Origin of the sequence: Streptomyces sp. NPDC020490 (assembly GCF_044335305.1) — a bacterium.
GTDB lineage: Bacteria > Actinomycetota > Actinomycetes > Streptomycetales > Streptomycetaceae > Streptomyces.
Window position 1 is genome coordinate 1 of record NZ_JBIRUY010000044.1, and the last position, 56,624, is coordinate 56,624.

General features: G+C 72.5%; 50 protein-coding genes. 31 read left to right on the top strand and 19 right to left on the bottom strand.

Annotation, left to right across the window (positions count from 1 at the left end):
- The 5 genes from ACH4ZX_RS34200 to ACH4ZX_RS34220 all read left to right on the top strand — a co-directional run.
- On the top strand, positions 1-4,545 hold a 4,545-nt coding region (locus tag ACH4ZX_RS34200), incomplete at its 5' end, for an SDR family NAD(P)-dependent oxidoreductase (RefSeq protein ID WP_398281529.1).
- Between the two features lie 72 nt (positions 4,546-4,617).
- Complete coding sequence (locus ACH4ZX_RS34205; protein WP_398281532.1) at positions 4,618-5,004, top strand: nuclear transport factor 2 family protein; 387 nt, start codon at positions 4,618-4,620, stop codon at positions 5,002-5,004.
- Between the two features lie 82 nt (positions 5,005-5,086).
- Positions 5,087-5,869: a thioesterase II family protein gene (locus ACH4ZX_RS34210; protein ID WP_398281535.1), complete on the top strand. Its 783-nt coding sequence runs from the start codon at positions 5,087-5,089 to the stop codon at positions 5,867-5,869.
- 44 nt (positions 5,870-5,913) lie between these two features.
- Entirely contained in the window at positions 5,914-6,741 is an 828-nt protein-coding gene (locus ACH4ZX_RS34215; protein WP_398281538.1) for a class I SAM-dependent methyltransferase, read from the top strand.
- Between the two features lie 161 nt (positions 6,742-6,902).
- Positions 6,903-7,808, top strand: coding sequence for a tyrosine-protein phosphatase (locus tag ACH4ZX_RS34220; RefSeq protein ID WP_398281541.1), 906 nt, complete (start codon positions 6,903-6,905; stop codon positions 7,806-7,808).
- Positions 7,809-8,040: 232 nt separating this feature from the next.
- Here ACH4ZX_RS34220 and ACH4ZX_RS34225 read toward each other — a convergent pair whose 3' ends face one another.
- Together ACH4ZX_RS34225 and ACH4ZX_RS34230 are read right to left on the bottom strand one after the other, a co-directional pair.
- Positions 8,041-8,295, bottom strand: coding sequence for a ferredoxin (locus tag ACH4ZX_RS34225; protein WP_360758917.1), 255 nt, complete (start codon positions 8,293-8,295; stop codon positions 8,041-8,043).
- Positions 8,292-9,386 (bottom strand): cytochrome P450, encoded by a 1,095-nt coding sequence (locus ACH4ZX_RS34230; protein ID WP_398281545.1) that lies wholly within the window; start codon positions 9,384-9,386, stop codon positions 8,292-8,294. Before ACH4ZX_RS34230 ends, ACH4ZX_RS34225 begins: the two co-directional genes overlap by 4 nt.
- Before the next feature lie 410 nt (positions 9,387-9,796).
- Here ACH4ZX_RS34230 and ACH4ZX_RS34235 point away from each other — a divergent pair, with 410 nt between their 5' ends.
- Together ACH4ZX_RS34235 and ACH4ZX_RS34240 are read left to right on the top strand one after the other, a co-directional pair.
- On the top strand, positions 9,797-10,774 hold the full coding sequence (locus ACH4ZX_RS34235) for an ATP-binding cassette domain-containing protein (protein ID WP_398281548.1): 978 nt from the start codon (positions 9,797-9,799) through the stop codon (positions 10,772-10,774).
- Positions 10,771-12,399, top strand: coding sequence for an ABC transporter permease (locus ACH4ZX_RS34240; RefSeq protein WP_398281551.1), 1,629 nt, complete (start codon positions 10,771-10,773; stop codon positions 12,397-12,399). The genes ACH4ZX_RS34235 and ACH4ZX_RS34240 overlap by 4 nt, the downstream gene beginning before the upstream one ends.
- A gap of 93 nt (positions 12,400-12,492) precedes the next feature.
- Here the strand turns inward: ACH4ZX_RS34240 and ACH4ZX_RS34245 are convergent, their stop codons facing one another.
- Complete coding sequence (locus tag ACH4ZX_RS34245) at positions 12,493-12,942, bottom strand: nuclear transport factor 2 family protein (RefSeq protein WP_398281554.1); 450 nt, start codon at positions 12,940-12,942, stop codon at positions 12,493-12,495.
- A gap of 23 nt (positions 12,943-12,965) precedes the next feature.
- Complete coding sequence (locus ACH4ZX_RS34250; RefSeq protein WP_360758907.1) at positions 12,966-13,409, bottom strand: nuclear transport factor 2 family protein; 444 nt, start codon at positions 13,407-13,409, stop codon at positions 12,966-12,968.
- A 233-nt stretch (positions 13,410-13,642) separates the two neighbouring features.
- On the opposite strand from ACH4ZX_RS34250, the gene ACH4ZX_RS34255 reads away from it, so the two are divergent.
- The 3 genes from ACH4ZX_RS34255 to ACH4ZX_RS34265 all read left to right on the top strand — a co-directional run bounded on the left by ACH4ZX_RS34255 (position 13,643) and on the right by ACH4ZX_RS34265 (position 18,751).
- On the top strand, positions 13,643-15,061 hold the full coding sequence (locus ACH4ZX_RS34255) for an FAD-dependent oxidoreductase (protein ID WP_398281556.1): 1,419 nt from the start codon (positions 13,643-13,645) through the stop codon (positions 15,059-15,061).
- Positions 15,062-15,122: 61 nt separating this feature from the next.
- Positions 15,123-17,864, top strand: coding sequence for an AAA family ATPase (locus ACH4ZX_RS34260; protein ID WP_398281559.1), 2,742 nt, complete (start codon positions 15,123-15,125; stop codon positions 17,862-17,864).
- A gap of 128 nt (positions 17,865-17,992) precedes the next feature.
- Positions 17,993-18,751: a thioesterase II family protein gene (locus ACH4ZX_RS34265; RefSeq protein WP_398281561.1), complete on the top strand. Its 759-nt coding sequence runs from the start codon at positions 17,993-17,995 to the stop codon at positions 18,749-18,751.
- 58 nt (positions 18,752-18,809) lie between these two features.
- Here ACH4ZX_RS34265 and ccrA read toward each other — a convergent pair whose 3' ends face one another.
- Positions 18,810-20,171 (bottom strand): crotonyl-CoA carboxylase/reductase, encoded by a 1,362-nt coding sequence (gene ccrA, locus ACH4ZX_RS34270; RefSeq protein ID WP_398281564.1) that lies wholly within the window; start codon positions 20,169-20,171, stop codon positions 18,810-18,812.
- Positions 20,172-20,381: 210 nt separating this feature from the next.
- On the opposite strand from ccrA, the gene ACH4ZX_RS34275 reads away from it, so the two are divergent.
- Entirely contained in the window at positions 20,382-21,218 is an 837-nt protein-coding gene (locus ACH4ZX_RS34275; protein ID WP_398281567.1) for a class I SAM-dependent methyltransferase, read from the top strand.
- Between the two features lie 16 nt (positions 21,219-21,234).
- On the opposite strand, the gene ACH4ZX_RS34280 is transcribed toward ACH4ZX_RS34275, so the two are convergent.
- The 3 genes from ACH4ZX_RS34280 to ACH4ZX_RS34290 form a co-directional block, all read right to left on the bottom strand.
- The gene (locus ACH4ZX_RS34280) at positions 21,235-21,672 is read right to left on the bottom strand and encodes a VOC family protein (RefSeq protein ID WP_398281570.1); all 438 of its coding nucleotides are present in this window, start codon (positions 21,670-21,672) and stop codon (positions 21,235-21,237) included.
- A gap of 32 nt (positions 21,673-21,704) precedes the next feature.
- Positions 21,705-22,139, bottom strand: coding sequence for a helix-turn-helix domain-containing protein (locus ACH4ZX_RS34285; RefSeq protein ID WP_398281573.1), 435 nt, complete (start codon positions 22,137-22,139; stop codon positions 21,705-21,707).
- A gap of 85 nt (positions 22,140-22,224) precedes the next feature.
- Positions 22,225-23,151 (bottom strand): LysR family transcriptional regulator, encoded by a 927-nt coding sequence (locus ACH4ZX_RS34290; protein WP_398281685.1) that lies wholly within the window; start codon positions 23,149-23,151, stop codon positions 22,225-22,227.
- Positions 23,152-23,254: 103 nt separating this feature from the next.
- Here ACH4ZX_RS34290 and ACH4ZX_RS34295 point away from each other — a divergent pair, with 103 nt between their 5' ends.
- The gene (locus tag ACH4ZX_RS34295) at positions 23,255-24,172 is read left to right on the top strand and encodes an EamA family transporter (RefSeq protein WP_398281576.1); all 918 of its coding nucleotides are present in this window, start codon (positions 23,255-23,257) and stop codon (positions 24,170-24,172) included.
- An 18-nt stretch (positions 24,173-24,190) separates the two neighbouring features.
- On the opposite strand, the gene ACH4ZX_RS34300 is transcribed toward ACH4ZX_RS34295, so the two are convergent.
- On the bottom strand, positions 24,191-25,063 hold the full coding sequence (locus ACH4ZX_RS34300; protein WP_398281579.1) for a helix-turn-helix transcriptional regulator: 873 nt from the start codon (positions 25,061-25,063) through the stop codon (positions 24,191-24,193).
- A gap of 253 nt (positions 25,064-25,316) precedes the next feature.
- Between ACH4ZX_RS34300 and ACH4ZX_RS34305 the strand changes: the two genes are divergently transcribed.
- From ACH4ZX_RS34305 to ACH4ZX_RS34325, 5 genes are all read left to right on the top strand, one after another.
- Positions 25,317-26,333: a zinc-dependent alcohol dehydrogenase family protein gene (locus ACH4ZX_RS34305; RefSeq protein ID WP_398281688.1), complete on the top strand. Its 1,017-nt coding sequence runs from the start codon at positions 25,317-25,319 to the stop codon at positions 26,331-26,333.
- Positions 26,334-26,392: 59 nt separating this feature from the next.
- Positions 26,393-27,058, top strand: coding sequence for an SDR family NAD(P)-dependent oxidoreductase (locus ACH4ZX_RS34310; protein ID WP_398281582.1), 666 nt, complete (start codon positions 26,393-26,395; stop codon positions 27,056-27,058).
- A 172-nt stretch (positions 27,059-27,230) separates the two neighbouring features.
- Positions 27,231-27,677: a cupin domain-containing protein gene (locus ACH4ZX_RS34315; RefSeq protein WP_398281585.1), complete on the top strand. Its 447-nt coding sequence runs from the start codon at positions 27,231-27,233 to the stop codon at positions 27,675-27,677.
- An 86-nt stretch (positions 27,678-27,763) separates the two neighbouring features.
- Positions 27,764-28,225, top strand: coding sequence for an SRPBCC family protein (locus ACH4ZX_RS34320; RefSeq protein WP_398281588.1), 462 nt, complete (start codon positions 27,764-27,766; stop codon positions 28,223-28,225).
- A 2-nt stretch (positions 28,226-28,227) separates the two neighbouring features.
- Positions 28,228-28,584: an ArsR/SmtB family transcription factor gene (locus ACH4ZX_RS34325; protein ID WP_398281591.1), complete on the top strand. Its 357-nt coding sequence runs from the start codon at positions 28,228-28,230 to the stop codon at positions 28,582-28,584.
- A gap of 241 nt (positions 28,585-28,825) precedes the next feature.
- Here ACH4ZX_RS34325 and ACH4ZX_RS34330 read toward each other — a convergent pair whose 3' ends face one another.
- The gene (locus ACH4ZX_RS34330) at positions 28,826-29,353 is read right to left on the bottom strand and encodes a DinB family protein (RefSeq protein WP_398281594.1); all 528 of its coding nucleotides are present in this window, start codon (positions 29,351-29,353) and stop codon (positions 28,826-28,828) included.
- 156 nt (positions 29,354-29,509) lie between these two features.
- On the opposite strand from ACH4ZX_RS34330, the gene ACH4ZX_RS34335 reads away from it, so the two are divergent.
- Positions 29,510-30,160: a class I SAM-dependent methyltransferase gene (locus tag ACH4ZX_RS34335; RefSeq protein WP_398281597.1), complete on the top strand. Its 651-nt coding sequence runs from the start codon at positions 29,510-29,512 to the stop codon at positions 30,158-30,160.
- 101 nt (positions 30,161-30,261) lie between these two features.
- On the opposite strand, the gene ACH4ZX_RS34340 is transcribed toward ACH4ZX_RS34335, so the two are convergent.
- Both ACH4ZX_RS34340 and ACH4ZX_RS34345 read right to left on the bottom strand, forming a co-directional pair.
- The gene (locus ACH4ZX_RS34340) at positions 30,262-30,771 is read right to left on the bottom strand and encodes a GNAT family N-acetyltransferase (RefSeq protein WP_398281600.1); all 510 of its coding nucleotides are present in this window, start codon (positions 30,769-30,771) and stop codon (positions 30,262-30,264) included.
- A gap of 196 nt (positions 30,772-30,967) precedes the next feature.
- Entirely contained in the window at positions 30,968-31,264 is a 297-nt protein-coding gene (locus ACH4ZX_RS34345; RefSeq protein WP_398281691.1) for a hypothetical protein, read from the bottom strand.
- 357 nt (positions 31,265-31,621) lie between these two features.
- Between ACH4ZX_RS34345 and ACH4ZX_RS34350 the strand changes: the two genes are divergently transcribed.
- The 6 genes from ACH4ZX_RS34350 to ACH4ZX_RS34375 all read left to right on the top strand — a co-directional run bounded on the left by ACH4ZX_RS34350 (position 31,622) and on the right by ACH4ZX_RS34375 (position 37,436).
- A complete protein-coding gene (locus tag ACH4ZX_RS34350; RefSeq protein ID WP_398281603.1) occupies positions 31,622-32,257 on the top strand; it encodes a TetR/AcrR family transcriptional regulator in 636 nt (211 codons plus the stop codon).
- Positions 32,254-32,886 carry a TetR/AcrR family transcriptional regulator gene (locus ACH4ZX_RS34355; protein ID WP_398281606.1) on the top strand — a complete coding sequence of 211 codons (633 nt, stop codon included), beginning with the start codon at positions 32,254-32,256 and terminating at the stop codon, positions 32,884-32,886. Before ACH4ZX_RS34350 ends, ACH4ZX_RS34355 begins: the two co-directional genes overlap by 4 nt.
- Before the next feature lie 57 nt (positions 32,887-32,943).
- Positions 32,944-33,462 (top strand): AAA family ATPase, encoded by a 519-nt coding sequence (locus ACH4ZX_RS34360; RefSeq protein WP_398281609.1) that lies wholly within the window; start codon positions 32,944-32,946, stop codon positions 33,460-33,462.
- Positions 33,463-33,614: 152 nt separating this feature from the next.
- Complete coding sequence (locus tag ACH4ZX_RS34365) at positions 33,615-34,388, top strand: polysaccharide deacetylase family protein (RefSeq protein ID WP_398281612.1); 774 nt, start codon at positions 33,615-33,617, stop codon at positions 34,386-34,388.
- 127 nt (positions 34,389-34,515) lie between these two features.
- On the top strand, positions 34,516-34,869 hold the full coding sequence (locus tag ACH4ZX_RS34370) for a hypothetical protein (RefSeq protein WP_398281615.1): 354 nt from the start codon (positions 34,516-34,518) through the stop codon (positions 34,867-34,869).
- Positions 34,869-37,436: a DUF4132 domain-containing protein gene (locus ACH4ZX_RS34375; protein WP_398281618.1), complete on the top strand. Its 2,568-nt coding sequence runs from the start codon at positions 34,869-34,871 to the stop codon at positions 37,434-37,436. The genes ACH4ZX_RS34370 and ACH4ZX_RS34375 overlap by 1 nt, the downstream gene beginning before the upstream one ends.
- Positions 37,437-37,487: 51 nt before the next feature.
- On the opposite strand, the gene ACH4ZX_RS34380 is transcribed toward ACH4ZX_RS34375, so the two are convergent.
- The gene (locus ACH4ZX_RS34380; RefSeq protein ID WP_398281620.1) at positions 37,488-38,891 is read right to left on the bottom strand and encodes a PLP-dependent aminotransferase family protein; all 1,404 of its coding nucleotides are present in this window, start codon (positions 38,889-38,891) and stop codon (positions 37,488-37,490) included.
- Positions 38,892-38,966: 75 nt separating this feature from the next.
- Here ACH4ZX_RS34380 and ACH4ZX_RS34385 point away from each other — a divergent pair, with 75 nt between their 5' ends.
- On the top strand, positions 38,967-40,355 hold the full coding sequence (locus tag ACH4ZX_RS34385) for a pyridoxal phosphate-dependent decarboxylase family protein (RefSeq protein WP_398281623.1): 1,389 nt from the start codon (positions 38,967-38,969) through the stop codon (positions 40,353-40,355).
- A gap of 215 nt (positions 40,356-40,570) precedes the next feature.
- Here ACH4ZX_RS34385 and ACH4ZX_RS34390 read toward each other — a convergent pair whose 3' ends face one another.
- The gene (locus tag ACH4ZX_RS34390; RefSeq protein WP_398281626.1) at positions 40,571-41,467 is read right to left on the bottom strand and encodes an NAD-dependent epimerase/dehydratase family protein; all 897 of its coding nucleotides are present in this window, start codon (positions 41,465-41,467) and stop codon (positions 40,571-40,573) included.
- A 53-nt stretch (positions 41,468-41,520) separates the two neighbouring features.
- Complete coding sequence (locus ACH4ZX_RS34395; RefSeq protein WP_398281629.1) at positions 41,521-42,042, bottom strand: MarR family winged helix-turn-helix transcriptional regulator; 522 nt, start codon at positions 42,040-42,042, stop codon at positions 41,521-41,523.
- A 39-nt stretch (positions 42,043-42,081) separates the two neighbouring features.
- Between ACH4ZX_RS34395 and ACH4ZX_RS34400 the strand changes: the two genes are divergently transcribed.
- Complete coding sequence (locus ACH4ZX_RS34400; protein ID WP_398281632.1) at positions 42,082-43,014, top strand: EamA family transporter; 933 nt, start codon at positions 42,082-42,084, stop codon at positions 43,012-43,014.
- 267 nt (positions 43,015-43,281) lie between these two features.
- On the opposite strand, the gene ACH4ZX_RS34405 is transcribed toward ACH4ZX_RS34400, so the two are convergent.
- On the bottom strand, positions 43,282-44,883 hold the full coding sequence (locus ACH4ZX_RS34405) for a protein kinase (protein WP_398281635.1): 1,602 nt from the start codon (positions 44,881-44,883) through the stop codon (positions 43,282-43,284).
- A 719-nt stretch (positions 44,884-45,602) separates the two neighbouring features.
- Between ACH4ZX_RS34405 and ACH4ZX_RS34410 the strand changes: the two genes are divergently transcribed.
- From ACH4ZX_RS34410 to ACH4ZX_RS34420, 3 genes are all read left to right on the top strand, one after another.
- Complete coding sequence (locus ACH4ZX_RS34410) at positions 45,603-48,833, top strand: BTAD domain-containing putative transcriptional regulator (protein ID WP_398281638.1); 3,231 nt, start codon at positions 45,603-45,605, stop codon at positions 48,831-48,833.
- A 133-nt stretch (positions 48,834-48,966) separates the two neighbouring features.
- Complete coding sequence (locus ACH4ZX_RS34415; RefSeq protein WP_398281641.1) at positions 48,967-49,413, top strand: ATP-binding protein; 447 nt, start codon at positions 48,967-48,969, stop codon at positions 49,411-49,413.
- 117 nt (positions 49,414-49,530) lie between these two features.
- On the top strand, positions 49,531-50,157 hold the full coding sequence (locus tag ACH4ZX_RS34420) for an FMN-dependent NADH-azoreductase (RefSeq protein ID WP_398281644.1): 627 nt from the start codon (positions 49,531-49,533) through the stop codon (positions 50,155-50,157).
- 1 nt (position 50,158) lies between these two features.
- On the opposite strand, the gene ACH4ZX_RS34425 is transcribed toward ACH4ZX_RS34420, so the two are convergent.
- The 3 genes from ACH4ZX_RS34425 to ACH4ZX_RS34435 form a co-directional block, all read right to left on the bottom strand.
- On the bottom strand, positions 50,159-50,830 hold the full coding sequence (locus tag ACH4ZX_RS34425) for a hypothetical protein (protein ID WP_398281647.1): 672 nt from the start codon (positions 50,828-50,830) through the stop codon (positions 50,159-50,161).
- A gap of 249 nt (positions 50,831-51,079) precedes the next feature.
- Positions 51,080-53,344 (bottom strand): heavy metal translocating P-type ATPase, encoded by a 2,265-nt coding sequence (locus tag ACH4ZX_RS34430; RefSeq protein WP_398281650.1) that lies wholly within the window; start codon positions 53,342-53,344, stop codon positions 51,080-51,082.
- 131 nt (positions 53,345-53,475) lie between these two features.
- A complete protein-coding gene (locus ACH4ZX_RS34435; RefSeq protein ID WP_398281652.1) occupies positions 53,476-53,763 on the bottom strand; it encodes a heavy-metal-associated domain-containing protein in 288 nt (95 codons plus the stop codon).
- 153 nt (positions 53,764-53,916) lie between these two features.
- Between ACH4ZX_RS34435 and ACH4ZX_RS34440 the strand changes: the two genes are divergently transcribed.
- Together ACH4ZX_RS34440 and ACH4ZX_RS34445 are read left to right on the top strand one after the other, a co-directional pair.
- Positions 53,917-54,909 carry a hypothetical protein gene (locus ACH4ZX_RS34440; protein WP_398281655.1) on the top strand — a complete coding sequence of 331 codons (993 nt, stop codon included), beginning with the start codon at positions 53,917-53,919 and terminating at the stop codon, positions 54,907-54,909.
- 158 nt (positions 54,910-55,067) lie between these two features.
- Entirely contained in the window at positions 55,068-56,501 is a 1,434-nt protein-coding gene (locus tag ACH4ZX_RS34445; protein WP_398281658.1) for an MFS transporter, read from the top strand.
- Positions 56,502-56,624 lie beyond the last annotated feature (123 nt).

A 56,624-nucleotide genomic window follows, 5' to 3' on the forward strand; every position in this document is an offset into this window, starting at 1 on the left:
TTGGAAGGGTCGGAGCTGACGGCGGAGTACTGGTACGACAACTGCCGGCAGCCGGTGTCCTTCGAACCCGTGGTGCGGCGTCTGCTGGCCGAGGGGTATCGGGCGTTCGTCGAGTGCAGTGCTCATCCGGTGTTGGTGTACGGGGTGGAGGAGACGGCTCAGGACGCGGGTGTGGAGGTGTGTGCGACGGGCTCCCTGCGTCGTGGTGAGGGCGGCCTGGCGCGTTTGTACGCCTCGCTCGGTACTGCCTGGAGCCGCGGCGTCCCCGTCGACTGGACCACCCTGTACACCGGACGCGGCGCCCGCCGCGCCGACCTCCCGACGTACGCCTTCCAGCGCGCCAGTTACTGGCTCTCCGCAGCCCCCGCCCAGCCCGACCCGGTCCCCGCCACCGCCGCCGACGAGACCGAGGCGCGGTTCTGGCAGGCCGTGGAGGCCGAGGACCTGGAGTCGCTCGCGGGTACGCTCGACCTCGCCGAGCGGCGGGCGCTCGGTGAACTGCTGCCCGAACTGGCCGCCTGGCGCCGCCGCAGCCGGGAGCGCGCCACCCTCGACTCCTGGCGCTACAAGGTGACCTGGACCCCGGTGCCCGTACCGGCCACCCCGACGCGCCTCGGCACCTGGCTGATCGTCACCTCCGAGCAGACCGGCGGGTCCGCCGCCGCGGCGCTCGCCGCCCACGCCGAGACCGTCACCCTGGAGATCGACCCCGCGCGGGCCGCGGCCGCGGGGACGCGCGAAGCCCTCGCCGCGCGGCTCGCGGACACGGTCTCCGCGCTGCCGCGCCTGGACGGCGTGCTGGCACTGCTCGGACCGGACGAGCAGCCGGGCGGGGCCGCCGCCACCGCCCTCGTCCTCGCCCAGGCACTCGTCGACGCCCAGGTCACCGCGCCCCTGTGGTGCGCCACCCGGGGAGCGGTCGCCGCCGGCCGGGCCGACCGGGCGCCTGTGCCCGCACAGGCCGCGGTGTGGGGGCTCGGCCGGGTCCTGGCCCTCGAACACCCCGCCACATGGGGCGGCCTCGTCGACCTGCCCGACCCCCTCGACGAGCGGGCCACGGCCCGGCTCACCCATGTCCTCGCCGGCGACCTCGGCGACGAGGACCAACTCGCCCTGCGTACCAGCGGAGTGCTCGCCCGGCGGCTGACCCGTGCCCCGCTCGGGGACGGCGAGCCGGTGCGGCGCTGGCAGCCACGCGGCACCGTCCTGGTCACCGGCGGCACCGGCGGCGTCGGCGCCCGGGTCGCCCGGCGTCTCGCGGCCGGCGGCGCCCGGCACCTGGTGCTGACCAGCCGCCGCGGCCCGCAGGCGCCCGGAGCCGCCGGACTCGCCGACGAGATCCGCGCGCTGGGCGCCGAAGTCACCCTCGCCGCCTGCGACATGGCCGACCGCGAGCAGGTACGGGCCGTCCTCGACGCGATCCCGGCCGAGACCCCGCTGACCGCCGTCGTCCACGCCGTCGGCGTACCGCAGTACACGCTCGCCACCGACACCACCGCCGAGGAGTTCCGGCAGCTCGCCGCGGGCAAGGCCGACGGCGCCCGGCACCTCGACGAACTCCTCGGCGACACCGAACTCGACGCGTTCGTGCTGTTCTCCTCCAACTCCGGCGTCTGGGGCGCCGCCCGGCACTCCGCGTACGCCGCCGCCAACGCGTTCCTCGACGCGCTCGCCGCCCGGCGCCGCGCCCGCGGCCTCACCGCCACCTCGCTCGCCTGGGGCGCCTGGGGCGGCGGCGGGATGATGGAACTCGACGGCGCCGGCGCCTACATGCGCCGCCGCGGCGTGCTGGAGATGGACCCCGAACTCGCCCTGGACGCCATGGTCCGGGCCGTCGAACACGACGACACGTTCGTCGCCGTCGCCGACGTCGACTGGACCCGGTTCGCCCCCGGCTTCACCTCCGAGCGGCCCAGCCCGCTCATCGCCGACCTGCCCGACGTCCGCGCCACCCGGGCCGTACCCGAACAGGCCCCGCCCGCCGAGGAGTCCGCCTCCGCACTGGTGCGCAGGCTGCGGGCCGCGCCGCCGGCCGAGCGCGGCGGCCTGCTCGCCGACCTGGTGCGCACCGAGGCCGCCGGCGTCCTCGGGCACCCCTCCGCGGACGCCGTCGAACCCGGGCGGCCCTTCAAGGACCTCGGCTTCGACTCGCTGACCGTCGTGGAACTGCGCAACCGCGTCACCACCGTCACCGGCCTGAAACTGCCCGCCACCCTCGTCTACGACCACCCCACCCCGCAGGCCCTCGCCCGCTTCCTGGAAGCCGAACTCCTCGGCGAGCCTGACGAGTCGGCGCCCGCCGCGGCCGCGGTGCCCGCCGCGCCCGCCGCGGCGCGGGACGACGACCCGGTCGTCGTGGTCGGCATGAGCTGCCGGCTGCCCGGCGGCATCGAGAGCCCCGACCGGCTGTGGCAGGCCGTCGCCGCCGGCGAGGACCTCGTCGGCGACCTGCCCCGCGACCGCGGCTGGACCTCCACCGACGACGGCGACCTGCAGGCCGTGCGGACGCTCAGCCAGGCCGGACTGCTCAGCGGCGTCGGCGGGTTCGACGCGGCCTTCTTCGGCATCTCCGAGCAGGAGGCGCTCGTCATGGACCCGCAGCAGCGGCTCCTGCTGGAGACCGCCTGGGAGGCGTTCGAACACGCCGGCGTCGACCCGCGCGGCCGCGCCGACGAACAGATCGGCCTGTACGTCGGCGTCGGCTACCAGGGCTTCGTCCCGCGCGGGCGCATCCCCGAGGAGAGCGAGGCCCACCTCGGCGGCGGCATCGCGCCCGCCATCGCCTCCGGCCGCCTCGCCTACGCCCTCGACCTGCACGGCCCCACCCTCACCGTCGACACCGGCTGCTCCTCCTCCGCCGTCGCCCTGCACCTGGCCGTGCAGTCGGTACGCCGCGGCGAGTGCGGCATGGCCCTCGCGGGCGGCGCCACCGTGCTGTCCCAGCCGGTCGCCTGGCACCACATGGGCGGCGCCGCCGCCGACGGACGCTGCAAGCCGTTCTCCGAGGACGCCGACGGCACCGGCTGGGGCGAGGGCGTCGGCATGGTCGTCGTCGAGCGGCTCTCCCGCGCCCGCCGCCTCGGCCACCGCGTCCTCGCCGTCGTACGCGGCAGCGCCGTCAACCACCACGGCGCCACCAACGGGCTCACCGCCCCGAGCAGCAGCTCCCAGCGGCAGCTCATCCACCAGGCGCTCGCCGACGCCGGCCTGACCGCCGAGCAGATCGACGCCGTCGAGGGACACGGCACCGGCACCCCGCTCGGCGACGCCGTCGAGGCCGAGGCGCTCCTCGCCGCCTACGGCCGCGGCCGCCCCGCCGACCGCCCGCTGCTGCTGTCCACGGTGAAGTCCAACATCGGCCACCCGCAGTCCGCCTCCGGCGTCGTCGGCGTCATCAAGACGGTCCTGTCCCTGCGCCACGGGCTGCTCCCGCAGACCCTCAACGTCAAGGAACCCACCAGCCGCGTCGACTGGTCGTCGGGCACCGTCCGTCTCGTCACCGAGGCCACCCCGTGGCCCGACACCGGCCGCCCGCGCCGGGCGGGGGTCACCTCCCTGGGGGCGAGCGGCACACAGGCCCACTTCATCCTGGAGGAGGCGCCGGCCGGGAGCGAGGAGAAGCCCGCCGCGGCGGACACCCCGGGCCCCCGGAGCGGCACCGGACGGACCGCGGCCGGCCGTGCGCACGACGGCGCCGCCCTGCCCGTCCTGCCCGTACCCCTCTCCGCCCGCACCCCCGACGCCCTGCGCGCCCAGGCCGCCCGCCTGCGCGCCGCCCTGGACGGCGCCGGCGCACCCGGCCCAGCCGACGCCGGCTACACCCTCGCCGTCGGCCGCGCGGCCTTCGAGCACCGCGCCGTCGTCCTCGCCCCGGACCGCGCCGGACTCCTGGAAGCCCTGCGGGCCGTGGAGGACGGCGCGGACCACCCGCACGTCACCACCGCGGCGGACCCGTCCCTCACCTTCCACGGCACCCCGGCCGCCGCGGAGGCGCTGTACGCCGCTTACCCCGTCTACGCCGAGGCCCTGGACCACGTACGCGCCCACCTGGACGTCCGGATCGCCGCCCCGCTGCCGCCGCTCGCCGAGGCGTTCGCGCACGAGACGGCCCTGCACAGGCTCCACGAGGACTGGGGCCTGCTGCCGCAGGCACTTACCGCCCACGGTCCCGGCCGGCTCGCCGCCGCCCACGCCGCGGGCGTCCTCGGCCTGGAGGACGCCGTCGGCCTGCTCGCCGCCCACGCCGAGGGCGCCGCCGGGCCGGCCGTCGAGGTGAGCGAGCCGCGCGTGCCGGTCGTCGACGCGGTCACGGGGGAGCGGATCGGCGCCGCCGGCCTCATCGATCCGGACACCTGGACCCCTGCCCCCGGCAGCGGCGGCACGGCGGACGCCGACGGCGTCACCGAGGCCCTGCGCGCGGCCGCCCGCTTCCACGTCGCGGGCCGGCCCGTCGACTGGGCGGCGGTGTTCACGCCGACCGGAGCCCGCCTCACCGACCTGCCCACCTACCCCTTCCAACGGCGCCGCTACTGGCTGTTCGGCTGAAGCGGCCCCACGAACGGCGCGTCACCGGTCCCGACCGGGCGCCGAACCAACCACCACCGGAGGAGAAGAACCATGCTGGACGAGCAGAAGCGCAAGGAGATCATCGCGGCGTACTTCCGCAAGGTGAACGAGGGTGACGTGGACGCCATCCTCACCCACTTCACCGAGGACGCCCGCATCGAGGACCCCGTCGGCCGTGAGCCGCGCGTCGGCCGCGCCGCACAGCGCGAGTACTTCATGAGCAACATCGCCGCCGAGGTCACCGTCGAGCCGGGCCACGCGTCGGCCGGCCAGGACGGCAAGCAGGTCGCCGTGCCGGTCGCCGCGACGATGACGAACATCCTCGACCCCAACCGCGCGCGCACCAACATCAACGCCGTCGACATCTTCACCATCAACGCCGACGGCCTCATCGAGGACATGCGAGTCTTCTGGGGCATGAGCGACATCGGCGTCTGAGCGGTCCCGCACCGCGCACCGGCGCCCGAGCGGCCCCCGGCACCAGCGCAGCAGCGCAGGAAGAGAAGGAGACGGTACGCCCATGAGCAGCACCGACGAGCACAGCGAGCTGTGGATACGCAACTTCCACCCCGCGCCGCGACACCCGCACCGCCTGGTGCTGCTGCCGCACGCCGGAGGATCCGCCTCCTTCTTCTTCCCGTTCTCACGCGAACTGTCCGCGCACACCGACGTGTCGGCCGTGCAGTACCCCGGCCGCCAGGAGCGGCGGGCCGAACCGCTGCTGGACAGCGTCGACGCCCTCGTCGACCAGATCCACCGCGCACTCCTGCCCCTCGCGGACAAGCCGCTCGTCCTGTTCGGCCACAGCATGGGCGCGGTGCTGTCCTTCGAACTCGCCCGCAGGATCGAGGCGGAGGGGCGGATCCCCTTCCTCGGACTGATCGCCTCCGGCCGCCGCTCCCCCCTCGTCCACCGCGAGGAGAACGTGCACACCCGCGGCGACGAGGCACTCATCGCCGAGATCCGCGCCCTGAGCGGCACCGACGCCGGCGTCCTCGCCGACGACGAACTGCTGCGCATGGTGCTGCCCGCGATCCGCAGCGACTACAAGGCGATCGAGACCTACCGCTACCGGCCCGAGGGGCCCGGGCCCGCGCTCGGCTGCCCCGTCAGCGTCCTGACCGGGGAGTCCGACCCCCGGGTCAGCCTCGACGAGGCGATGGCCTGGAAGGACCTGACGCGCGGGAAGTTCGCCTTCCGCAGCTTCCCCGGAGGGCACTTCTACCTCACCCCGCAGCGGGACGCCGTGGTCCGGGCGATCGTCGAGGACCTCACGACGTTCTTCCGGCTCCCGGTCAGCTGACCGCCCGGCCCTCACACCGACCGACGATCCGAGATGGGTGTTTCATGGAGACCAAACAGGTGCAGTTCAGCGCCGAGACCCGCAACCTCCTGGTGGCCCTGTACTCGCGGGCCCATGACGCCAAGTCGGACCGTCCGATCCTCGGCGACCGGCTCGCCGCGCGGGCCGTGGAGTCCATCGAGGACTACGACCGGCTGAAGACCCAGCTGAAGATGCGCGACGACGACGCCATCGCCCTCGCCATCCGCGGGCTGGAGTTCGACCGCTGGGTCCGTGACTTCCTCGCGCGCAACCCGCGCTCCGTCGTACTGCACCTCGGGGCGGGCCTGGACGGCCGCGTCTTCCGCATCGACCCGTCCGACGACGTCGAGTGGTACGACCTCGACCTGCCGGAGATCGCGCAGCTGTACCGCGACCTTTTCCCGCGGCGCGACCGCCACCACCATGTCATCGGCGCCTCCGCCCTGGACCCGGCGTGGCTGGCGGACATCCCCGCCGACCGTCCCGTCCTGGTCGTGGCCGAGGGCCTGCTCGTGTACTTCACCGAGGACGAGGTGCGCGACCTCGTCACCCGCCTGGTGAACCGCTTCCCCTCCGGCGAGCTGCTGTTCGACGCCTACACCCCGTTCTCGGTGAAGGCGATGAACAAGCACTGGACGGTCAAGGCGACCGGCAAGTACTTCGTCTGGGGCCTCCAGGACCCCAAGTCCCTGGAGGAGTGGGCGCCCGGCGTCAAACACCTGCTCGAGTGGACCTTCACGGACTCCCCGTACGTGGCACATATGCCGTGGACGTCCCGGATCATGTGCAGGATCATGAACGCGATCCCGGTCCTGCGGAAGTACAACCGCGTTATGCGGTACAGCTTCTGACGGATCATCATCATTCGGCGGCCGAGAGGGGGCGGGGTGGACGGCGAGCCGCTGACGGCCGGTGGTGAGCGCCCCTCACCGTGCCCCACCGTCCGCTCCGGCCGCCGAAGACACCCGCATCCGACCACCCAGGGGGCCCCGTGAGATCTGCTCTGCTTCCCTTGTCCGGCACCGTCGCGCTCGCCCTGCTGCTGGCGGCCCCGCCCGCCCACACCGCGCCCGCCCACCGCACCGGGCCGGTGGCGGCCGGCCGCACCACCGGGCCGGCCGACACCACGGTCCGCATCCCGCTCCAGGGCGCCGTCAACGCCCGCGACCTGGGCGGGCACCGCACCTGGACGGGCGCCCAGGTCGCCTACGGCCGCGTCCTGCGGTCCGACGCCCTGAACCGGCTCACCGACGCCGACCTGGACACCCTGGCCGCGCTGGGTGTGACGACCGTCGTGGACCTGCGGACGCCGCAGGAGGCCGCTCAGGGCCCCGACCGCCTCCCGCCCGGCGCCACGGCACTGTCCCGCCCCGTCGACGACCACAGCCTGTACCGGACCATCGCCACCGCCATCGCCTCCAAGGACCCGGTCCTGCAGCAGCAGATGCTCGGCGACGGCAAGGCCGAGCAGCTGATGACGGCCGCGTACGAGGGCTTCGTCACCGACCCCGCCAACCGGGCCGCGTTCGCCACCGCCCTGCGCGACATCGCGGGCGCCCAGGGCCCGGTGCTGGTGCACTGCTCCTCGGGCAAGGACCGCACCGGCTGGCTCGCCTACGTCCTCCTGCGCACCCTCGGCGTGCCCGCCGCGGAGGCCGAGCGCGACTACCTGCTGTCCAACGCCTACCGGGCCGACGCCGACCGGCAGGCCCGCGACTACCTCAAGTCGGCCGGCTACATGGAGAACCCCGATCTGCTGATCCCCCTCCAGCAGGTCCGCGAGGCCTACCTGCGGGCGGCCGTGGAGCGGATGGAGCGCGACTACGGCGGCCTGCACGGCTACCTCACCGACGGCCTGGGCCTGACTCCGCGAACCCTGGTGGCCCTGCAACGGCGCCTGGTCCGCCACCACCCGTGACGCCGCGCCCCTGACCGAACACGCGGACCCGGAACACGCGTGACCAGAAAGCCGCGTGACCTGAGGCGTGCTGACCTGAAGCGCACTGACCAGAAGCGCGCGTGACCAGGAACAAGCGGGACCAGAAGCGCGCGTGACCAGGAACACCCGGAACCGGGAACACGCGGGACCAGAAGCGTGCGGGCCGGACACGTGATGTGTCCGGCCCGCACGGCTGTCCTCGTCCCCGGCGTCACAACTCCGGCGCCAGTACCACCCCCGTACCCGTCTCCGTCACCCGGATCGCCTCCAGCGGGCAGTTCTCCGCCGCGTCCAGGACCGCCGTATCCGGCTCCACCGACTCCCGGACCGCCTGCGAGCGGCCCTTGACGAGGGCGAAGTGCTCCGGCGCCGAGTGCACGCACATGCCCGTGCCCGCGCACGCCGTCCGGTCGACGCTCACCGCCCACCGCGTGCCGGCCGTGACGGCCGCCTCCCCGTCGCTCACCACTGCACCGGCAGGGACAGCGGGCCCCGCACGAGCAGACTGGACCGCCACCGGATGGCGTCGTCGGCGACCGCGAGCCGCAGATCGGGGAACCGGTCCAGGACCACCCGCAGGGCGACTCCCAGCTCCATGTGGGCCAGCTGGGCGCCGGCGCAGAAGTGCACCCCGTGGCCGAAACCCATGTGGTGGTTGTCCTCGCGGGTCAGATCCAGGGCGTCCGGATCCGCGAACACCGCGTCGTCCCGGTTGGCCGAATGGATGTGCACGTACACGGCGTCACCGCGGGAGATCGGCACCCCGCCGATCTCCAGGTCCTCGGTGGCGATCATCGCCGCGTGGTGGCCGGTTCCCAGCGGGATGTACCGCATCAGCTCGTCCACCGCGAGCGGCAGCAGCTCCGGCCGCCGCCGCAGCAGCGCCAGCTGCTCGGGGTGACGCAGCAGCGTGTAGACGAAGTTGGTGATCTGGTTCGCGGTGGTCTCGTGGCCGCCGGCGAGCAGGACGACCGTCAGCGAGACCAACTCCTGCTCGGTCAGGCGGTCGCCGTCGTCCCGCGCCTGGATGAGCGCCGACAGCAGGTCGCCGCCGGGCCGCTGCCGGCGGTCGGCGATCAGCCGCGAGATGTAGCCGACGAGCTCGTTGATGCGCCCGGTGAACTCGTGGTGCGGCAGCGTGTCGCCCTGCATCAGCGCGTCGGCGCCCCGCCGGAACACTCCGCGGTCCGAGTACGGCACACCGAGCAGCTCGCAGATCACCCGCGTCGGCAGCGGCCAGGAGAAGTGCTCCACGAAGTCGGCGGGCGACCCCTTGTGGGCCAGGTTCTCAGCCAGTTCGGCGGCGATCGACTCGACCTTGGGACGCAGCTCCTCCACCCGGCGTTTGGTGAACGCCCTCGTCAGCAGACGTCGCAGTCGGGAATGGTCCGGAGGGTCCATGTACATGATGCCTTCGGGGCCGACGCGCATCTCCTGACGGCGCGGCACATCGGCGTTGACCACGGCGGCCCGGCTCAGCCGGGGGTCGGCCAGGGCCGCTCTGACATCGCTGTACCGGGTGACGAGCCAGGCGTCCCCGCCGTACGGCAGCGTCACGCGGCTGACCGGTTCCTCCCTGCGAAGATCAGCCAGAATCGGCTCGATTTCCAGCCCGTTGACGGGAGTGAAGGGAAAATGCCGGGCTGCTGGGCATCTGGTTGGCGAAGGCATGAAACTCCTTGAAGGAGGGGGCTGCGTGGCCCTACAACGGTCCGAGTCCCGCTCGATGCCGGTCAACCCCTACCGGGAACCCCTAGCGACCCTTGAATGCCGGTTTCCGTGCCGGGGGAGATTGCTGTCGCCAACGCCCCGCGGAACCCTGAACCGGGCGCCTGCCGCCGTCGAGCCGTCAGCCGGACGGACCGCGCGGGGCCGCGGGGGAACAACCGGCGCGACCGCGGGCCGGTGTTCCGCCGGTGACGGCGGGACGCCGGCGGACTACGACTCGGGTGAAAGGTGGTGCGCGGGTGGCGCACACGGATGACGCGGTTACCGCGTCCGGACTCGTCAAGACATTCGGCCGCACACGGGCCCTGGACGGCCTCGACCTGACGGTGCGCAGGGGTGAGGTGCACGGCTTCCTCGGACCGAACGGTGCGGGCAAGTCCACCACGATCCGCGCCCTGCTCGGGCTGCTCCGGCTCGACGGCGGCCAGGCCACCCTGCTCGGCAAGGACCCCCGGCGCGACGCCGTCGAGGTGCACCGCCGCCTCGCCTACGTACCCGGCGACGTCAGCCTGTGGCGCAACCTCTCCGGCGGGGAGGCCATCGACCTGCTCGGCACCCTGCGCGGCGGCATCGACACGACACGCAAGGCGGCCCTGATCGAGCGGTTCCAGCTGGACCCGACGAAGAAGTGCCGCGCCTACTCCAAGGGCAATCGGCAGAAGGTCGCCCTGGTCTCCGCGTTCGCCTCCGACGCCGAACTGCTCGTCCTGGACGAACCGACCTCGGGCCTGGACCCGTTGATGGAGTCAGTGTTCCAGGACTGCGTCCGCGAGGTCAGGCAGCGGGGCCGCACCGTGCTGCTGTCCAGCCACATCCTCGGCGAGGTCGAGGCGCTGTGCGACCGCGTGAGCATCATCCGCAAGGGCCGAACCGTCGAGAGCGGCACCCTCACCGAACTGCGCCACCTCACCCGCACCCGGCTCTCCGCCGAGACCCGGCAGCGGGTCACCGGCATCGACGCGCTCGAAGGCGTCCACAACGTCGCCGTCGACGGCGACCGGATCAGCCTGGACGTCGACGACGACCACCTGGACCGCGTCCTGACCCACGTCACCTCGTTCGGGGTGCGCGCGCTCACCAGCAGCCCGCCCACCCTGGAGGAGCTGTTCCTGCGGCACTACGGTGACGATGTCGGGGCCGGGAGTGCCGACGGTGCAGCCGATGGAGGCTCCGGCGTGGACGCGGGCCGCACCGCGGCGAGGACGGCCGCCCGATGAGCGACTACACCGCCACCCGCACGCTGCTGAAACTGGCGCTGCGCCGGGACCGTATCCAGCTCGCCGCGTGGATCTACGGCACCGGCGCGCTCGGTTACAGCGCGGCCAACAGCGTCGGTTCGACCTACCCCGACGCCGCCGACCGCGTCGACGCGGTCAAGACCCTCACCGACACCCCGGCGCTGCTGCTGACCCGCGGCGCACCCGTCGGCACCAGCGAGGGCGCCGTCGCCATGGTGCAGATCTTCACGTACCTGTGCGTGCTCGCCGCCCTGATGAGCACCTTCGCCGTGGTGCGGCACACCCGCCAGAACGAGGAGACGGGCCGCGCCGAACTCCTCGGCGCGGCCCCGGTCGGCCGCCGGGCACCGCTGACCGCGGCCCTGCTGCTCGCGCTCGAGGCGAACACCGGACTGTTCGTGATGCTGGCGGTGGTGCTGCCGCTGGCCGGGCTGCCGCTGTCCGGTTCCCTCGCGGCGGCCGCGGCGGCCGCCGCGACCGGGCTGTTCTTCGCCGCGGTCGCCGCGATCACCGCCCAGCTCTCCGGCACCGCCCGCGGCGCCAACTCCCTGGCCGGAGCGGCCGTCGGCGCCGCGTTCCTGATCCGCGGCATCGCCGACGCCGGCGGTGAGGTGCGGGGCGGCGGCACCTCCGTGGACAGCACCGCACTCGCCTGGCTGTCACCGATCGGCTGGGCGCAGCGCGTCGAACCGTTCGGCGGCGACCACTGGTGGGTCCTCATCGTCCCCCTGGTCCTGGCCGCGGCCTGCGCCGTGTGGGCCTTCCGCCTCAACGACGGACGCGACCTGGGCGCCGGCCTGCTGCAGGACCGGCCGGGACCGGCCTCGGCGGCGCCCGGACTGCTCAGCCCCCTCGGTCTGGCGCTGCGGCTGCACCGCGGCTCCCTGCTCGGATGGGGCGCGGGCATCGCCGTGCTGGGCGCCGTCATCGGCGGCATGGGCAAGTCGGCCGGCGACGCCCTGCGCGACAACGCCGACCTCAGCGACACCCTCGGCAAGATCGGCGGCGGTGGCGGCGACCCGGTCGACACGTTCTTCGCCTCGATGATCGTGATGGTGGGCGCGGTCACCGCCGGGTTCGCCGTGCAGACCCTGCTGAGGCTGCGCGCCGAGGAGACCTCCGGCCGTCTGGAGGCGCTGCTGGCCACCGCCGTCAGCCGTGGCCGCTGGCTCGTCTCGCACGTGACGGTCGCCGTCGCCGGTTCGCTGCTGCTGCTCCTGATCGCCGGGGTGAGCGCGGGCCTGACCTACGGGGCCGCGGCGGGCGACCTCGCCGGCGGGCTCACGGACCTGACCGGCGCCGCCCTGGCGCAGGCGCCGGCGGTGCTGGTGCTGTCCGGGTTCGTGGTGCTCGCCTTCGCCGCCGTACCGGCGCTGTCCTCCGGCGCGGCCTGGGGGGCGCTCACCGTGTGCCTGGTCGTCGGCCAGCTCGGCGGACTGCTCGAACTGCCGCAGGCGGTGCGGGACATCTCCCCGTTCTCGCACCTGCCCGCGCTGCCCGCCGCCGACGCGAAGGCGCTGCCGCTGCTCGCCCTGACCGCCGTCGCCGCCCTGCTGACCTGGGCCGGGTCGAGCCTGTTCGCCCGCCGCGACCTGACCGGCTGAGCGGCCCACCCGCACCGTGCCGAGGGGCCGCCCCCGCCGACGTGTCCGGCGGGCGCGGCTCCTCGGCACGCGGTGCGCGGGCCCGCGCGGCTCTCACTCCTGCCCGGGGTCCAGCAGCGACAGGTCCGACTTGCCCCAGTACACCCACACCGCCTCGATCAGGCCGTGCGAACCGGCCCGGAAAACGCTCGTGAGGGAGAACTTGATCCGCTTGCGGAACGGGTCGGCCGGCTTGTCCAGATAGCCGTGCTTGGTGAGCGCCGGCCCCAGCGGCAGGTAGTTCATGTACACGGACACCGGTATCGCCACGTGCAGTCCGTCCTGCGCGGCCACCGGGACACCGGCGACATCCACCGTCCTGGCCTGAGCCGCCCGCTGGAAATGGACCCGCAGTTCCTCGTGCCCGATCATCGGCGGCGAGCCCACCGGATCCTCGAATCGCACGTCCTTCGTGTACAGCTCGAGCATCCGGTCGACGTCACCGCTCGTCATTCTCCGGCAGTGTTCCAGGGCGAGTTCTTTCCGGGCCGCCTCGTCGAGCATGGGAACTCCCTCTCCGGTCGTCTTCATTCCGTCCCCGACAGGGAGACGTCACTCGCCCCCCAATACGCTTTCATCTCCTCGATGAGACCGTCGTCCCCGGCCCGGATCACCATCAGGAACCGGAACCGCATCCGCTGCCGCGCCGGGTCGGCCGGCGCGGGCAGCACGCCGTGCCGGGTCAGCACCGGACCCAACGGCAGGTAGTCCATCGTCGCCTCCACCGGCACCGCCGCGTGCCGCCCGTCCTGAGCGGCCACCGCATGCCCCGGAATCTCCACGGCATTGCTGGTCACGGCGCCGGTGGCGTGTGCGCGCAGCGCCTCGTGCCCGGCCTGCGCGCCCGCCCCGACCGGGTCCTCGAACCGCACCCGCGGGGAGTACAGGCGCAGCAGCCCCGCCACGTCGCCGGCGTTCACCCGGGCGCAGTGTTCCAGGATCAGTTTCTTGAGCGCCGCCTCGTCCAGCATGAACTCGTCTCCTCACGTCCATTCGGCAGACGCCTTCCATCGTGACGACGCACCGGCCCGCCCGCGACAGCCGACCGAGCTGATACGGATTCGATAGGGGTTGTTAGGGGTTCAGGCGCATTGGCGGCGACTGCTAATTTCGCTGAAATCACAGCTGCCGAAAAAGGCGGTTCGAAATCATCCCGGTATTCGCGCAAGGCGTCCGACGGATCCGACGGAAAGGTCACGCACTCATGACCGCTCGAACCCGCGCCGTGGTGATCGGCGGAGGTCTGTCCGGAATGCTGACGGCGTCCGTCCTCGTCCGGCACGTGGACCGCGTCACGGTCCTGGAACGGGACGTCTACCCGGCCGGCCCCGACCTGCGCAAAGGCGTTCCGCAGGCCCGCCACGCCCATCTGCTGTGGTCCGGCGGCGCCCGCGCGATCGAGACCGTCCTGCCCGGCACGCTCAAGGCGCTCCTGGACGCCGGCGCGCACCGCCTGTACCTGCCGCGCGACATCGTCTGGTACACGCCCTACGGCTGGCAGCACCGCTTCCCCGGCAGCCAGTTCATGATCACGGCGAGTCGGCCGCTGCTCGACTTCGTCGTGCGGGAACGCGCCCTGGCCGACCCCCGCGTCGAGGTGCTGCAGGACACCGACGCCCTCGGCCTGCTCGGCACCGCCGACCGCGTCACCGGAGTGCGGCTGCGCGCCGCCGACGGCACCGAGCAGACCCTCGACGCCGACATCGTCGTCGACACCTGCGGCCGCGCCTCGCAACTGCGCCGCTGGCTGCCCGAACTCGGCCTGCCCGAGGTCGAGGAGGACATCGTCGACTCCGGCATCAAGTACGCCACCCGCATCTACGCCGCGCCCGAGGGCGCCGCGGACCGCTTCCCGATGGTCAACGTCGCCGCCGACCCCGGCCTGGGCGAGCCCGGCCGCAACGGCGCGCTCGTCCCCATCGAGGACGGCCGCTGGCTGGTCACCCTGGCCGGCACCCGCGGCGGCGAACCCACCACCGACGACGACGCGTTCACCGACTTCGCGCGCGGCCTGCGCCACCCCGTCATCGCCGACCTGCTGCGGCGCGCCGAACCCCTCGGCCCCGTCCTCGGCTCCCGCTCCACCGTCAACCGGCGCCTGTACTACGAGCGTCTTGAGCCCTGGCCCAAGGGCCTGCTCGTGCTCGGCGACGCCGTCGCCGGCTTCAACCCCGTCTACGGCCACGGCATGAGCTGCGGCGCGCTCAGCGCCCGCGCCCTCGGCGCCGTCCTCGCCCGGGGCGGCCTCACCGACGACACCGCGGAGCGTGCCCGGCACGCCGTCGCCAAGGTCGTCGACGACCCGTGGGTCCTCGCCACCACCCAGGACATCTGCTACCCGGGCACCCGCAACCAGGCCGCCGACCCGCGCATCGCCCCGCGTAAGGAGCAGGACCGGCAGTTCGCCGACCTGCTGGGCACCGCCGCGCTGTACGACCCGGTGGTGAACGCCGCCGCCATGCAGGTCACCGCGCTCGCCGCACCCGTCGCGAGCCTCGAGTCGCCGCACCTGGTCGCCGCCCTGCGCAAGGCCGGCGACCACAGCCCGTTCGGCTCCCCGCCGTTCACCGACGCCGAACTCGCCGCCCTCGGCGGGAACACCGCCGAACTCGACGTCGCCTGACCCGCCCCAGGGGCGCCTCGGTCACACTCCAGTCTCGCTCAACCGTTCCCCTCCAGGATGCGTGTGCCACGGGGAACGCGAGACGGAGAGGCCCAACACGATGCTCCTGTGCCGGGAAACCGCATGCACACAGCTGGACCGAGCCCTCGAAGCATGCATCGGCGGAACGTCGGGGGTCGTCCTGCTGGAAGGCGCCGCGGGATGCGGCAAGACGGAACTGCTGCTGCAGTTCGCCGAGACGGCCACCGGGTACGGCGCCACCGTGCTGCGCGCCGCCGCGCCCGGTGCCGCCGACGCCGGCGCACCGCACGCCACGGTGCACCGGCTGCTGGCCGAGCTGACCGGCACCGACGGCCCACCGCCGACCGCCACACCCACCGCCCACGAGTTCACCACGGCCCTGCGCCGCGCCGCCGCCCACGCACCGGTCGTGGTCTGCGTCGACGACCTGCACCGCATCGACGGCGCCTCGCTGGCGTACCTGCTGCACGCCGCGCACGCGGTGCGCGGCACCGCCGTCCTGCTGGTCCTCGCCTGCGCCCCGCTGCCGCACGCGGACAGCCCGCTGGCCCGCACCGAACTGCTCCGCCACCCGCACTTCCTGCGGATCGGCGTGGAACGCCTCGACGAACAGGGCAGCGCCGCCCTCCTGGCCCGGTACACCGCACAGCCCGCCGACCCGGCCACCGCCGCCCTGCTGCACCGCATCAGCGGCGGCAACCCGCTGCTGCTGCGCGCCCTGCTCACCGAGCTGCCGCTGCCCGCGGACGGCCGCGGCCCCACGTCCGACGGGCCGTTCGCCGACGCCGTCCTGACCTGCCTGGAACGCGCCGGTGACGACGTACGCCGCCTGGCCACCGCACTGGCCGTCCTCGGCGCCGACGACGACAGCGCCCCCCGGCCGGCCGCCGACCTCGCCGGCACCACGCCGAGCGCCGCCCTGCGCGCCGCCCTCGCCCTGGAGGACGCCGGCCTGACCGAGAACGGCCGGCTGCGCCACCCAGCCGTCGCCGCCGCCGTCCTCGACCGCGTCCCCGCCCCCGAACGCGCCGCCCTGCACGGCCGCGCCGCCCGCACCCTGCACGAGCACGGCGCCCCCGCCGACACCGTCGCCCGCCACCTGCTCACCGCCGGCGCCCCCGCGGCCGCCGCGGCCCTGCGCGGCGCGGACGCGGTCAAGGCGCTGCGCGAGGCCGCCCTGCAGGCCCTCATCGCCGACGGCGACCTCGACCACGCCGCGGCCTGTCTGGAACTCGCCGTGCGCCTGAGCCCCGACGCGCAGGCCGGCTGGGAGATGTCCCTGCGCCTGGCCGCCGTGACCTGGCCGAGCAGCCCCGGCGCCGCCGAACACCAGCTCGACGAGCCGCTGGCCGCCCTGCGCCGCGGCGATCTCGCCCCCGGCCACGCCGGACGCCTCGCCCGCCTGCTGGTCGCCCAGGGCCGCATCGAGGACGCCGCCGAGGCACTGGAGCGCACCGCACCGCGCACCGCCCGCGCCGACCCGCTGCGCGAACTGTTCGCCCTGCCGCCCCAGACCGTCCCCGCCCCCGCCCCCGCCGAGCAGGGCGAACGGCACCCCCAGGCGGGCTCGGCCGAACTGCGCAACTCCGCCGCCCTGTGGACCCACCCCGGCAGCGACAACGACGACCGGGCCGCCGAGCAGCTCCTGAAGGGCACCCCGCTCGCCCACGCCAACTTCGACCCGATCGTCCAGGCCGTGCGCACCCTCGTGCACACCGACCGCCCCGACCGGGCCGTCGTGTGGTGCACCCGTATCCAGGCCCAGCTCGCCGACGGCCGCACCCCCGGCTGGCAGGCCGTCTTCGGACTGCTGCACGCCGAGGCCCTGCTGCGCACCGGCGACCTGGCCGGCTCCGAACGCGAGGCGCGGGCCGCCCTCGATGCGGTCGCCGACCGCGGCGGGGTGTTCCTTTTCGGGCCGCTCGCGGCACTCGTCGCCGCGCAGACGGCGGCCGGCCGCATCGACGCCGCCGCACGGCTGCTGCAGATGCCCGTGCCCGAAGAGCTGTTCTCCTCCGTCTACGCCCTCACCTATCTGCGCGCCCGCGGCCAGTACTACCTCGCCACCCACCGCAGCCGCGCCGCCCTCGACGAGTTCCTCGACGCCGGACGCCTCGCCCAGCGCTGGGGCCTGGACCGCCCCCGCCAGCTGCCCTGGCGCACCGACGCCGCCGAAGCCCTGCTGCAACTCGGCGAACACCGCCAGGCCGAACGGTTCGTCGTCGAGCAGCTCGCCACCCCGGACGCCCGCAGCCCCCGCGTGCGCGGCCTGTCCCTGCGGCTGCGCGCCGCCACCGCCGAGCCGCGCCAGCGCCCGAAACTGCTCACCCGCGCCGTCGACGAACTCCGCCGCTGCGGCGACCGACTGGAACTCGTCCGCGCCCTCGCCGACCTGGGCCGCGCCCTGCAACTCCTGGGCGAGGGCAACCGGGCCGCCATGATCTCCCGCCGCGCCCGCTACCTGGCCACCGAGTGCGGAGCGCTCCGCCTGGCCGAGCAGATCATGCCCGGCCCGGCCACCCAGGACCCCGGCACCCCGCCGGCCGACCCCGGCGCCGCCACGACCCCGGACGCGGAGCAGCTGAGCGAGTCCGAGCGCCGCGTGGCCGCACTCGCCGCCTACGGCTACACCAACCGGGAGATCTCCGCGAAGCTCTTCATCACCGTCAGCACCGTCGAGCAGCACCTGACCCGCGTCTACCGCAAGCTGAACATCTCCCGCCGTCAGGACCTGCCGATGGACCTGCAGTTGGAGAACCTGGAGAGCCTGTCCTCCGCCTGAGCACGACAGGGGTGCGGCGCACCCGGTCAGGGGTGGGAAGGGGAAACGCGGGCCGCCTAGCGTGGTCGGCGACGAGACACCGTCAGGACACCGTGGACGAGGAAACCGAATCCGGTCGGGGGAGCACTGTGGTCGACAACCCGTGGGACGTGACGAGCCCGGACGCACCGGTGCGGCTGTTCTGCCTGCCCTGGGCGGGCGGCAGCGCCGTCGCCTACCAGCGCACCTGGCCCCGCGCCCTGGCGCCCGACGTCGACGTCCGCGCCGTGGAACTGCCCGGTCGCGGCATCGCCTCCGACGTCCCGCCGGTCCGCCGCCTGGACGAGCTGCTCGACTTCCTCCTGCCCCGGATCGCCCCCTCGATCGACCGTCCCTACGCCGTCTTCGGGCACAGCATGGGCGCCGTCCTGGGCCTGGAGATCGTCCGCCGGCTGACCGCCGCGGGGCTCCCGGAACCGGTGCGCGTGTTCGTCTCCGGCAGCGCCGTCCCGGGCCGCGCCCCGCGCGCCGCCCGACCGCTGCACGAACTGCCGGAGAACGAGTTCCGCGCCTGGCTGCGCGACACGGGCGGCACTCCCGCCGAGGTCTTCCGCAACCCCGAGCTCCTCGACCACCTCTCACCGCTGCTGCGCGCCGACTTCGAGCTGTGCCACGTCTACCGCCCCACCCCGGGAGCCCCGCTCGGCTGCCCCCTCACGGCCATCGGCGGCGACGCCGACCCGTACGTGAGCGTCGACGCGCTCGCCGGGTGGGCGGAACTGACCACCGGTCCCTTCGACCGTCTCGTCCTCGGCGGCGGCCACTTCGCCTTCCAGGACCACCTGGACCGCGTCCACACCTACATCGCCACCGCGCTGCGGCACACGGTGCGCGACCTGGCCCGCTGAGGCGGGACGCCCGTCGTGCCGCCCCCGCCTGCGGGGGCGGTGCCGTTTCCGGCCACGGTCAGGCGGGACGCTCCACGCGGAAGCGGTTGATGGCGTCGATGTGCCTGGCGCGCATCTCCTCGTCGCGCACGCCCAGGCCCTCCTCGGGGGCCAGGCACAGCACGCCGACCTTGCCCTGGTGGAGGTTGCGGTGCACGTCGTGGGCCGCCTGCCCGGTGTCCTCCAGGGAGTAGACCTTGGAGAGCGTCGGGTGGATCCTGCCCTTGGCGATGAGGCGGTTGGCCTCCCACGCCTCGCGGTAGTTCGCGAAGTGCGAGCCGATGATCCGCTTCAGCGACATCCACAGGTAGCGGTTGTCGTACTCGTGCAGGTAGCCGGAGGTGGAGGCGCAGGTGACGACGGTGCCGCCCTTGCGGGTGACGTACACGCTGGCGCCGAAGGTCTCGCGGCCGGGGTGCTCGAAGACGATGTCGACGTCCTCGCCGCCGGTCAGCTCGCGGATGCGCCTGCCGAAGCGCTTCCACTCCCTCGGGTCCTGGGTGTGCTCGTCCTTCCAGAACCTGAAGCCCTCGGCGTTCCGGTCGATGATCAGCTCCGCGCCCATCGAGCGGCAGATCTCCGCCTTCTGCGGCGAGGAGACGACGCACACGGGCGTCGCCCCGCCGGCCAGCGCCAACTGCGTGGCGTACGACCCCAGTCCGCCGCTCGCCCCCCAGATCAGCACGTTGTCGCCCTGCTTCATCCGGGCGCCGTTGCGGGAGACGAGCTGGCGGTAGGCGGTGGAGTTGACCAGGCCGGGCGCGGCGGCCTCCTCCCAGGTCAGATGCCCCGGCTTGGGCATCAGCTGGTTGGACTTCACCAGGGCGATCTCCGCGAGGCCGCCGAAGTTGGTCTCGAAGCCCCAGATGCGCTGCTCCGGGTCGAGCATCGTGTCGTCGTGCCCCTCGGAGGACTCCAGCTCCACGCTCAGGCAGTGCGCGACGACCTCGTCACCGGGCTTCCACCGGTTGACGCCCGGCCCGGTCCGCAGCACCACCCCGGCGAGATCGGAGCCCAGCACGTGATACGGCAGGTCGTGCCGCCGGGCGAGCGAGGAGAGCCGGCCGTACCGCTCCAGGAACCCGAACGTCGGCAGCGGCTCGAAGATCGACGACCACACCGTGTTGTAGTTCACCGACGACGCCATCACCGCCACCAGCGCCTCACCCGGCCCCAGCTCGGGCACCGGAACGTCCTCCACGTGCAGCGACTTGCGGCAGTCGCGCTCCGCGGGCGGAATGCCGTCGAACATCTCCGTCTCGTCCTTGTGCACCGTGACCGCACGGTACGATTCGGGCAGAGGCAGCTCGGCGAAGCCGACGGCGGACGCCCCGTCGTCCGACGCGTTCGACGCGTTGATCGCCTCGAGGATTTCCTTCACAGTGGCCTCCGGCTGGTCGGGCGTGACATCCACAGATACGCATGCCGCCCGCCGAAATCCCGCCCCGGAGCACCGGTCAAGGGGTGTCGGTCCCGCGTTTAGGGGGCACCGCCGCGTTCGGACCAGGGCGTCGGGTCGTACACCCGTTCTCTGGCCGAAACCGGCCTTGCCGGAACCGCCGGAACCCCACTCGCCACTATCCTCGCCCCCGTGATCAAGGTTCAGCTCACCGGCGCCGAGGAGACCCTCCTCGCCACCCTGTACGGCCGCGCCCTGGATGCCCGAAGCGAGCACCCCATCCTGGGGGACACCCTCGCCGACGACACCGTGCGGCGCATCGACTACGACTTCTCCCAACTGCACCTGACCCCGGGCGACGCCGCGGGCGTCGCCCTGCGGGCCCACCAACTGGACTCCTGGACGCAGCAGTTCATCACCGACAATCCGAACGCCGTGGTCCTCCACCTGGGCTGCGGCCTCGACACGCGCGTCCACCGCCTCGCCCCGCCCCCCACCGTCGAGTGGTGGGACGTCGACCAGGCCGACGTCATCGACCTGCGCACCCGCCTCTACCCGGCCCGCCCCGGCTACCACACGGTCGGCGCCTCGGTCACCGACGAGACCTGGCTGGCCGACGTCCCGTCCGGCCGTCCCACGATGGTGGTCGCCGAGGGCCTGCTGATGTACCTCACCGAGCAGGACGGCAAGCACCTCATCACCCGCCTGCTCGACCACTTCCGGGCAGGCGGCCGCCTCGCCTTCGACGCCTACAGCCCCCTGGGCATCCGCCTGCAGGGCCTCAACCGGGCCGTGCGGGCCTCCGGCGCCACCCTCCACTGGGGCATCACCAGCGCCGCCGAACTGGCCGACTTCGACCCCCGGCTGCGGGTCCTGGACGAGGTGAAGGCCTTCGACATCCCCGGCCGTGACCAGCTGCCCGCCCCCTACCGGGCGGCCACCACGGCTCTGGCACACGTCCCCGGCGTCAACCGCATGGCGCAGCTGCACCTGCTGGCCTTCACCCCGCACGGACCCGCCCCGGCCTGACCGCCGCGCCACCGGGTCAGTGCCGTCCCGGATCGAACTCCAGCACCTGGGTGAGCCGGATGTTGTTGCCCGACGGGTCCCGGAACGAGGTGTCGATCCCGTACGGCTGCACCGTCGGCGGGTCGTTGAACTGGACACCGCGGGCGGACAGTTCGTCATAGGCGGCCTTGCAGTCGTCGGTCTCCAGGAAGAGTGTGCCGCCCGCGCCCTTGGCCACCAGATCCGACAGCTGGGCACTGCTCGCCGCGTCCAGCATCGGCTGCTCCGGCACCGGCATCAGCACCAGCGCCGGGCCGTCCGCGCCGGGCGGGGCGACGCACAGCCACCGGAAGCCCCACGCCTCCATCGTCACATCGGCCCGGACCTCCCAGCCGAGTTTCCCGGTGTAGAAGTCGAGCGCCTCGTCCTGGTCGTGCACCCAGAACTGCGCGTTGGCGATCCTGATCATGGTCATTGCCGCTCCCTGGTACGTCGTTGCACCCGACGCTAGGCAGCCGGCACTCCGGTGTCTTCTCGAAACGTGCGGTTCCGCGGCCGCCCGTAAGCCATCGCCACACAGCGGGGGATGCGCACATGCCGTGCGGCGGGCGGGTGCGCCGCACGGTACGCCCGCGGGGTCGTCCCGTACATCCTGCGGAAGCTCGTCGTGAACGAACCGATGCTCTGCACACCGACGGCGACACCTACCGCGGCCACCGTCCAGTCGGTCGCGAGCAGCAGGGCGGCGGCCCGTTCCAGTCGGCGCGTCAGCAGGTACTGGTGCGGTGATTCCCCGAACGCGGCCTTGAAGCAGCGGCTGAAGTGGGCCGGGGACAGCGCGGCGGCCGCGGCCATGTCCGCCACGGTGAGCGCTTCGGAGTAGCGGGCGTCCGCGAGATCCCTGGCGCGGAGCAGATGGCGCGCGATCGGAACAGTGCCCACGGGCTCATTATGCGCTCCCGCGGTCCTGCCGCGCGTCGGGGCCACGGAGCGCGGGCTCGCACCGGCCGGGCTGCGGCAGCTGTTCTCAGACCGGCGTGTCGCGTCGCCGGTCCTCCAGACGGAGCCAGTGCTCCCGCAGGGCGCGGGCGGTCTCGGCGATCGCGGGGCGCCGGGCCGCCCCGGTGCGCCACAGCGCGTACAGCCGCCGTACCGGCGTCGGATCCAGGGCGACCTCCACCACCCCGGCGGGCAGCGGGCCGCGCCCCAGGCGCGGCATGAGGCAGATGCCCAGACCGGCGGCGACGAGCGCCACCATGGTCGGGTTCTCCTCCGCCTGGTGAACGATCTCCGGCTCGTGCCCGGCCGTCCGCAGGGTCCGCACCAGCCATTCGTGGCACACCCGGCCCGGCGGCTGGCACACCCACCGCTCACCGCCGAGGTCCTCGCGCCGCACCGAATCCCGCCCCGCGAACGGATGCCCCCGCGGCACCAGCAGCGTGCACCGGTCCTCCCCGATCAGCACCTGCTCCACCCCCGGCGGCAGCGGCAGCGGCGCGATGTCCCAGTCATGAACCACGCTCATGTCGACCGCGCCCTTGGCGACCATGCCGACCGACAGATGCGGGTCGACCTCGCTGAGCCGCGCGTCCATCGCGGGATGCCGGACAGTCAGGTCGGCGAGGACCCCGGGCAGCAGCCCGCGCGCCGCCGAGGCGAAGGCGGCGATGGTGAGCCGCCCGGCCGGCATCCCCCGCCGCTGCTCCAGCTCGCTCTCCGCCCGCTCCACGAGGGCCAGCAACTCCTCTGCGAGGGCGACGAGTTGATACGCCTCGGGGGTCAGCCGGACGCCGCGCCCCGCACGCTCCAGCAGCACCGCCCTGGTCTCCCGCTCCAGCTTGGCGATCTGCTGGGACACCGCGGACGGCGTGAAGCCCAGGGCGGAGGCGGCGGCACCGACGCTGCCGTGCACGGACACCGCGTGGAGGGCGCGCAGGCGCTGGAGGTCGAGCATGAACGTCTCCGTCACGAGGGGAGCAACCGATTAGCGTCGCTTCATCCAACCATGCAGCAATCATCGCTGGTGCTTCATGGTCGGCGGGTGTGATCCTCGGCCCATGCGTCCTGCACACCTCGCCCTCGCCGTCCTCGTCGCCGCAGTCTGGGGCGTCAACTTCACCGTCATCGAGATCGGCCTCGGCCACTTCCCGCCGCTGCTGTTCTCCGCCCTGCGCTTCCTCGCGGCCGCGGTTCCCGCGGTGTTCCTGGTGGGTCGCCCCAAGGTCGCGTGGAAGTGGATCCTGGGGGTCGGGCTGGTCCTGGGCGTGGCCAAGTTCGGACTGCTGTTCGTGTCGATGGACACCGGGATGCCGGCCGGTCTGTCTTCCCTGGTCCTCCAGATACAGGCGGTGTTCACGGCCCTGATCGCCTTCGCCGTCCTGGGGGAGCGCCCCTCGCGGCTGGGCGCGCTGGGCATGGCCGTGGCGCTGGCCGGGATCGCGGTCGCGGCAGTGGACGAGGGCGCGTCCGGCCCGCTCGGGGCGTTCGCCCTGTGCGTCGCGGCCGCTGCCTGCTGGGGCGCCTCCAACGTCCTGACCCGCAAGGCGGCCCCGCCGGACGCGCTGAACTTCATGGTCTGGGTGAGCACGGTCCCGGTACTGCCGCTGCTGGCCCTGTCCCTTCTGACGGAGGGCCCGTCGCGCGACCTGGCGGCGCTGCGCGCCCTTGACTGGCAGGGCGCGGGCACCGTCCTCTACGTCGCCTGGATCACGACCGTCTTCGGCTTCGGCGCCTGGGGCTGGCTGCTGCGCCGCCACCCGGCGTCCACGGTGGCCCCCTTCTCCCTCCTCGTCCCGGTCTTCGGTATGTCGGCGGCGGCCCTCTTCCTGGGCGAACCGGTGAGCGGGCTGCGTTGGTGGGCGGCGGCGCTGCTGGTCGGCGGCGTCGCCCTGACCTCGCTCGCACCCCGGCGCCCGGCACCCGTGATCCGCCCCGCGGACACCTCGGCGGTGCAGGAGGCCGTCGGCCGATCATGAGGGGCGGACCCTTCGGCGTCAGCCAGATGCCTGCGTTTCCCGAGTGGCGGCCCAGGAGGCGAGGAGGCGCAGACCCTCTTCGGACGGAGAGCCGGGTTCCGCGGTGTGGATCGTCAGGGTGAGGCCGGGTTCGGCGGCCATTTCCAGGCCTTCGTAGGCGAGGGTGAGGTCGCCGACGGTGTGGTGGTGGAAGCGCTTGGTGCCGGTGCCGTGATGGCGGACGTCGTGGGCGCCCCAGCGGGTGCGGAATGCGTCGCTGCGCGTGGACAGCTCGCCGACGAGGTCGTGCAGGTCCTTGTCGTAGGGGTTGCGGCCGGCTTCGGTGCGCAGGATGGCGACGGCTATGTCGGCGGCCTGGTCCCAGTCGGGGTAGAAGCGGCGGGAGGTGGGGTCGAGGAAGTTGAACCGGGCGAGGTTCGCCTGGTTGCCGGCCGTGGCGTGGACGTCGCAGTAGAAGGCGCGGGCGAGCTGGTTGGCGGCGAGCAGGTCCATCCGGCCGTTGCGGACGAAGGCCGGGCCGGCGGTGACGGCGTCCAGCGTCCACTGGAGGCTGCGGTGCGGCGTCCACTGCCGCGTGCTCCGGCGCCGGGGCCGGGCGAGGGCGTCCGAGCCGTCGGCGGCCTGCGCCAGACGGAGCAGGTGGGCGCGTTCGGCGTCGTCGAGCCGGAGGGCGCGGGCCACGGCTTCGAGGACGGCCGGGGAGACACCGGAGAGATTGCCGCGCTCCAGCTTGGCGTAGTACTCGACGCTCATGTCGGCCAGTGCGGCGACCTCGCTTCTGCGCAGGCCGGGGACGCGCCGGCGGCTGCCGGGAGGCAGCCCGGCCCGCTCGGGGCTGATCCTGGCTCGCCGCGAGGTGAGGAACTCGCGGATCTCTGCTCGGTTGTCCACGCCTTCGACGGTACGTCCCGGACGTCGCCGGAGGGATGTACTGCCGGTACACCCTTCGACGGTGACTCGTTACGCACCCGAAGCGGCGGTTACCTGGTGGAGGTGGCGCTTCCGCTCCGGCCGTGACGTCGGCCGGTGGAGGCCCGCGTCCGGTCCCTGGGCGGCGGCTCGCCGTCGGTGACCGGTCAGTCCCGCACTCGGCGCCTGCCGGCACCCCCGGTACCGCACGCCTCGGCACGCAAAGGAACCCCTCATACGCGGAGCAGTGATCCACGCCCCCCGTGACATCCGCTTCGAGACCCTGGACGACCCGAAGATCCTGCACCCGACCGACGCGATCATCCGCACGGCCGTCACCTGCGTGTGCGGTTCGGACCTGTGGGCCTACCGCGGGCTGGAGCCCGTCGGCGACCCGCACCCGATGGGCCACGAATACGTCGGCATCGTCGAGGAGGTCGGCAGCGAGGTCACCCACGTCAAGCCGGGCCAGTTCGTCGTCGGCTCGTTCGCGACCTCCGACAACACCTGCGCCAACTGCCGCAACGGCTACCAGTCGAACTGCCTGCACCGGGAGTTCATGTCCACCTGCCAGGCCGATTACGTCCGCATCCCCGACGCCCAGGGCACCCTGGTCGCCACGGAAGAGGTCCCCGGCGAGGAGTTCTGGCCCGGTCTGCTGGCCGTCTCCGACGTCATGGGCACCGGCTGGTGGGCCGCGGAGGCGGCCGAGGTGAAGCCCGGCTCCACCGCCGTGGTGGTCGGTGACGGCGCGGTCGGCCTGTGCGCGGTGATCGCCGCGAAGGAGAGGGGCGCCGAACGGATCATCGTCATGTCCCGTCACGCCTCCCGCCAGCGGCTGGCCCGGGAATTCGGCGCCACCGACATCGTCACCGAGCGCGGCGAGGAAGGCATCGCCCGGATCAGGGACCTGACCGGCGGCATCGGCGCCGACAGCGTGCTGGAGTGCGTCGGCACCGAGCAGTCCATGCAGCAGGCCCTGCGCTCCACCCGCCCCGGCGGCAACGTCGGCTTCGTCGGCGTCCCCCACGGTGTCGCGGTCGACGGCCAGGAACTGTTCTTCTCCCACGTCGGCCTGCGCGGCGGCCCCGCCCCCGTACGCCGCTACCTGCCCGACCTCATCGACCGCGTCCTGACCGGCCGGATCGACCCCGGCAAGGTCTTCGACCTCACCCTCCCCCTCGACCAGGTCGCCGAAGGCTACAGGGCCATGGACGAACGCCGCGCCATCAAGACCCTCCTCAAGCCCTGAACCGTTCGGTACCGAGAACCTGGCCTCACCCCGCTTCACCCTTCTCAGGAGTCCTCACCGTGACCACTTGCGCTCTCGTCGGCGCCGGCCCCGGCCCGGGGCTGGCCTGCGCCCGCCGCTTCGGTGCCGCAGGGCACAGCGTCGCCCTGCTGTCCCGCAGCGGCGAGCACCTCGACAGCCTCGTCGCCGCCGTGGACGGCGACGGCGTCCGGGCCCGCGGCTACACCGCCGACGCGCTGGACGCCGTCTCGCTCACCACAGCGCTCAGGAGGGCCGCCGAGGAGCTGGGGCCCGTGGAGATTCTGCAGTACAGCCCCGCGCCGCGGTCCGACTTCATGAAGCCGGTCCTCGACACCCGCGCGTCCGACCTCGACGATCCGCTGGCCTTCTCCGTCAAGGGCCCCGTCGCCTGCGTCGGCGCCGTCCTGCCCGGCATGCGTGCACTCGGCCGCGGCACGCTGCTGTTCGTCAACGGCGGCAGCGCGGCGCGCCCGAACCCCGAGCGGGCCGGCACCTCGATCGCGTTCGCCGCGGAGAGCGCGTACGCGGCGATGCTCCACGACGCGCTCGCCGGGGAGAACGTCCACGCCGCCCAGCTGATCGTGCCCGGCGAGATCCGGCCGGACGCCGAGCACTCCAGCCCCGCCGGCCTGGCCGAGCGCCTGTACGCCCTGCACACCGAGCGGGACGGTTTCCGGCACTACGCCGAGCCGATGCCCGAATGACCTGGACGCCGACCCCGACCGGCCGGCCGGGGCCGATGGCGCTGTGTGGCTGTGCAGTCCCGGCGCCGGCTTCGTGGTCGGCGTCGCCCTGCCCGTCGACGGCGGCTACACCGCCCGGTGACCCCGGCCCGCCGCGCGTCCCCCGCTCACACCCCAGAAGGGAAGAACCGCCATGGAACACATCACCGAGACACCCACCGCCAAGGGCCCGGTCGAACGCTTCACCGGTGATGTCTACCTCAACATGATCGAAACCCCTACCGACCCCGCGAACCTCGCCGCGGCACTGGTCCGCTTCACCCCGGGCGCCCGCACCAACTGGCACTCCCACGCCAACGGGCAGACCCTCTACATCACCGAGGGCGTGGGCCTGGTCGGCACCCGCGACGGCAACCTCGTCCGCGTCTCGGCCGGCCAGATCGTCAAGTGCCCGGCAGGTGAGGAGCACTGGCACGGCGCCACCGACACCACCCTCATGGCGCACATCGCCATGGTCGTCGGCGTCGTCGGCGGCGACGGCACCACCTGGCTCGAACCCGCAGTACGACCACGCACTGACCGCCCAGAAGTAGCCGGGGTGGAGCCGACGGCACCGTGCCGTGCGCGGTCGCGGCGCTGAAACCTTCTCATGCAACCGATGGTTGCGTATGGCTGGCGGGTTCGTTAGAGTTACGCGCAACCAAAGGTTGCAGAAGGTGGTTGCGCATGGAATTCGGAACGATCGAGCGGGAGATCCACATCGACGCCTCACCCGAGGTCGTGTTCGAGGTGGTGAGCAGTCCCGAGCACTTGTGTGAATGGTGGCCGGACGAGGCCGAGTTTCCGGCCGTACCCGGCGGTGAGGGACGGATCCGTTTCGGGGACTGCGCGCAGGGCGGTACCTGGGTGCAGTTCACGGTCGTCGACGCAGTGCCGCCGCGGCTCTTCTCGTTCCGCTGGACCCATGAGGAGGGGGAGCCGGCCGCCCGGGGCAACTCGAATCTGGTGGTCTTCGAACTCGAGCCCGCGGGGACGGGGACGCTGCTGCGGATGACCGAGAGCGGCTTTCGTGAGCGCGGCTGGGACGAGGCGAAGACCGCCGCGAAGTACGCCGAGCACGTCACCGGCTGGGACTTCTACCTGCCGCGGCTGGAAGCGTACGCGGCGAAGGTCGGAGCGGGTGCGTAGGCGTGGTGGTGGACGACGACCTGTGGTCGGCGGTCGGTGACCCGATCCGGCGCCGGATGCTCGACCTGCTGCTGAGCGAAGGCAACGGGACGGCGACCAGCCTCAGCGAGCACCTGCCGGTGACCCGGCAGGCGGTGGCGAAGCACCTTGTCGTCCTCGACCGGGTCGGCCTGGTGCACGCCACCGTCGCCGGCCGCGAGAAGCAGTACCGCGTCGACCGGACCCAGCTCGCCCGCGCCGTCGCCCAGCTCGTCGACGTCGGCGCCGCCTGGGACTCCCGTCTCCGGCGCATCAAGCGCATCGCCGAGACGATCCAGCGCGGCAGGGACGCGCACGACGAGACCGGGAAGAACCAGTAGCGCGATGCGATCTCCGTCAGGACGGCGACTGCACCCCTCGTGCTGTTTCAAGCACGAGGGGTGGCGTGAGCCGGGGGAGTTCATGCACCACTGCGGCACCAAGTGGGGCACCTTCCTCATGAGCCTCGAACATCTCGCGGGGACCGGGGAAGGCGCCCCCGAGCCGCGCGACGTGAGGATCAGCGACCGACACTGAGCGCCCGGCCGGGCTGACGGGTCCTGCCGGCCGCGCAAGCACGTCTTACGAGCCGGTCACTCCGTCGATCCGTTCGCGGATGAGGTCGGCATGGCCATTGTGACGTGCGTACTCCTCGATCATGTGCACCATGATCCAGCGCAGGGAGACTCCCTGATCGCCGACGAGACCCGCTTCGTGTTCGGACAGGTGGCCGGAATCGTCCAGCGAAGCTTCGGCGATCAGCTCACGGCCCTGAGCGACCTCCGCCTGCCACGCGCTCATCACCTCGTCGAACCCTCGTTCCGGCTGAAGGTCGAAGCCGTGCAGGTCGCCTTCCCCGAAGACTCGAGGCACGTCCTGACCCGCGAATACACGCTTGAACCAGTTCCGTTCCACTTCAGCCATGTGCTGAACGAGACCGAGCAGCGTCATCGGGGAAGGCGACACCGCGGCAAGCCGTAACTGATCGTCTTCGAGGCCCGAACACTTCAGGGCGAGAGTCGCACGGTGAAAGTCCAGCCATGCTTCCAGCATGGAGCGTTCGTCGGCATGTGCGGGCGGGACAGGCCGTCCATCCGGTGTCGTATGCATCATCGGACTCTCGCAGCAGCGGTCCGGGGCCCACGACCGCCTTCGCTGTCGACGAACAGGCCTCTCGTCCAACTCCCGGGCGGGCCGGCGACAACGTCCGTGTGTGATCAGGGCGTTCTCCGACTGTCCCGGACCGCCCCGGCTACAGTCGCGCGCATGGTCGAACACGATGCCCTCAACGCCACCCGCGAGGCCTACGACGCGGTCGCCCCCGAGTATGCGCGGCTGTTCAGCGGCGAGTTGCGCAACCGGCCCCTGGACCGCGCGATCCTGGGCGCCTTCGCCGAGCTGGTGAGCGCGGGCGGCGACGCGCCCCAGGTCGCGGACCTGGGATGCGGACCCGGCCATGTCACCGCTCATCTGCGTGAGTTGGGGCTGTCGGCGTTCGGCGTCGACGCCTCTCCCGCGATGATCGAGTTGGCTCGGCACGCCCATCCGGACCTGCGGTTCGACGTCGGCTCGATGACCGCCCTGGACATCGCCGACGGAGCGCTGGGCGGCGTCCTGTCGCGCTGGTCCGTCATTCACACACCGCCGACCGAACTCCCCGCCATCCTGGCGGAGTTCCACCGCGTGCTGGCACCCGGCGGCCACCTCCTGATCGGCTTCTCCGCCAGCGACGGCCCGTCCCACCCGACACAGGTCTTCGACCACACGGTCGCGCCGGCCCACCGGTGGTGGCCGGATCATCTCGCCGCGATGCTGCACGAGTCCGGGCTGGCCGAGGTGGCCCGGACGGTGCGCCGGCCTCAGCCCACCGACCGACGGCAGTTCCAGGAGGTCCACCTGCTGGCCCGCAAAGCCTGAGAGATGTCCCGCAACGCGTTTCGCGAACCGGGACGGGCCCTCGTCATGGGAGAGCGGTGCTGCGCGGAGGCGTCGCGGTGCCTCCGCGCAGCGGGGAGGGATCAGATACCGAACGGTGCCGCGTAGCGGACGGTTCCGCTGGGCAGCGGGTGGGCGGCATCAAGGGTGAGCGCCATCAGGGCCTCGTCCGGGACGTCTATGGTCACGCCGATGCCGTGCAGGGAGGCGCGGCTGAAGCCGAACCGCGGGTAGTAGGTCGGGTGCCCCAGGACGACCACGTGGTACTCGCCCATGTCCCCGGCCGCTGTCAGGGCGGCCAGGACGGCCGCGGAGCCGGCGCCGCTCTTCTGCCGCTCCGGCCGTACGGCGACCGGCCCCAGGCACAGAGCCGGGGTGTCACCGATGTGGCAACGGGTCAGAAGGGCGTGGCCGACCGGGTTCCCGTCGTCGGCGGCGATGAGTGAAAGGCCGTCGATCCACGCGGCCGGGTCGGCACGCAGGGCGTCGACCAGGTCGGCCTCCAGCGCGGTCGGAAAGGCGGCGAGGTCGATCTCGCGGATGGCGGGGATGTCGGCGCCGGTCTCGGCGCGCGTGATCCACGTGCTCTTCATGATGGACGAAGTTCCGTTTCGGAGAGGTGTTCGTGTGGACGCCCCGCGAGCTCACGCTCCCGGCAGGGGCGGACGGGATGAGGTCAGGCCACGGCCCGGGACGTGAGGGAGACCCGGGCGCTGCGCACGGTGGCCTTGAGCGCGGTCATCGACCTCACCTCCCTGCTTCCGTCATCGAACACGAACAGCGGGGAGTCTACGGGGGCTTCACGAATGGGCACAAGGGAGCATGAGCGGGCTGCCCGAACGGGCACGAGGAAGCATGCGCCGGAGCCGGAGCCGGAGCCGGAGCCGGAGCCGGAGCCGGAGCCGTCCGCCGCCGCGGTCCGAGCAGGCCGAGGCCCGAGTCCCGGCGGACTCGGGCCTCGGGCCAAGGCCTCGCCCTCCGGGTTCCCCAGTCGCGCATGAGGGCGAAGGTCCCCGACGTGGTCTTCGGCATGAAGGAGACGAGCGGCGGGTCGAGCGAGACGGACGCGAAGGTGCCGACGACCATCCCGACCGGCTCTCCCGACTCCGTCGTCCCGGTCGCCACGGCCACGCCGGTGGGAGGTGGCCCATGACCTCCGGGTAGTACGCGGGGTTCCTGGCTCCCGCCTCGCCCGCCTGCTGGGAATCGGTCACGGGGTCACCTCACCGATCAACGGCTCTGGACTCCGTAGTGTTCACTACGGCGAAGGCTGGAGTCTCCTACATCGCGACGCAAGCTTCCGCGGGCGGGAAAACGGGAATTGACCCCGATCCGAACTGACGAGAAGGCAACGAGAGAGCGGCGACCTCCGGAATTACTGCTACGGTGACAGGAGCCCGGATGCTCCCGGACCGGGCCCGGCAGCAGGGGGAGAGCGAAGCAGTGGCACGCAAGACCGATCGTCGCCACCGCCAGGGCGACGAATCCCGGCGCGCGATCCTCGAAGCGACGCTCGAGATCGCGGCACGCAACGGCTACGACGGCACCACGGTCGCCGCCGTGACCGAGGCGACGGGACTGCCCGCCAGCTCGATCTACTGGCACTTCCGGAGCAAGGACGCCCTGCTCGCCGCCACTCTCGAATTCTCCTACCGCGAGTGGCGGGCGCTCGTCCCGACCTGGTCCGGCCCCGTCGAGACCGGCTCGGTCGCCGAGGAGGTCGAGACCCGGTTCCAGCGGGCCGCCGTCTCGCTCACGACCTCGCCGGAGTTCTGGTCCCTCGGGCTCCTGCTCACCCTCCAGCAGCGGATCAAGGAGCCGGCCGCGCGCCGTCTGTACGCCGACGTCCGGCAGGACACCGAGACCGAGATCACCCACTGGTGGGTCCAGGTCCTGCGGCCCGAGGCGGTGGCGGAGGACCCGCGACTGCCGCGGCGCCTCGCCCGGTTCCACATGATGCTCATGGACGGCCTCTTCATACATGTCCGCTCGACCGGCGGCCGCGACGTCAAGCGCGCCGTCAACCTCGTCGCCCTGGGCCTCGCCGAGCACCTCGTCCGGACGGGAGCGGCGGCATGAACGCGCAGCAGGAGCCCGCGCCGGTGCCCGAGGAGGAGACGACCGCCCGGTCCGCCGACCGCATCCTCAAGGCCGCCGGCGAACTGGCCAAGACCCACGGAGTGGCCGGCACGACCATCGCGGCCGTGTGCCGGCGCTCGGGCCTGCCCGTCAGCTCGGTCTACTGGCACTTCGAGGACAAGGACGGACTCTTCGCCGAGGTGATCCGGCACAGCTTCGCCGAATGGCTCGTGACCGTGCCCCGGTGGGAGGCCGAGGACGGAACGACCCTCGGCGAAGGCGTCCGCAAGGTCCTGGGCGTCTCGTACCAGACCCTCGGCATGGTCCCCGACTTCATGCGCGTCGGCATGCAGGTCCTCCTCGAGCAGAACGACACCTACGCCAAGACCCGCCGCGCGTTCCTCGACTGCCGCCTCCAGGTCAAGCGGATGATCTCCGCCTGGGCACGCCGCGTCGAGCAGAGCGCCCCCGCGGACCGGGCCGACGACGTCGCCACCCTCGTCGTGGCCTTCGCCGACGGCGCGGCCGTCGGCTCGCAGATCTACCCCGACTGGGACTCCGAGGAGTACGTCGACCTCCTCTCCGGCGTCCTTGCCTGCCTCCCGCCGACGGACACCGCCACGAGCTGACCGACGTCCGGCCCGTTCCCCCTGCCGCGGGCGCGGCTGGAGCTAGCATCGGGCCACGTGATCGTATGGCTCAACGGCACCCACGGCGCGGGCAAGACGACGACCAGTCCACTGGTGCAGCAACTGATCCCGGATTCACGGGTGTTCGACGCCGAGAAGGTCGGCGAGACACTCATGGACATCACCCCGGGGCTGCCCGAGACGGACAACTTCCAGCACTGGCCGCCATGGCGGCCGCTCGTGGTCGAGACCGCCCGCCGCGTGCTCGACTACACCGGCGGCACCCTGGTGATCCCCATGACCGTCCTGGTCGAGCGGTACTGGCGCGAGATCAGCGCGGGCCTCGCCCGACACGCCGTCCCGGTGAGGCACTTCGTCCTCCACGCCGACCAGGAGACCCTCCGCCGGCGCATCGAGGGGGCCACTCCCGTCCCCTCGCCCTTCCGCCTGGCACACCTCGAGCCGTACGCCGAGGCGGCCCGCACGTGGCTGCACGGCGAGGCCGAGGTGGTCGACACCACGCACCTCACACCCGCCGAGGCCGCCCTCCGGATCGCGGAGGCCCTCGACAGCTGAACTCCAGCCGCTGCCGGCCCGGTTGTCCGCGAAATCCCCCGGAATTGTCAGTGATCGGTAACAGACGCATCCGGCGACCGCCGTTCCTCGTCCCATCAGTTGGTCGGAAGGCGACCGGTGATCGGCAAGGAACAGCGGGAAGCGGGGCGGACATGGCGCGGCACAGTGGCGGGCGGGGCTGGTACGGCAGGCTGGCCGTGGCGGCAGCCGGGGTGACGGTACTGGCCGCGGGCGTCTCCGTGTGGACCGCGCAGGCCGGTGTCGTGGACGGCGGGTCGCCCCGGCCGACCGCGTCGGCCACACCGGGCGGCGACGTGCGGCCGGTGGACATGACCATTGTGCACGCGTCGGACAAGGGATCACACGCGGTCAACATCACCATCGACGACGGACCCGACCCCGTGTGGACGCCGCAGATGCTGGACCTGCTCCGGGAGAACGGGGTGAAGGCCACGTTCTGCATGGTCGGAACGCAGGCGCAGGCGCACCCGGACCTCGTGAAGAAGGTGGTCGCGGCCGGGCACCGGCTGTGCGACCACTCCATCTCGCACGACACCACCATGGACACCAAGTCCCAGGCCTACCAGTCGAAGGAGATCCTCGACGCCGAACGCATGATCACCGAAGCGTCCGGGGGAGTGCGGCCGATGTACTACCGGGCTCCCGGCGGGGCGTTCACCCCCTACAGCCGCAAGCTGGCCGCCTCCCGGGGCATGCGTCCGCTGGGCTGGAACGTGGACTCCAAGGACTTCGAGCGGCCGGGCGCGGACGCCATCGTCGCCACCGTCGAGAGGGAACTGCCCAACGGGCCGACGATCCTGTTCCACGACGCGGGCGGCGACCGCTCCCAGACCGTCGAGGCCCTGCGCCGGATCCTTCCCTGGCTCAAGGAACAGGGCTACGAGTTCGGCTTCCCGGTGCGCTGAGCCGCGGACATGCCGCTCGGTCCGCGGCCGGCGGCCGGTGCGAGTAGAAATTACTCACAATGCGGAGCCGACGGGGAGACCGGGGCTGTCCCGGCCATTGTCAGTAGCGGGGTTTATGGTCCTCGCTATGATGAATCCGAAGTCGGCGTCCGCTCACGACGACGATCCGCACGAGCGTGCTTCGACAACAACCGGGGAACGGGTGGCCTTGAGAGAGGTTCTCCGGCGTCGCGTGTCCGAGGAATTCGGCCGGCACGGCGGAAGCGAACTCACCGGCAGGGTGGGAAATGCGCGGCAGGCGGGTGCGCACCGGCCCAGGGACGCGCAGCACGCTTTCGAATCGGCGCTGGAGGCTTTCCACCGACGGCGGTTCGTCGTCCTGGTGGGGGACCGGCAGGTCGAGGATCTGGATGACGAGGTGGTCCTGTCGCCGGACGAGGACATCACTTTCCTGAAGCTCGTTCCTCTGGCAGGTGGCTGATGACCTCGCAACGAAATCCGGGCCGACTGGAAGCCCTCTCCCGATTCGCGATGGAAGGCGACACGTACCGCCTGGCGCGGGAACTGATGGACGCCGCGATTCTCGGTGAAATCGGCGAAGTCGGGGAAGTAGGCGAAGTCGGTGAACTCGACGACACGCGCCGGATCTCCGACACACTGCTTTCCCTGTCGGATTTCCAGGCGGCGAAGCTGGCCAACGACATGGTCCACCTCTACCGGGCCACAGTGATGCGGCAGTGGGTCCGGCACGGCTGGTCCGAGCAGGACTGCCTAGGCCACGAGCACTCGCTGTGGGACCGCATGGTGCGGTTGAAGGAGCTGCTGATCGGCGGCCTCCCCAGCGTCCGCTCGCTGGCCGGGAGGCTGCGGGAAGTGGACGGCATCGGGCGGAGCTTCACGTTGGACACCCCCCACACCCACGAACTGTGGAGGATCATCGAGAAGGACTCCGAGCTGGCGGCAGGCGCGATGCCTTCCCCCGCGTTCATCGCGACACTGCGCCGCACCGTGCGGAAGAACGGCTACCAGCCCCGCGGCATCGGTCACCTGAGCCAGGAACAGGTCAGTGATCCCCTCCTCAACCCGGGGGAGGCCTGGACCGACCATGTGCTCGGCGAGCTTCCCGGCCTGCACGAGAGCTGGCCGCCGCTGCTCCGGCACGCACTGACCGCGACCGCGGTACGACCGACCGCCGACTGGAACGCGAAGGCGAAGGACCTCATCGACGGGATCGGCACCGAGACGGTTCACACCACGGTCGTCTCCTGGCTCGGCATGCTCGACCGGCCACGCACGGTTCCCCTCGCCCACAACGGCACCGACACCTTCCCCGGCATGCTCGACCCGTACAACGCGGTGGCCGTACGGGGTCTGGTCTGGCTGCTCGCGCTCACCCCGGAGAGCGCCGGCTCCGCACGCGTCCTGGGGCACCTGGTGGACTTCTGCGTGCGCAAGGTCCCGGGGCTGGGGCCGCGGCACCCGAGAATCGCGAACGCGGCCGTCCACACGCTCCGCGAACTCCGGGGAGAGGCGTCCCTGGGCGAACTGGCGCGGCTCTCCGCCCGCCTGACCGCCAAGCCCACGCTGAAGCTCGTCAACGCGGCCCTCGACTCCCGGGCCACGACCATGGGCGTGTCCCGGGAGGAGATCGAGGAACTGGCCCTTCCCGGCTACGGGCTCACCGGTGTCGGCCACGGCGAACACACCCTGGGCGACACCACCGCCGTGCTCTCGGTGCGCGCCGGCAAGGCCTCCCTGACCTGGCGCGGCACGACAGGCCGCGTCACGAAGACCGCGCCTGCTCCGGTACGGCGCGACCACGCCGAAGACGTCAAGGCGCTCAAGGCGGCGGTCAAGGACATCGACAAGATGCTCACCGCCCAGAGCACCCGGCTGGAACGCCTCTACCTCTCGCGCCGCACATGGGCGTTCGACGCCTGGTGCGAGCGCTACGCCGGCCATCCGCTGCTCGGCACTCTCACCCGGCGCCTGCTGTGGAGCGTCGACGGCCGGACCTGCGGATACGCCGACGGCCAGTGGCGCACCCTCGACGGCAGCCCGGTACCGGCCGCACCGGACGCGCGCGTCGAACTGTGGCACCCCGTCGTCCAGGACCCCGGCGACGTCCTCGCCTGGCGGGACTGGCTGCGGCGGCACGGCATCACCCAGCCCTTCAAACAGGCCCACCGCGAGGTGTACCGGCTCACCGGGGCGGAGCGGCAGACCCGCGACTACTCCAACCGGTTCGCCGCCCACATCCTTCGCCAGCACCAGTTCAACGCCCTCGCCGCCGCACGCGGCTGGCGCAACAGACTGCGCATGGCCGTCGACGACGTCTACCCTCCCGCCACCATCGACCTGCCCGCATGGGGACTGCGCGGCGAATACTGGATCGAAGGCATCGGCGACGACGTCGCGGGGTCGGGAAGCTTCCTGACCGTCCGAACCGACCAGGTCCGCTTCTATCCGCTCGACGCACCCCAGAACCTCGCCCACGCCGGCGGCGGCGCCTACACCATGCCCGGCGAGCGCGTCGATCCGCTGCCCCTCGAACAGATACCCGACCTGGTCCTCAGCGAGGTCCTCCGCGACATCGACCTCTTCGTCGGCGTCGCGAGCATCGGCAACGACCCCACCTGGCAGGACGGCGGCCCCCGAGGACGCTTCCAGCACTACTGGAACGCCTACGCCTTCGGTGAGCTGTCCCAGCCGGCACAGACCAGGAAGGAGCTGCTCGCCGCCCTGCTGCCGCGACTCGGCATCGCCGGCCGGTGCGCTGTCGACGGAAGGTTCCTCACCGTCCGGGGCGCCCTGCACACCTACCGGATCCACCTCGGCTCCGGGAACGTCCTCATGAGCCCCGACAACACCTACCTGTGTGTCGTCCCCGCGTCCGGCGACGCCCTTCCCGCGGGCGACACCTACCTCCCGTTCGAGGGCGACCACATGCTGGCCGTCATCCTCAGCAAAGCGATCATGCTGGCCGACGACACCGCCATCACCGACCCCGCCGTCGTCGGCCAGCTCCAGCGAGGGGAGACACGGTAGCCACGTCCGGAGGCGGCGGTTCCCGGATCCCTCCCGGCCCCGCCGCACCGCTCAACGGCGCGCCGGCGCCCCGGCCCGCCAGCACTCCCGCAGCACCTCCACCGCCCGCGTCAGCGTCCGCGGTGTCGCCGTGAACGGCAGGCGCAGATGGCGGGTGAGGGTGGTGCGGTCGGCGGCGAAGCGCGGTCCGGGGGTCACCGCGAGTCCGCGCGCGGCGGCCTTGGCCGCGAGGTCCGTCGCCCGTGTGCCGTCCCCCAGGTGCAGCCACAGGCTCAGCCCGCCGCCCGGGACGGTGTAGCTCCACTCGGTGCCGGCCAGCAGCGCGGCCAGATGGTCGCGCTGGTCGCGCAGCTGGTCGCGCCGGTTCGCGAGGAGGTCCGGGAGCGGGTCGCCGAGGAGTTCGGCGGCGATGAGCTGTTCCAGCGGCGGTGGAGCCAGCTGCGCCTGGAGCGGATTGCGCCGCAGCTGCCGTACGAGGTCCGTGGTCGCCCTGATCCAGCCGACCCGCAGACCCGTCCACAGGGTCTTGCTCGCGGAGCCGATCTGGATCACCCGCGCGCCGGCGAGGTGCGGTTCGGTGCCGGGCGGGGTCCTCAGGTCCAGGTCGCGCATCGTCTCGTCGGCGAGGACGGTCAGTCCGTGGCGGTCGCCGAGCCCGGCGACCGCCCGCCGGGTCCGCGCGTCCATGTGGGCGCCGGTGGGGTTGTGGAAGTCGGGTACCACATAGGCCAGTTGGGGGTGGTGCTGGCGGACGGCCGCGGTGAGGCGCTCGGTGTCCCAGCCGTCCGTGGCCGAGACGGGCACCGGCAGCAGGCGGACGCGACGGGCGTGCAGGAGGGCGAGGGCGCCTGGGTAGGCGGGGTTCTCCACCACGGCGGGGCGTCGGCGGTCGGTGTGGAGGTGGTCCAGGAGCAGGGTGAGGGCGGCCTGGGCGCCGGAGGTGACGAGGATCTGCTCGGGCCGGGTGGCGAGGCCGGCGCGGGTGTAGCGGTCGGCGAGGAGCTCCCGCAGCAGGGGCAGCCCGCAGGTGGCGACGCCGGAGTCGACGAGCAGCGGCGCGCTGCGTTCGGTGGCGCGGGCGAGGGCGGTGAGGTAGGCGTCGTGCGGTGCGGCGGTGACGGCGAGGGTGAGGTCGAGATCGGCGTCGGCGGCGCCGCCCCGGTCCAGGGACCAGGGGCTGGTGCGCTCCGTGAGCCGGGGAGGCAGCCGTACGGTGCTGCCGCTGCCGTGCCGGGTGTGCAGCCAGCCGTCGTCGCGCAGCACGGCCAGCGCGGAGACCACCGTGCCGCGGCTGACCCCGAGGGTGCGGGCCAGTTCCCGCTCGGACGGCAGCCGGGTGCCGACCGGGAGCCGGCCGTCGATCACGGCCTCGCGTACCGCCGCCGCCAGGGTGCGGGAGAGCGGGCCCGACCGGATGTGCCAGTCGCCGAGCGCGGCGACGAATCCAGTGTCCACACGGCCAGTATGTCTGGTCCAGTTCTCCTCGAGTGGACCAGACATCCGGCTGCCTCCGCGTTCTACGCTGCGGGCATGCACCCCGCACTCGCCGATGATCTCTCCCGGCTCTCCGAACTCCTGCAGTCCGCCCGCGACTACGCCGCCCGTGAGGTGGCGGGGCTCGCCGAGCGGCCGGTCGCCGTGTCCGGCCGGGCTCCCGAACGTGCTCCGCTGCCCGCCGAGGGCGTAGGAGGCGCCACCGCCCTCACGCGGTTCGCCGAGCGATGGGCGCCGGGCTTCTCCGGCTCGGCGGGCCCCCGCTACCTGGGCTTCGTCACCGGAGGCGCGACCCCCGCGTCGGTCGCCGGTGACTGGCTGACCGCGGCTCTCGACCAGAACATCTCCGGCGCCGGCGGTTCGTGGGCGCAGGAGCTGGAGCGGGAGACGGTCGGCTGGCTGCGCGAGCTGTTCGGGCTGAGCGAGGCGCACAGCGGAGCGTTCGTGACGGGCGCGACCGTGTCCAACACGATCGGCCTGGCAGTCGGCCGGGAGTGGCTCGGCGAGCGGCTGGGCGTGGACGTCTCCCGGGCCGGTGCGGCGGCGCTGGGTCCGGTCGACGTCCTCTCCGGCAGCCCGCACTCCAGCATCACCAAGGCGATGTCGGTGCTGGGCATCGGCCGGGACCGGCTGCGCCAGGTGCCGCTGCTGTCCGGCAACCGGGAGGCCGTGGACGTGCGCGCGCTGGAGGAGGCGCTGGCCGAGCGGGACGGCCGGCCGGCGATCGTCGTCGCGAACGCGGGCACCGTGAACACCGTCGACTTCGACGATCTGCGCGCGATCGCCGCTCTGAAGGAGCGCTACGACTTCTGGCTGCACGTGGACGCCGCGTTCGGCGGCTTCGCCGCGCTGTCCCCCGAGTACGCGTCGCTGGTCGACGGCCTCGACGCGGCCGACTCCGTCTGCGTCGACCTGCACAAGTGGCTCAACGTCCCCTACGACGCGGCCGTGCAGTTCACCCGGCGCCGCGACCTTCAGGTGGCGGTGTTCCACAACGCCTCGCCGTACCTCGGGATGCCCGTCGGCGAGCCGGACTTCCTGCATCTGACCCCCGAGAACTCGCGACGGCTGCGCGCCCTGCCGGCGTGGTTCTCGCTCATGGCCTACGGGCAGGCCGGGCACCGGGAGATCGTCGAGCGGAACGTGGCCCTGGCCCGGCGTCTCGGCGAGGGCGTCGACGCCCTGCCCGGTCTGCGCCTGCTGGCGCCGGTCCGGCTCAACGTCGTCTGCTTCACGCTCGCCGAGGACCCGACCACGGAACGGGTGAGCGCGCTGGCGCAGGCGGTCGCCGAGTCCGGGGAGGCGTACGTGACGCCGACGGTGTACGGCGGGGTGCCCGGACTGCGGGCCGCGTTCAGCAACTGGCGCACCACCGAGGACGACACCGCGCGCGTGCTGGAAGCGCTGGCGGCGGCCTCGGGCTGACCGCGGCCCGGCGGTCCTGACCGCCGCCGGAAACGACCGGGGTGACGGCGGTCGGGGGCCGTCACCCCACCGGCGCGGGCACTCCTCGTCACCGCCCGCCGCGCCCTCGCCACGGCGATCGCGATCGCCATGGCAAGGTGTGCCCCCCAGGGGTATGTCACACACCGGCCCGGCGTGCGCCTGGGTGTGTCCGGATGCCGCGCGGGGCTACGGCGTCAGACGAGCCGCTGCTTCAGCAGTCTCAGTTCCTCCGCGACGTCGTGCATCTTCGGACTCCAGTCCAGCTGTTCGCGTGCCGCCGCGTTGGACAGCCGCTGGGAGTAGGTCAGCGCCTCGGCGAAGGGACCCAGCGCCTGGGACGCCACGTCGACCGGCAGGGAGGCTGCTTCCCCGCCGCCGAGCGCACGGCTCGCCATGACGGAGAAATCCCGGTAGGACATGCTCTCTCCGTTGCCCGCCAGATAGAGAGAGCCGGCGGGGGCGCGTTCGAGCGCACTGACACACAGGGCGGCGAGATCGTCCACGTGCACGAAGGCGAGCAGGTTGTCCCCGTCGCCGACGTAGTGCACCCGGCCACTGCTGTTGTAGTCGGCCAGCAGCGAGGTCGCGACGAAGCCGCTCGTGCGCCCGTACACCATGGGCGCGCGGACCACGGCGCTGCGGACCCCCGAGTCGGCGGCCCGCCGGATCTCCCCCTCCAGCGCCGACCGCCAGGAAAGGAACGCGGGCGGATCGTCGGGGGTCGACTCGTCGACTTCCACCTCGGGCCCGGTGTTCCCGGTGCCGAGTGAGCCGGTCACGTACAGGAAGGCCTTGTCCGTGCCCCGCATCGCCTGGAGGACCGAACGGACCGCGGCGGTGTCCGCCTCCCGGAACCTGTCCGGAACGGGGTCCAGCCACGCGAACACGACGGCGTCGGCCTGGAGCGCCCGTGCCACCCACTCCGCAGGGCGGCCGACCTCGCCCGGCTGAACCTTCACCCCGGCCGCCTCCAGGGTCTGCGCGGATGCCGTGGACCTGGCCAGGCCCACCACGTCGTGGCCCCGCTCGAGCAGATGATCCACGACGGCGCCGCCTATGTATCCCGTGGCGCCGATGACGAATGCTTCCATGTGGTCTCCCAAGGTCAATGAGCGACGTGGCCGGGTGAGGCCGGGGTCGCGGGTCAGTCGCTGTCGGCGGCGCGTGGGTGATCCATGCGGGACAGCCAGGTGGTGAGCAGTGTTTCGAGTGCCGCCGCCTCGGCCGGTGTCAGCGCGTCCAGCAGACGGCGTTCGTTGCGCATGTGCTCGGTGAACGCCTGGTCGATCAGTTCGCGCCCGGGGGTGGTGAGGGCGACGATCCGCCCCCGCTGGTCGTCCTCGGACCGGCGGCGGGTGACGAGTCCGGCTCGCTCCAGACGGTCGATCCTCTTCGTCATGGCGCCGGTGGTGACCATGGTGTGCGCGGCGAGTTCGCCGGGCGCTCGTTGGTAGGGCTCACCGGCGCGGCGCAGCGCGCACAGGACGTCGAACTCCCCTTCGCTGAGGCCGTAGCGGGCGTAGACGAGGCGGAGTTCCCCGGTGAGCTGGTCGGCCAGCCGGTGAAGCCGGCCGATCACGCCCTGGGGGGAGACGTCGAGGTCGGGTCGTTCGCGGCGCCAGTCGGCCTGGATGCGGGCCACTCGGTCCAGCTCACTGTCTTCCATGGAAGACATTATAGCTTCCATGGAAGTAGAATGCCTTCCATGGAAGCTAATGTGCGCTGGGTCGCACTGACCGCGATCGCACCGGTCGCCTGGGGAGCCAACTACTACGTCACGCACGAGTTCCTCCCCGCGGACCGCCCCCTCTACGGCGCCGCCGTGCGAGCGCTGCCGGCCGGCCTTTTCCTGCTGGTCCTGTGCCGGCAACGGCCCCGGGGTGCGTGGTGGTGGCGATCCGCCGTGCTGGGGACACTCAACGTGAGTGTCTTCTTCGTCCTCGTCTACGCCGCCTCCCAACTCCTTCCCACGAGCGTCGCCTCGACGGTGATGGCGGTGTCCCCGCTGACGATGATGCTCGTGGCGTGGCTGCTGATGTCCGAGCGTCCGAGGACCGCTCATCTGGCCGGCGCCGCGATCGGGCTCGTCGGCGTGTGTCTCATGCTGCTCACGGGGGCCTCCCGGGTGAGTGTGCCGGGTGTTCTCGCGGCGGTGGCCGCCATGCTGGTGTCGTCGTTCGGCCACATACTGACCAAGCGGTGGAACGCCGATGTCGACGTGCTGGCCTCGACCTCCTGGCAGCTGACCGCCGGAGGCCTCTTCCTCCTCCCGGTCGCCGCAGCCGTGGAGGGGGCCCCGCCCGCGCTGTCCACGTCCGGGTTGCTCGCCTTCGGCTACGTCGCTCTCGTCGCCACCGCGCTGGCGTTCGCCGCCTGGTTCACGGGACTGCGGCACCTGCCCGCGGGAACCGTGGGGCTGATCGGCCTGCTCAATCCGGTGACCGGCGTGCTGCTGGGCGTCGCCGTCGCCGGGGAGGCGCTGACCGTCCAGCAGTCGTGCGGGCTGGCGCTGGTCCTGGCCGGCGTCGTCCTCGGCCGGCCCGCCCGCGCGAGCCGGCGCGGCAGTGGCCGGGCCCCCGCTGATCCGGCGCCCGAAGCGCGTCCCGCGCGAGAGCCCTCAGCGCCCGGTAGCCGGTGACGAGGCCCTTCACACCGACGAGAAGAAGTGAGGTGGGCTATCCCGCATGCGGAATAGCCCACGGCGGCGAGATGTCGCTCCGGGGATGAACGACACACTCACCACCCGTCGATTGGAACATGAGGAGGGGTGGTGAGTGATGAGCAACCGGTACTCCATGACGCCGACGATCCCGGTCCCCGCCTGCCGAATGTGAACGAGGCGGAACGGTGAGGGGTGGGCACACCCCTGCGTGCGAGGCCGGCATACGTGTGACGCGGAACGCCGCTATGAGACACCCGTCGACACCCAGACGGTCACCACTTTGAGGTCCGGGTCGACCTGGGCGCCGATCGGCGACTGGTCGACGACGATTCCCTTCCCCCACAGGGCTTCGTCCTTCGTCTTCTCCGTGAGCTTCCACCCGCCGGCCTCGGCGCAGGCGCGCACCGAGTCGATGTGGTGCAGCTTGAACCACGGCACCGAGATCTTCCCGTCCTGCGAGACCTTGGGTTTGGTGCAGTCCTTCACCGGCATCGTGAGCGAGGTGTCACCCATCACCACATCGCCGTGCGAGGGGGACGCCGATGTCGACGCCGCGGGTTGCGAAGCACTCTTGTCCGGGCCGACGTCTTCCGGATTGTTGCCCTTCTCCCCGTTGCCCAGCGTCAGCACCGTCAGCCCGCCGAGCACGAGCACGGCGGTGACCGACGCCCCCCACACCACCGCCTTGCGGCGCGGCGGCGACGAGGGGCGCTGCGGGGCCTGCGGAACGAGCCCACCGGGGGGCGTCCCCTGATAGGGGTTGTGGTGCATGGCCATCGGCGCCGGACCGCCGGCAGCCGGCGCGGCGGCTCCTTGCGAGGGGTACGCGGACGCCGCGAAGGTGGGCATGTAAGGAGCCCCCACCGCCGGCGGGGGACCGAAGAAGTCGTTGCCCTGCCCGACGCCGGGCTGCCCGGCGGAATCCGCCGGTCGGGCGGGGGCAGGGGATCCGGCCGGCCCGATCTCCGCGAGCAGTGCCTGGACCGCCTCGCGCATGGCGTCGGCGGACTGGTGCCGCTGCGCGGGGTCCTTGGCCAGCGCTGTGGCGATCAGCCGGTCGACGGACGCGGGCACGGACGCGTTGACCTGGGAAGGCACCGGCGCGGGTGCCTGCACATGCTGGTAGGCGATGGTGAGCGGCGCGTCGCCGTCGAACGGCAACCGGCCGGTGACCATCTCGAAGAGCATGCAGCCGACCGAGTACAGGTCGGAGCGCTCGTCCACCTGACGGCCCATGGCCTGCTCGGGGGAGAGGTACTGAGGAGTCCCGACGACCATCCCGGTCTGCGTCATGGAGCCGAGCCCGCTCTCCATCGCCCGGGCGATCCCGAAGTCCATCACCTTCACCACGTTGCGCCGGGTGATCATCACGTTGGCCGGCTTGATGTCCCGGTGGATCAGCCCTCTCGCGTGGCTCTCCGAGAGGGCGGCCAGGACCTCACTCGTGATCTGCAGGGCCAGCGGTACGGGCATCGCCCCGCTCTCGGCCACATGCTGGTCGAGGAGTTCCCGCAGCGAACAGCCCTCGACGTACTCCATGACGATGTACGGCTCGGCCGCACCCTGGCCCGAGTGCTCGCCCGAGTCGAACACCGAGACGATGTTGGTGTGGTTGAGGCTGGCGACCGCCTTGGCCTCTCTGATGAACCGCAGCCGGAACGCCTGCTGTCCCGCCAGGTCCGAGCGGAGCAGCTTGACAGCCACCGGCCGGTCGAGGACGGTGTCGTGACCGAGATACACCGTGGCCATGCCGCCTTCTCCGAGAAGGCTTTGCAGGACGTAGCGCCCGTCACCCACGGCGCGCCCGTCAGCGCTGGCCAAAGTGTGCTCATCCCGACCGGTCATTCGGTACCGCCCCTTCACCGTGTAACGCCCCCGCTGCGGGCGGCAGTGCCGGCCGGCCCCCGCTCGTCGACGGCGGCGCCGCGCACTACGATGTCAGGGCCGCGGCGACCACGCGCGGCCACAGCTGCGGATGCCTGGCCACCATTCACAGGCCATGCTCATCCAACGCGTTACCGAACGTCCGATCATGAGTAATCCATACTCGTTTCGGCGGCGGACAAGCCGACAGGGACGCCGTAACGGCGTCGTCGGACTGTCGGCCGGGCTGGGCCGGGCCGCGCCGGTGGTCCCACCGCGGCCGGCAGGCGAGGGACCGCCTTCCCGTCGCACCCGGTGGTGATGACGGCCGTTGGGCGTCGGATGCCCCTCCGTCCCGTGGACCTCCAGCGGGCGGGGCTTGCCCGTCCGGGCGGTATGAAGGGGGCGAGGGCAGGGCCGGCCCGGGAGCGGGGAAGCCGGCGGAGGCATCCACCAGGCTGCCGACCGCCCGTGGGCCGCCGCACGAGTACTCGCTACTCAAGCCCCGCCGCCGGACGGCGGGAGTGGTACGCCGCGGCCGTGCCGAGGCCTGCACACCTGCCCCGGGAGCGGCGAGGCGCGCGGTCCTGTGTGTGTCGGGCACACCGCTCGGCCGGGTCTGCCGTGCCGGGGCCGGTGCACCATGGAGACGTGCGTACCCCCAACGGCGCACCCGGTCAGGTGAGGGAGGAGGTCCGGGCGTGGACATCCGCCTCCTGGGACCGCTCGAGGTGGTCTCCGACGGCCGGCCCTGCACCCTGCCCGCCCGTGCGGAGCAGTCGCTGCTCGTGCGGCTGGCGCTGGACGCCGGCCATGTGGTCCCCGCCGGGTCGCTCATCGACGCACTGTGGGGAGACAACCTGCCGGCCGACCCGGGCAACGCCCTGCAACTGCGTGTGTCGAAGCTGCGGCGGGCCCTGGCGGCCCAGGGACTGCCGGCCGGCCTGATCACCACACGCGCGCCCGGGTACCTGGCCCAGGTCGACCCGGACCAGGTCGACGCGGTGCGCTTCACGAGCCTGGTCGCCGAGGCCCGGCGCCTCGCCGGGCAGGCACCCGACGACGCCCTGCGCCGCTACCAGCAGGCACTCGACCTGTGGCGGGGTCCGGCGCTGACCGGATTCGTCGACGAGGGATGGGCGCAGCCGGAGGCCGCCCGGCTGGAAGAAGCGCGTCTGTCGGCGATCGAGGAGCGCGCCGAGCTGCTTCTGGCCGCGGGCCGGTACACCGAAGTGGCCGGTGACCTGGAGACGCTGGTGCAGCAGCACCCCTTGCGGGAGCGCCTGCACGGTCAGCTGATGCTGGCCCTGTACCACTCGGGCCGGCAGGCCGAGGCACTGGCGGCCTACCAGCGGGCTCGCCGGATCCTGGACAGCGAACTCGGCCTCGAGCCCTCGCCGGAACTGCGCCGGCTGCAGGAGGACATCCTCCGGCAGGACCCCCGGCTCGGGGGTGCGGCCGGTCCCCGGCCCGCCGCACACACCGGCCTGCCCACCCGGCTGACCTCGTTCGTCGGCAGGACCGCCGAGACCGAGCAGCTCCTCGGCCTGCTGGCCCGGCAGCGCCTGGTGACGCTCACCGGCCCGGGAGGGGTGGGCAAGACGAGCCTGGCGATCGAGGCCGCGCGCCGAGGGAGCACCGGCGACGGGGCGTGCCTGGTCAAGCTCGCACCGGTCGGCGAACCCGCGCTCCTTGCGCGCGCCGTGGCCGACGCCCTGGGCGTCCCGGCCGCCGCGGAGGCGGACGAGGACCGGCTGATCGCCTGTCTGCGCGGACGCCAGGTGCTGCTGCTCCTGGACAACTGCGAACACCTGGCCGCTCCCTGTGCCGTCCTGGCCGAACGGCTGCTGGCCTGCTGCCCCGATCTGAGGATCCTCGCCACCAGCCGGGAGCCGCTGGGAGTCGCCGGGGAAACCCAGTACGCCCTGACTCCCCTCAGCGTGCCACCCCGGTCGGCGGAGCCGGCGGACCTGACCGCCTACGACGCGGTGCGGCTGTTCCTCGACCGGGCCCGCAGCGCCCTGCCGGAGTTCGCCCTGGACGGGGACAGCAGCCCGGCGGTGGCGCGGATCTGCCGCAGTCTCGACGGCATTCCCCTCGCGGTGGAACTGGCCGCCGCCCGGATCAAGACCCTTCCCGTCCAGGAGATCTCCTCCCGCCTGGACGATCGCTTCGCCCTCCTCACCGCCACGACCCGTACCGCCGAGGCCCGCCAGCAGACCCTCCGGGCCACCATCGACTGGAGCTACCGCCTGCTCACCGAGCCCGAGCAGATCCTGTTCAGGCGGCTGTCGGTGTTCCGGGGCGGCTGCGGTCTGGACGCGGCGGAGACGCTGTGCGCCGACGGCGACCTGGAACGCGGGGACATCCTCGACCTTCTCGGCCACCTGGTCGACCGCTCCATGGTGGTGGCCGGACACGCGGGCCGGGCGCGGTTCCGGCTGCTGGAGACCCTGCGCGAGTACGGGGCCCGGCGACTGCGGGAGGCGGGCGAGGAGGAACGTTTCGCCGATGCGCACGCGCGGTACTTCACCGGCCTGGCCGAGCGCGGCGAGCCCGAACTCCGCGGCTCCCGCCAGGGACAGTGGCTGGGCTGGCTCAAGCAGGAGCGCGACAACATCAGGGCCGCGCTCACCTGGTGCCACGCCCACGCCGGCTCCGACCCCGACCGCGGCCTGCGCCTGGTCGCCGCCCTCGGCTGGTTCTGGTACTTCGCCAGCCACATCGGCGGGGGCCGTGAGGTCGAGCGGATGCTGGCGGCCGCGGAGGGCGGATCCCCCTCCGCGCGGGGGCGCGCCCTTCAGGCCCAGTCGCTCGCGGGACGGCCCGGCGCCTGCGTCGTACACCCCGACCAGCGGTGCGCCGCCGCCGCACGCGCCAGCCTCCGGCTGTTCGAGGAGACGGGCGACACGCACCGGGCGGCCTACTCCCGCACCCTCCTGGCGGTGGAGGGCATCACCGGCAACGGCACCCGGGAATGCCTGGCCATGCTGCCGCAGGCCGTCGAGGAGTTCGCACGCCGGGGCGACGAGTGGGGACGAGCCCTGACGCTCTTCGTGGAGATGGAGCTGCGGTTCACCCTGGGCACCTTCGACACCGCGACGGAGTACGCCGAACGCGCCCTGTCGGTCTTCACACGACTCGGCGACCACTGGGGCACGTCGGCCATTCAGTACCACCTGGGACTCGCCCTGCACCGAGCGGGCCGCCCGCACGCGGCACTGGACGCCTACGCGGGCGCCCTGGCCGAGGGAAGGAAGACGGGCATGGCCAACACCGTGCAGTACGCGCTGGCCAACGCCGGCCTGATCAAACTGGCGTTCGCGGACCTGCCCGGCGCCGAGCAGTGCTTCGAGCAGTCCCACGCCGTGGCCCGGGAGCTCGGTGCCGACGGCAACCCCCTGGCGGCCATGGGCCAGGCGCATCTCGCCCGCCAGCGCGAGGACCTCGACGTCGCCCAGGCCCACTACACCCGGGTCCTGGAACTCCTCGAAGGCCAGGACAAGCCCGACTGGACCGCCGCCGCCCTCACCGGCCTGGGCTTCGTCGCCGAGCTCTCCGGCCGCCTGGACACCGCGGAGTCCTGTCATCTTCGCGCCTGGCACGTCGCCGCCCCGGCCGGGTGCGCCGCCGCGGTGGCGGGCGCCATGGAGGGCCTCGCCTGCGCCACGGCGGCATGCGGCGACGGCACGAGGGCGGCGAACCTGCTGGGGGCCGCCGCGCGTTGGCGCGAGGAGCACCGTTGCCCGGCGTCGTCCCTCGAATGGCAGGACATCGAACGGGGCACCGACCGCGCCCGCGCCCTGATCGGCGACGACCACTACCGCGCCGCGTACGCCGCCGGCCTCGCCGAGGATCCCGCCCGTCCGCCGGCCATGCCCTCCCGCGCGGGCTTCCGCACACGGGACGCCGGTCCTGACCGACCCGGCTGACGCACAGGCATCCGTGACGTCCCGGGATTTCGCGGCACGCGCCGGGACAGTGCCCGGACAGGGACCCGACAGGCCGATCGGCCAGCATCGGAGCCGTCGATGTCCCCGGGAAGCTACCGGATCGGTGATTCTGATGTGTTCCACCACCCGCCTGGCCGACGCGCCGACCCGGCGCGTCCTGGCAGCCCCCACAAGGTCCTACACCCTGCGGCTGGCCCACGACGTGACCGCCGCCGCGTCCGCCCGGAGAGAAGCCCGGATCCTGCTGGCGTCGTGGGGTCTGCCGCAGGAGCAGACGGACGACATCCTGCTGATCATCTCCGAACTCGTCACCAACGCCGTCGAGCACGCTCTGCCGCCCGTGGCTCTGCGGCTGAGGCGGATGGGCGCCGACGGCGGTGTGCACATCGACGTCAGCGACGCGGGTCCCGCCGCGTCCGAGGGGGCGAGGGCCGCCACCGGAACCCCCGCCGAACACGGCCGCGGCAGGGTCATCATCGACGCGCTGTCCGCCGGACACGGCACCCGGGCAGAGGCCGGGTCGGTCCACCACTGGGCCACCGTCGGCGTCACGGCCTGACCCAGCACAGCAGGCGCCGTCAGCCGTACCGACACCAGGTCCGCGACGGCACCGCCGCACCCGCGGCCGGCACCTTCACCTCGGGGCACCCGGGTACTGGCCGTGAAGGAGACCACCATGCACAGACTCCTGCACATCGCGGCTTCCCCGCGCGGGACGGCGTCCCAGTCCCGGTTCCTGGCCGACGTCTTCACGGACAGCTACCGGGAGGCTCACCCCGATGCGGACGTGGACCTCTTCAACCTCTGGGACGGCACGCTTCCGTCCTTCGGCCCGACCGCGACCGCGGCCCACATGGCGCTCCTCGCCGGCTCCCGGCCGCAGGGCGCGCCGGCCCGTGCCTGGGCGGCCCTGCGCGAGACGTTCGACCGTTTCGACAGCTACGACCGGTATGTATTCAGCGTTCCGATGTGGAACGGCGGCATTCCCTACATTCTCAAACAGTTCATCGACGTGATCTCCCAGCCGGGCCTGGTCTTCGAGATCCACCCCGAACGCGGGTGCACCGGCCTGCTGAGAGGGAAGAAGGCCGCCGTGGTGTACACCAGCGCCGGCTACGGCCCTGGCCGCGACGATGCCTTCGGCAACGACTTCCAGACCGCCTTCTTCGACGACTGGCTGCGCTGGACCGGCATCGACGACGTCACGGCCGTCCACTTCCGTACCCACCCGACCGCGCCCGGCGGCATCGAGGACCGCCGCGCTGCCGCGGCGTCGGCCAGGCAGGCGGCCAGGACGTTCTGACCTACTTCTCCAGATCGACACGCATGGTCATGAACTCCATGGACGCCGACATCACGGTGCTGTTCGGGAACAGAGCCACCCCCGCGGTCGTCGCGTCCGCCCAGCCGCAGATGACGTTCCCGTTCTCGGCGAGCGACGCCGGCATGCACTCCACCGAGCCGCCGAGCGGTCCGGGATCGCTGACCGGCTGCGCCTCGGGCACACCCTGATCGAAGTCCCACTTGATGTGTTCCAGCATCCCGCGCCACAGGTGTTCACGGCGCTTGGTGGTGGCCTCGGGCACATGATCGACCGCGACGACCAGAACGGCGTCGTCGCTCCCCCAGTCGGAGTACGCGGCCGACACCAGGTTCATGCCGTCGCGCATCTCGCCCGGGTCGACGTCACGTGCCGGGTTCCTGCCCGACACCTTGGACAGACCGCCCGCCATCGACGCGTCGATCACCTGCCTGGCCGGGCCCGAAGCCGAGGCGGAAGGCGGGGCGGAGGCGGAGGCTTTGGCGGAGTCCGTCGCACTGGGCCGGGCGGGAGCGGTGGTCGGGTCCACGGTGCTCGCGGACGCGGCGGGGGACTTCGCGGGCTTCGAGCCCTTGAGATCATCCCCTTGGCACCCGGTCAGCAGTACAAGCCCCAACACCGCCGCCGTGACAGCGGGAACACGCGATACGCGCATGACAAACCCCCTTTTGGCCCTTGGCGGTCAGGCCGCCGACGCAGGACAGACACACTCGACAGCGGCCCGCGGCAACGCCCCGCGGCTCAGCTGCGGCGCCCTCTTTCACCGGGACGCCGGCTCGACCGCCGTTGGCCGGAAATCTACGCACGCCCACTGGGAAGCGGCTGGAAACGGGGTTGCAGGCGCTGATCTGGAAGGCGTGTGCGGGGGCGGCCCCCGGTGGGCCGCCCCCGCTGGAAGGCCGTTTCAGCCGAGCGCCTTGAAACCGCGCAGCCGCAATGAGTTGCCCACGACGAAGACGGAGGAGAACGCCATCGCCGCTCCGGCGATCATCGGGTTGAGCAGCCCGGCCGCCGCCAGGGGCAGCGCCGCCACGTTGTAGGCGAAGGCCCAGAACAGGTTCGACCTGATGGTGCCGAGCGTCTTGCGGGAGAGCCGGATCGCGTCGGCCGCGGCGCGCAGGTCGCCCCGGACCAGGGTGAGGTCACCGGCCTCGATGGCCGCGTCGGTGCCCGTGCCCATGGCGAGGCCCAGGTCGGCCTGCGCCAGCGCGGCCGCGTCGTTGACCCCGTCACCGACCATCGCGACCGAAAGGCCGTCGGCCTGAAGCCGCTTGACGACGCTGACCTTGTCCTCGGGCATGACCTCGGCGATCACCTCGTCGATGCCGACTTCCGCGGCGACCGCGTCGGCGACCGCCCGGTTGTCGCCGGTGAGCAGCACCGGCTTGAGGCCGAGTGCCCGCAGCCGGGTGATGGCCTGTGCGCTGCTGTCCTTGACCGCGTCGGCCACTTCCAGCACCGCCCGGGCCTCGCCGTCCCACGCGACGGCGATGGCAGTGCGGCCCGCTGCCTCGGCGGCTGCCTTGGCGCGCGCCAGCTCGACCGGCATCACCAGGGCCCACTCGTCGAGAAGCCTCTCGCGTCCCACCAGGACCGCGTGCCCCTCGACGACACCCTGGACTCCGAGCCCGGGAACGTTGGCGAAGTCCTCGGGCGTCGGCAGCGTGCCGACCCGCTCCGCGGCGCCGGTCGCGACCGCCTGGGCGATGGGGTGTTCCGAGGCGTGCTCCAGCGCGCCCGCCAGCCGCAGGACGTCGGCCTCGTCGGTGCCCTCGACGGTGTGCACACCCAGCAGGGTCATACGGCCCGTGGTGACCGTGCCGGTCTTGTCCAGGACGATCGTGTCGATCTTGCGGGTGCTCTCCAGCACCTCCGGTCCCTTGATGAGGATGCCCAGCTGGGCGCCCCGGCCGGTGCCCACCATGAGTGCGGTGGGGGTGGCCAGGCCCAGGGCGCAGGGGCAGGCGATGATCAGTACGGCCACCGCCGCGGTGAAGGCGGCGGACAGCTCGGCGCCGTTGCCGAGCCAGAAGCCGAGAGTCCCCACCGCCAGGCTGATGACGACCGGAACGAAGACGGCGGAGATCCGGTCCGCGAGCCGCTGCGCGGCCGCCTTGCCGTTCTGCGCGTCCTCGACCAGGCGCGCCATGCGGGCGAGTTGGGTGTCGGCGCCGACGCGGGAGGCCTCGACGACCAGGCGTCCGCCGACGTTGACGGTGGCTCCGGTGACCGCGTCGCCGATCCCCACCTCGACCGGCACGGACTCGCCCGTGAGCATCGAGGCGTCCACGGCCGAGGCGCCCTCGACGACCGTGCCGTCGGTGGCGATCTTCTCACCCGGCCGGACCAGGAAACGGTCGTGGACCTGCAGTTCGCTGATCGGTACGCGTTCCTCGCGCCCGTCGCGCAGGACCGTGACGTCCTTGGCGCCCAGCTCCATCAGTGCCCGCAGCGCGGCGCCCGCCTTGCGCTTGGACCGGGCCTCGAAGTACCGGCCCGCCAGGATGAACGCGGTCACCCCGGCGGCGGCCTCGAGATAGATGTTCCCCGAGCCGTCGGTGCGGGCGATGGTCAGTTCGAAGGCATGGGTCATGCCCGGGGTACCGGCGGTGCCGAAGAACAGCGCCCACAACGACCACAGGAACGCCGCCGCCGTGCCCACCGAGATCAGCGTGTCCATGGTGGCGGCGCCGTGCCGGAGATTGGTCCAGGCCGCGCGGTGGAAGGGCCAGGCCGCGTACGTGACCACGGGCGCGGCCAGGGTGAGCGACAACCACTGCCAGTACTCGAACTGCCAGGCCGGGACCATGGCCAGGGCGATCACCGGGACGGCGAGCACGACGGCGGTGGTCAACCGCTGCCGCAGCGGACGCAGTGCGTCCGTCTCGGCGGCGTCCTCGGAACCCTCGCCGTCCCGCGGTGCGCCGGAATCGCGCGGGGGAGCGGGCTCCTTCGCGGTGTAGCCGACGGCCTCCACGGTGGCGATCAGGTCCGGCACGGTCACCTCGGCCGAGTAGACGACCTTGGCCTTCTCGGTCGCGTAGTTGACGGTGGCGGTGACCCCGTCCATGCGGTTGAGCTTCTTCTCGATGCGCGCCGCACAGGAGGCGCAGGTCATTCCGCCGATGGCGAGTTCGATCTCGGCGTTGTCGGAAACCGAGGTGGTCATCACTCCTCCTGGAGGAAAGTTGAGGGGGCGCCAGGCCCGCTGGACCCGGGCGAGGTCCAGCGGGTGAGAGCGGATCGGCGCTCTCCGCCCGGCCGTCCGGCCGGCGGTCACACCGGCCGGACGGCCAGGTGTCAGGCCGCCCGGCCGGTCAGCTCGTAGCCGGCTTCGTCGACGACGGCCGCCAGCTTCTGGTCGTCGGGCTCGGTCGAGGTGGTGACCGTGACGAGGCCCGCCTTGATGTCCACCTCCACCCCGACCACGCCGTCGAGCACCCCGATCTCGCGGGTGAGGGTGGTCTCGCAGTGGCCGCACGTCATGCCGGACACCTTGTAGACCGTCGCGACCGCGGTGCCCTCGACGGCAACGGTGGAAGCGGCGCTGGTGGAGCAGCTGCCGTCGGAAGTACAGCAGGAACCCATGGCACATTCCTTTCGGGTCGATCCATACCCTGGGGGGGTATGCATTATGCTGGCATCGTATACCCCCTCCCCGTATGTTGAGCAACCCGCGGCAGGTACTGGTACCCCCTAGGGGTATCAAACCCTTGCCGATCCCTCTCTAGGAGCCTGTGAATGAACGTCCTGTGGAAGCTCGGCGGCTTCGCCGCCGCGTCGGCGGCGGTCTTCGGAACCGCGTACGGGATCGGCGGTGCCGTCGCCCCGATGGCCGACGACACGGCCGCGCACCCCGCCCACTCCGCCCACTCCGAGAGCAAGGCGCCGGAGCGCGGCGGAGGGCACGGCGGCCATGCGGGCCACGGCGAGGCCGAAGCCTCAGTCGTGCCCGGTGGCCTGCAGGTCGCCGATGGCGGCTACAGTCTCGATCTGCGAAGCCCGCGCCTGGCAGCCGGCCGGAACGGTGATCTCCGCTTCGTCGTCCGCGACGCGAAGGGCCGGCCGGTCACCGCCTATGAGCGGGCGCACGGCAAGGAACTCCACCTCATCGTCGCTTCCCGCGACCTGGGAACCTACCGGCATCTGCACCCCCGTCGTGCCGCCGACGGCACGTGGAGCACCCCCGTCGACCTTCCCGTGGCGGGCGGCTACCGGGTGTTCGCCGACTTCAAGCCCGCGAACCGGTCCAAGGGGCTCACCCTCGGCGCCGACCTGGCCGTCTCCGGCGCCTACCGGCCGGCCGAGGTGCCCGAAGCGTCGTCCACCGCCACCGTCGACGGCTACACCGTGAGGCTGAAGGGCGACCTGCGGGCCGGCGCGGAAAGCCGTCTCACGCTCACCGTCGACCGCGGCGGCCGGCAGGTCACCGACCTCCAGCCGTACCTCGGCGCCTACGGGCACCTCGTCGCGCTGCGCTCCGGAGACCTGGCGTACCTGCACGTCCACCCCGACGGCGAGCCCGGGGACGGCGCCACGAAGTCCGGCCCCGACGTCTCCTTCAGCACCACCGCACCCAGCGCCGGCACCTACCGGCTCTTCTTCGACTTCAAGCACGGCGACACCGTGCGCACCGCGGCCTTCACCGTCCGGGTCGGTACGCCTGCCGAGCCGCGGACGGCTCCGTCCGGTGACTCCGCCGGCGGGCACGAGGACGACGGTCACCAGCACTGACCGTCGGCGGGGGCCGGAGACTCCGGGGCGCTGCGCCTCCGCGCGGACCGCCCGGCACGATCGGCGCGGCACCCCTTTACGGAGGTACCCCTGGGGGGTATATATTGTCGCCAGCTAGATACCCCCCAGGGGTATGCAACTCAGTGGAAGGCAGAGCAATGTCAACCGTCAATCCGCGGCGCTGGTGGGCCCTCGTGGTGCTCGCAGCCGCTCAGTTCATGGTCATCATGGACACTTCGATCATCGGTGTGGCGCTCCCCGAAATGCAGCGTGACCTGGACTTCTCCCAGGGCGATCTGCAGTGGGTGTTCAACGCCTACGTCGTCGCCTTCGGCGGGCTGCTGCTGCTGGGAGGCCGACTGTCGGACCTGCTGGGAGCGCGGCGCGTCTTCGTCAGCGGCTGGGTGGTCCTCACCGCCGGCTCGGTGGTGGCCGCGGCCGCCACGACGGCCTGGGTGGAGATCGCGGGCCGTGCCGTCCAGGGCGTCGGCGGCGCGCTCATCGCGCCCGCCTCGATGACGCTGCTGATGATGCTCTTCGGGCACGACCCCAAGGAGCTGGGCAAGGCGCTCGCGCTCTACGGCGCCGCGGCACCGGCGGGCGGTACGGCCGGTGTCTTCCTCGGCGGCGTCTTCACCGAGTGGGCGAGCTGGCCCTGGGTGTTCATCATCTACATCCCCATCGGCGTCGCCACCCTGGCCGCCACCGGACTGCTGCCCGCCGTGGCCGGCAACCGCGGCTCGGTCGACCTGCTCGGCGCGGTGGCGGTCACCGGCGGCCTGGCACTGGCGGTCTTCGCCACCGTCCGCGCCCCCGAGGTCGGCTGGGGCGACACCCAGACCGTCCTGGGGCTCCTCGGCGCGGCCGTCCTGCTGGCCGGCTTCCTCATCATCCAGAAGACGGTCCGCACCCCCCTCATGCCGCTGGGTATCTGGCGCGTCCCCGGGCTGGGCATCTCGAACGTGGGAATGACCCTGATGGGAGCCGCCTGGATCCCGATGTGGTACTTCCTCAACCTCTACCTCCAGCAGGTCCTCGGATTCGGGGCCTTCGCGTCCGGCGCCGCGCTGCTGCCCATGACCGGGCTGCTGATGATCTTCATGACCCTCATCACCGCCCGGCTGCTGGGCCGGTTCGGCCCCAAGCCGCTCATCGTCGGCGGCCTGTTCGTCCTGGCCGCGGGCCTGGTCTGGCTGTCGGCCGCGGAACCGACCGGAACCTTCGCGGTCGACGTCCTGCCCGCGTCGCTCGTCGCCGCGACCGGCATGTCCCTGGCCTACATCCCGCTCATGATGTCGGCCATGTCCGGCGCCCCGCAGGAGCAGGCCGGTCTCGCCTCCGGCATCGTCAACACCACCTATCAGGTGGGTTCCGCTCTCGGCCTGGCGGCCCTGACGGCACTGGCCACCTCCAAGGGAGCGGACCGGACCGGCGACCCCGCTGCCCTCACCAACGGGTTCAGCGCCGCCTTCCTCGGCGCTGCCGCGGTCGCCGCCGTCGGCGGGCTGCTCACCGCCGCCTTCATGCGCGGCAAGTCCGGCGCCGCCCAGCAGGAGCCGGCCACCGCGCCGAGCGAGTCGGCGAGGGCCTGACGGCCTCACGCGGCGGATGACGTCCAGGGGCCGGCGGAGCTGATCCGCCGGCCCCTGGCGCGCAGGCCGGTACCGGGAACCCCTGGTACCGGCCTGAGTCATGACCTTGAGTCATGACCCGGT

Excerpts from the sequence above, each read along its gene's own strand:
- ACH4ZX_RS34205 (WP_398281532.1), top strand. The coding sequence starts at position 4,618 with ATGCTGGACGAGCAGAAGCGCAAGGAGATCATCGCGGCGTACTTCCGC.
- ACH4ZX_RS34210 (WP_398281535.1), top strand. The coding sequence starts at position 5,087 with ATGAGCAGCACCGACGAGCACAGCGAGCTGTGGATACGCAACTTCCAC.
- ACH4ZX_RS34215 (WP_398281538.1), top strand. The coding sequence starts at position 5,914 with ATGGAGACCAAACAGGTGCAGTTCAGCGCCGAGACCCGCAACCTCCTG.
- ACH4ZX_RS34240 (WP_398281551.1), top strand. The coding sequence starts at position 10,771 with ATGAGCGACTACACCGCCACCCGCACGCTGCTGAAACTGGCGCTGCGC.
- ACH4ZX_RS34245 (WP_398281554.1), bottom strand. The coding sequence starts at position 12,942 with ATGCTCGACGAGGCGGCCCGGAAAGAACTCGCCCTGGAACACTGCCGG.
- ACH4ZX_RS34250 (WP_360758907.1), bottom strand. The coding sequence starts at position 13,409 with ATGCTGGACGAGGCGGCGCTCAAGAAACTGATCCTGGAACACTGCGCC.
- ACH4ZX_RS34255 (WP_398281556.1), top strand. The coding sequence starts at position 13,643 with ATGACCGCTCGAACCCGCGCCGTGGTGATCGGCGGAGGTCTGTCCGGA.
- ACH4ZX_RS34280 (WP_398281570.1), bottom strand. The coding sequence starts at position 21,672 with ATGACCATGATCAGGATCGCCAACGCGCAGTTCTGGGTGCACGACCAG.
- ACH4ZX_RS34290 (WP_398281685.1), bottom strand. The coding sequence starts at position 23,151 with ATGCTCGACCTCCAGCGCCTGCGCGCCCTCCACGCGGTGTCCGTGCAC.
- ACH4ZX_RS34295 (WP_398281576.1), top strand. The coding sequence starts at position 23,255 with ATGCGTCCTGCACACCTCGCCCTCGCCGTCCTCGTCGCCGCAGTCTGG.
- ACH4ZX_RS34315 (WP_398281585.1), top strand. The coding sequence starts at position 27,231 with ATGGAACACATCACCGAGACACCCACCGCCAAGGGCCCGGTCGAACGC.
- ACH4ZX_RS34320 (WP_398281588.1), top strand. The coding sequence starts at position 27,764 with ATGGAATTCGGAACGATCGAGCGGGAGATCCACATCGACGCCTCACCC.
- ACH4ZX_RS34330 (WP_398281594.1), bottom strand. The coding sequence starts at position 29,353 with ATGCATACGACACCGGATGGACGGCCTGTCCCGCCCGCACATGCCGAC.
- ACH4ZX_RS34335 (WP_398281597.1), top strand. The coding sequence starts at position 29,510 with ATGGTCGAACACGATGCCCTCAACGCCACCCGCGAGGCCTACGACGCG.
- ACH4ZX_RS34340 (WP_398281600.1), bottom strand. The coding sequence starts at position 30,771 with ATGAAGAGCACGTGGATCACGCGCGCCGAGACCGGCGCCGACATCCCC.
- ACH4ZX_RS34345 (WP_398281691.1), bottom strand. The coding sequence starts at position 31,264 with ATGGTCGTCGGCACCTTCGCGTCCGTCTCGCTCGACCCGCCGCTCGTC.
- ACH4ZX_RS34355 (WP_398281606.1), top strand. The coding sequence starts at position 32,254 with ATGAACGCGCAGCAGGAGCCCGCGCCGGTGCCCGAGGAGGAGACGACC.
- ACH4ZX_RS34365 (WP_398281612.1), top strand. The coding sequence starts at position 33,615 with ATGGCGCGGCACAGTGGCGGGCGGGGCTGGTACGGCAGGCTGGCCGTG.
- ACH4ZX_RS34370 (WP_398281615.1), top strand. The coding sequence starts at position 34,516 with ATGATGAATCCGAAGTCGGCGTCCGCTCACGACGACGATCCGCACGAG.
- ACH4ZX_RS34375 (WP_398281618.1), top strand. The coding sequence starts at position 34,869 with ATGACCTCGCAACGAAATCCGGGCCGACTGGAAGCCCTCTCCCGATTC.
- ACH4ZX_RS34385 (WP_398281623.1), top strand. The coding sequence starts at position 38,967 with ATGCACCCCGCACTCGCCGATGATCTCTCCCGGCTCTCCGAACTCCTG.
- ACH4ZX_RS34390 (WP_398281626.1), bottom strand. The coding sequence starts at position 41,467 with ATGGAAGCATTCGTCATCGGCGCCACGGGATACATAGGCGGCGCCGTC.
- ACH4ZX_RS34395 (WP_398281629.1), bottom strand. The coding sequence starts at position 42,042 with ATGGAAGACAGTGAGCTGGACCGAGTGGCCCGCATCCAGGCCGACTGG.
- ACH4ZX_RS34400 (WP_398281632.1), top strand. The coding sequence starts at position 42,082 with ATGGAAGCTAATGTGCGCTGGGTCGCACTGACCGCGATCGCACCGGTC.
- ACH4ZX_RS34405 (WP_398281635.1), bottom strand. The coding sequence starts at position 44,883 with ATGACCGGTCGGGATGAGCACACTTTGGCCAGCGCTGACGGGCGCGCC.
- ACH4ZX_RS34415 (WP_398281641.1), top strand. The coding sequence starts at position 48,967 with ATGTGTTCCACCACCCGCCTGGCCGACGCGCCGACCCGGCGCGTCCTG.
- ACH4ZX_RS34420 (WP_398281644.1), top strand. The coding sequence starts at position 49,531 with ATGCACAGACTCCTGCACATCGCGGCTTCCCCGCGCGGGACGGCGTCC.
- ACH4ZX_RS34425 (WP_398281647.1), bottom strand. The coding sequence starts at position 50,830 with ATGCGCGTATCGCGTGTTCCCGCTGTCACGGCGGCGGTGTTGGGGCTT.
- ACH4ZX_RS34430 (WP_398281650.1), bottom strand. The coding sequence starts at position 53,344 with ATGACCACCTCGGTTTCCGACAACGCCGAGATCGAACTCGCCATCGGC.
- ACH4ZX_RS34435 (WP_398281652.1), bottom strand. The coding sequence starts at position 53,763 with ATGGGTTCCTGCTGTACTTCCGACGGCAGCTGCTCCACCAGCGCCGCT.
- ACH4ZX_RS34440 (WP_398281655.1), top strand. The coding sequence starts at position 53,917 with ATGAACGTCCTGTGGAAGCTCGGCGGCTTCGCCGCCGCGTCGGCGGCG.
- ACH4ZX_RS34445 (WP_398281658.1), top strand. The coding sequence starts at position 55,068 with ATGTCAACCGTCAATCCGCGGCGCTGGTGGGCCCTCGTGGTGCTCGCA.